Source organism: Pelagicoccus sp. SDUM812002, from assembly GCF_031127835.1.
Lineage (GTDB): Bacteria > Verrucomicrobiota > Verrucomicrobiia > Opitutales > Opitutaceae > Pelagicoccus.
This window is the reverse complement of sequence record NZ_JARXHX010000015.1, coordinates 57,672-110,779: the sequence shown is the minus strand read 5'-3', so window position 1 is coordinate 110,779 and position 53,108 is coordinate 57,672. Positions and strand designations below refer to the sequence as shown.

44 protein-coding genes, 2 tRNA genes and 1 other RNA gene are annotated in these 53,108 nt (G+C 53.3%); 28 read left to right on the top strand and 19 right to left on the bottom strand.

Annotation, left to right across the window (positions count from 1 at the left end; translation table 11 throughout):
- The first annotated feature begins 273 nt into the window (after positions 1 to 273).
- The 4 genes from QEH53_RS18570 to clpB all read left to right on the top strand — a co-directional run bounded on the left by QEH53_RS18570 (position 274) and on the right by clpB (position 7,321).
- The gene (locus tag QEH53_RS18570) at positions 274 to 2,106 is read left to right on the top strand and encodes a hypothetical protein (protein ID WP_309024715.1); all 1,833 of its coding nucleotides are present in this window, start codon (positions 274 to 276) and stop codon (positions 2,104 to 2,106) included.
- A 223-nt stretch (positions 2,107 to 2,329) separates the two neighbouring features.
- Positions 2,330 to 2,656 (top strand): DUF4212 domain-containing protein, encoded by a 327-nt coding sequence (locus tag QEH53_RS18565; RefSeq protein ID WP_309024714.1) that lies wholly within the window; start codon positions 2,330 to 2,332, stop codon positions 2,654 to 2,656.
- A 9-nt stretch (positions 2,657 to 2,665) separates the two neighbouring features.
- Positions 2,666 to 4,519: a sodium:solute symporter family protein gene (locus QEH53_RS18560; RefSeq protein WP_309024713.1), complete on the top strand. Its 1,854-nt coding sequence runs from the start codon at positions 2,666 to 2,668 to the stop codon at positions 4,517 to 4,519.
- A gap of 219 nt (positions 4,520 to 4,738) precedes the next feature.
- Positions 4,739 to 7,321 carry an ATP-dependent chaperone ClpB gene (clpB, locus tag QEH53_RS18555; RefSeq protein ID WP_345785741.1) on the top strand — a complete coding sequence of 861 codons (2,583 nt, stop codon included), beginning with the start codon at positions 4,739 to 4,741 and terminating at the stop codon, positions 7,319 to 7,321.
- A gap of 10 nt (positions 7,322 to 7,331) precedes the next feature.
- Here the strand turns inward: clpB and QEH53_RS18550 are convergent, their stop codons facing one another.
- From QEH53_RS18550 to QEH53_RS18525, 6 genes are all read right to left on the bottom strand, one after another.
- Positions 7,332 to 9,065 carry an ATP-binding protein gene (locus tag QEH53_RS18550; protein WP_309024711.1) on the bottom strand — a complete coding sequence of 578 codons (1,734 nt, stop codon included), beginning with the start codon at positions 9,063 to 9,065 and terminating at the stop codon, positions 7,332 to 7,334.
- Between the two features lie 2 nt (positions 9,066 to 9,067).
- A complete protein-coding gene (locus QEH53_RS18545; RefSeq protein WP_309024710.1) occupies positions 9,068 to 9,931 on the bottom strand; it encodes an HDOD domain-containing protein in 864 nt (287 codons plus the stop codon).
- On the bottom strand, positions 9,928 to 10,275 hold the full coding sequence (locus QEH53_RS18540) for a hypothetical protein (RefSeq protein WP_309024709.1): 348 nt from the start codon (positions 10,273 to 10,275) through the stop codon (positions 9,928 to 9,930). Before QEH53_RS18540 ends, QEH53_RS18545 begins: the two co-directional genes overlap by 4 nt.
- A 62-nt stretch (positions 10,276 to 10,337) precedes the next feature.
- Positions 10,338 to 12,224, bottom strand: coding sequence for a cytochrome c biogenesis protein CcsA (locus QEH53_RS18535; RefSeq protein ID WP_309024708.1), 1,887 nt, complete (start codon positions 12,222 to 12,224; stop codon positions 10,338 to 10,340).
- Complete coding sequence (locus QEH53_RS18530) at positions 12,221 to 13,387, bottom strand: cytochrome c biogenesis protein ResB (RefSeq protein ID WP_309024707.1); 1,167 nt, start codon at positions 13,385 to 13,387, stop codon at positions 12,221 to 12,223. Before QEH53_RS18530 ends, QEH53_RS18535 begins: the two co-directional genes overlap by 4 nt.
- A gap of 24 nt (positions 13,388 to 13,411) precedes the next feature.
- On the bottom strand, positions 13,412 to 14,500 hold the full coding sequence (locus QEH53_RS18525) for a hypothetical protein (RefSeq protein ID WP_309024706.1): 1,089 nt from the start codon (positions 14,498 to 14,500) through the stop codon (positions 13,412 to 13,414).
- 173 nt (positions 14,501 to 14,673) lie between these two features.
- Between QEH53_RS18525 and QEH53_RS18520 the strand changes: the two genes are divergently transcribed.
- The 18 genes from QEH53_RS18520 to QEH53_RS18435 all read left to right on the top strand — a co-directional run bounded on the left by QEH53_RS18520 (position 14,674) and on the right by QEH53_RS18435 (position 32,638).
- Entirely contained in the window at positions 14,674 to 15,843 is a 1,170-nt protein-coding gene (locus QEH53_RS18520) for an ATP-binding protein (protein ID WP_309024705.1), read from the top strand.
- Between the two features lie 91 nt (positions 15,844 to 15,934).
- Positions 15,935 to 17,299: a sigma-54 dependent transcriptional regulator gene (locus QEH53_RS18515; RefSeq protein ID WP_309024704.1), complete on the top strand. Its 1,365-nt coding sequence runs from the start codon at positions 15,935 to 15,937 to the stop codon at positions 17,297 to 17,299.
- 196 nt (positions 17,300 to 17,495) lie between these two features.
- Positions 17,496 to 17,571: transfer RNA gene (locus QEH53_RS18510), tRNA-Gly, on the top strand.
- A 39-nt stretch (positions 17,572 to 17,610) separates the two neighbouring features.
- Positions 17,611 to 17,686 (top strand) — tRNA-Gly (locus tag QEH53_RS18505).
- A gap of 251 nt (positions 17,687 to 17,937) precedes the next feature.
- Positions 17,938 to 18,624: a UDP-N-acetylglucosamine diphosphorylase gene (locus QEH53_RS18500; RefSeq protein ID WP_309024703.1), complete on the top strand. Its 687-nt coding sequence runs from the start codon at positions 17,938 to 17,940 to the stop codon at positions 18,622 to 18,624.
- Positions 18,625 to 18,753: 129 nt separating this feature from the next.
- Positions 18,754 to 19,719: a tryptophan--tRNA ligase gene (gene trpS / locus QEH53_RS18495; protein WP_309024702.1), complete on the top strand. Its 966-nt coding sequence runs from the start codon at positions 18,754 to 18,756 to the stop codon at positions 19,717 to 19,719.
- 130 nt (positions 19,720 to 19,849) lie between these two features.
- A complete protein-coding gene (locus QEH53_RS18490; RefSeq protein ID WP_309024701.1) occupies positions 19,850 to 20,974 on the top strand; it encodes a chemotaxis response regulator protein-glutamate methylesterase in 1,125 nt (374 codons plus the stop codon).
- A 151-nt stretch (positions 20,975 to 21,125) separates the two neighbouring features.
- Positions 21,126 to 21,671 (top strand): prepilin-type N-terminal cleavage/methylation domain-containing protein, encoded by a 546-nt coding sequence (locus QEH53_RS18485; protein ID WP_309024700.1) that lies wholly within the window; start codon positions 21,126 to 21,128, stop codon positions 21,669 to 21,671.
- On the top strand, positions 21,668 to 22,381 hold the full coding sequence (locus tag QEH53_RS18480) for a prepilin-type N-terminal cleavage/methylation domain-containing protein (protein WP_309024699.1): 714 nt from the start codon (positions 21,668 to 21,670) through the stop codon (positions 22,379 to 22,381). Before QEH53_RS18485 ends, QEH53_RS18480 begins: the two co-directional genes overlap by 4 nt.
- Positions 22,374 to 22,817 carry a type II secretion system protein gene (locus QEH53_RS18475; protein WP_309024698.1) on the top strand — a complete coding sequence of 148 codons (444 nt, stop codon included), beginning with the start codon at positions 22,374 to 22,376 and terminating at the stop codon, positions 22,815 to 22,817. The genes QEH53_RS18480 and QEH53_RS18475 overlap by 8 nt, the downstream gene beginning before the upstream one ends.
- A complete protein-coding gene (locus QEH53_RS18470) occupies positions 22,814 to 23,800 on the top strand; it encodes a prepilin-type N-terminal cleavage/methylation domain-containing protein (RefSeq protein WP_309024697.1) in 987 nt (328 codons plus the stop codon). The genes QEH53_RS18475 and QEH53_RS18470 overlap by 4 nt, the downstream gene beginning before the upstream one ends.
- Positions 23,797 to 26,652 (top strand): hypothetical protein, encoded by a 2,856-nt coding sequence (locus QEH53_RS18465; RefSeq protein ID WP_309024696.1) that lies wholly within the window; start codon positions 23,797 to 23,799, stop codon positions 26,650 to 26,652. The genes QEH53_RS18470 and QEH53_RS18465 overlap by 4 nt, the downstream gene beginning before the upstream one ends.
- On the top strand, positions 26,649 to 27,347 hold the full coding sequence (locus tag QEH53_RS18460; RefSeq protein WP_309024695.1) for a hypothetical protein: 699 nt from the start codon (positions 26,649 to 26,651) through the stop codon (positions 27,345 to 27,347). The genes QEH53_RS18465 and QEH53_RS18460 overlap by 4 nt, the downstream gene beginning before the upstream one ends.
- Before the next feature lie 114 nt (positions 27,348 to 27,461).
- On the top strand, positions 27,462 to 28,289 hold the full coding sequence (locus tag QEH53_RS18455) for an alpha/beta hydrolase (RefSeq protein WP_309024694.1): 828 nt from the start codon (positions 27,462 to 27,464) through the stop codon (positions 28,287 to 28,289).
- On the top strand, positions 28,286 to 30,871 hold the full coding sequence (mprF, locus tag QEH53_RS18450) for a bifunctional lysylphosphatidylglycerol flippase/synthetase MprF (protein ID WP_309024693.1): 2,586 nt from the start codon (positions 28,286 to 28,288) through the stop codon (positions 30,869 to 30,871). Before QEH53_RS18455 ends, mprF begins: the two co-directional genes overlap by 4 nt.
- A gap of 87 nt (positions 30,872 to 30,958) precedes the next feature.
- An RNA gene (gene ffs / locus QEH53_RS18445) (signal recognition particle sRNA small type) lies at positions 30,959 to 31,057 on the top strand.
- 97 nt (positions 31,058 to 31,154) lie between these two features.
- On the top strand, positions 31,155 to 32,300 hold the full coding sequence (dnaX, locus tag QEH53_RS18440) for a DNA polymerase III subunit gamma/tau (protein ID WP_309024692.1): 1,146 nt from the start codon (positions 31,155 to 31,157) through the stop codon (positions 32,298 to 32,300).
- The gene (locus tag QEH53_RS18435) at positions 32,207 to 32,638 is read left to right on the top strand and encodes a hypothetical protein (protein WP_309024691.1); all 432 of its coding nucleotides are present in this window, start codon (positions 32,207 to 32,209) and stop codon (positions 32,636 to 32,638) included. The genes dnaX and QEH53_RS18435 overlap by 94 nt, the downstream gene beginning before the upstream one ends.
- A 44-nt stretch (positions 32,639 to 32,682) precedes the next feature.
- Here the strand turns inward: QEH53_RS18435 and QEH53_RS18430 are convergent, their stop codons facing one another.
- Positions 32,683 to 33,201 (bottom strand): hypothetical protein, encoded by a 519-nt coding sequence (locus QEH53_RS18430; protein ID WP_309024690.1) that lies wholly within the window; start codon positions 33,199 to 33,201, stop codon positions 32,683 to 32,685.
- A gap of 204 nt (positions 33,202 to 33,405) precedes the next feature.
- The gene (locus QEH53_RS18425) at positions 33,406 to 33,837 is read right to left on the bottom strand and encodes a hypothetical protein (RefSeq protein ID WP_309024689.1); all 432 of its coding nucleotides are present in this window, start codon (positions 33,835 to 33,837) and stop codon (positions 33,406 to 33,408) included.
- 171 nt (positions 33,838 to 34,008) lie between these two features.
- Here QEH53_RS18425 and QEH53_RS18420 point away from each other — a divergent pair, with 171 nt between their 5' ends.
- The 3 genes from QEH53_RS18420 to QEH53_RS18410 are packed head-to-tail and all read left to right on the top strand — an operon-like array spanning position 34,009 to position 36,766.
- Positions 34,009 to 34,680 carry a response regulator transcription factor gene (locus QEH53_RS18420; protein WP_309024688.1) on the top strand — a complete coding sequence of 224 codons (672 nt, stop codon included), beginning with the start codon at positions 34,009 to 34,011 and terminating at the stop codon, positions 34,678 to 34,680.
- On the top strand, positions 34,677 to 36,203 hold the full coding sequence (locus QEH53_RS18415; protein ID WP_309024687.1) for an ATP-binding protein: 1,527 nt from the start codon (positions 34,677 to 34,679) through the stop codon (positions 36,201 to 36,203). Before QEH53_RS18420 ends, QEH53_RS18415 begins: the two co-directional genes overlap by 4 nt.
- 53 nt (positions 36,204 to 36,256) lie before the next feature.
- Positions 36,257 to 36,766 (top strand): hypothetical protein, encoded by a 510-nt coding sequence (locus QEH53_RS18410; RefSeq protein ID WP_309024686.1) that lies wholly within the window; start codon positions 36,257 to 36,259, stop codon positions 36,764 to 36,766.
- A 15-nt stretch (positions 36,767 to 36,781) separates the two neighbouring features.
- Here the strand turns inward: QEH53_RS18410 and QEH53_RS18405 are convergent, their stop codons facing one another.
- The 3 genes from QEH53_RS18405 to QEH53_RS18395 form a co-directional block, all read right to left on the bottom strand.
- Positions 36,782 to 37,849: a metallophosphoesterase gene (locus QEH53_RS18405; RefSeq protein WP_309024685.1), complete on the bottom strand. Its 1,068-nt coding sequence runs from the start codon at positions 37,847 to 37,849 to the stop codon at positions 36,782 to 36,784.
- Positions 37,850 to 37,867: 18 nt separating this feature from the next.
- The gene (locus tag QEH53_RS18400) at positions 37,868 to 38,653 is read right to left on the bottom strand and encodes a dienelactone hydrolase family protein (protein ID WP_309024684.1); all 786 of its coding nucleotides are present in this window, start codon (positions 38,651 to 38,653) and stop codon (positions 37,868 to 37,870) included.
- Between the two features lie 77 nt (positions 38,654 to 38,730).
- Positions 38,731 to 39,477: an HAD family phosphatase gene (locus QEH53_RS18395; RefSeq protein WP_309024683.1), complete on the bottom strand. Its 747-nt coding sequence runs from the start codon at positions 39,475 to 39,477 to the stop codon at positions 38,731 to 38,733.
- A gap of 22 nt (positions 39,478 to 39,499) precedes the next feature.
- Here QEH53_RS18395 and QEH53_RS18390 point away from each other — a divergent pair, with 22 nt between their 5' ends.
- Positions 39,500 to 42,625, top strand: a complete 3,126-nt coding sequence (locus QEH53_RS18390; RefSeq protein ID WP_309024682.1) for a DUF748 domain-containing protein — start codon at positions 39,500 to 39,502, stop codon at positions 42,623 to 42,625.
- Here QEH53_RS18390 and QEH53_RS18385 read toward each other — a convergent pair whose 3' ends face one another.
- The 7 genes from QEH53_RS18385 to QEH53_RS18355 all read right to left on the bottom strand — a co-directional run bounded on the left by QEH53_RS18385 (position 42,626) and on the right by QEH53_RS18355 (position 50,906).
- Positions 42,626 to 43,234, bottom strand: coding sequence for a TlpA disulfide reductase family protein (locus tag QEH53_RS18385; RefSeq protein WP_309024681.1), 609 nt, complete (start codon positions 43,232 to 43,234; stop codon positions 42,626 to 42,628).
- A gap of 119 nt (positions 43,235 to 43,353) precedes the next feature.
- A complete protein-coding gene (locus QEH53_RS18380) occupies positions 43,354 to 45,936 on the bottom strand; it encodes a BatD family protein (RefSeq protein ID WP_309024680.1) in 2,583 nt (860 codons plus the stop codon).
- A 2-nt stretch (positions 45,937 to 45,938) separates the two neighbouring features.
- Positions 45,939 to 46,898 carry a hypothetical protein gene (locus QEH53_RS18375; protein ID WP_309024679.1) on the bottom strand — a complete coding sequence of 320 codons (960 nt, stop codon included), beginning with the start codon at positions 46,896 to 46,898 and terminating at the stop codon, positions 45,939 to 45,941.
- Positions 46,895 to 47,932, bottom strand: coding sequence for a VWA domain-containing protein (locus tag QEH53_RS18370; RefSeq protein ID WP_309024678.1), 1,038 nt, complete (start codon positions 47,930 to 47,932; stop codon positions 46,895 to 46,897). The genes QEH53_RS18375 and QEH53_RS18370 overlap by 4 nt, the downstream gene beginning before the upstream one ends.
- Positions 47,929 to 48,960: a VWA domain-containing protein gene (locus QEH53_RS18365; protein ID WP_309024677.1), complete on the bottom strand. Its 1,032-nt coding sequence runs from the start codon at positions 48,958 to 48,960 to the stop codon at positions 47,929 to 47,931. Before QEH53_RS18365 ends, QEH53_RS18370 begins: the two co-directional genes overlap by 4 nt.
- Positions 48,957 to 49,877 carry a DUF58 domain-containing protein gene (locus QEH53_RS18360; RefSeq protein WP_309024676.1) on the bottom strand — a complete coding sequence of 307 codons (921 nt, stop codon included), beginning with the start codon at positions 49,875 to 49,877 and terminating at the stop codon, positions 48,957 to 48,959. Before QEH53_RS18360 ends, QEH53_RS18365 begins: the two co-directional genes overlap by 4 nt.
- A gap of 63 nt (positions 49,878 to 49,940) precedes the next feature.
- Positions 49,941 to 50,906: a MoxR family ATPase gene (locus QEH53_RS18355; protein ID WP_309024675.1), complete on the bottom strand. Its 966-nt coding sequence runs from the start codon at positions 50,904 to 50,906 to the stop codon at positions 49,941 to 49,943.
- A gap of 232 nt (positions 50,907 to 51,138) precedes the next feature.
- Between QEH53_RS18355 and QEH53_RS18350 the strand changes: the two genes are divergently transcribed.
- Complete coding sequence (locus QEH53_RS18350) at positions 51,139 to 51,645, top strand: EVE domain-containing protein (RefSeq protein ID WP_309024674.1); 507 nt, start codon at positions 51,139 to 51,141, stop codon at positions 51,643 to 51,645.
- A gap of 30 nt (positions 51,646 to 51,675) precedes the next feature.
- On the opposite strand, the gene QEH53_RS18345 is transcribed toward QEH53_RS18350, so the two are convergent.
- Complete coding sequence (locus tag QEH53_RS18345; protein ID WP_309024673.1) at positions 51,676 to 52,314, bottom strand: arylesterase; 639 nt, start codon at positions 52,312 to 52,314, stop codon at positions 51,676 to 51,678.
- A gap of 28 nt (positions 52,315 to 52,342) precedes the next feature.
- On the opposite strand from QEH53_RS18345, the gene QEH53_RS18340 reads away from it, so the two are divergent.
- Positions 52,343 to 53,071 carry an ABC transporter ATP-binding protein gene (locus QEH53_RS18340; RefSeq protein WP_309024672.1) on the top strand — a complete coding sequence of 243 codons (729 nt, stop codon included), beginning with the start codon at positions 52,343 to 52,345 and terminating at the stop codon, positions 53,069 to 53,071.
- Positions 53,072 to 53,108 lie beyond the last annotated feature (37 nt).

Sequence of the window (53,108 nt, the reverse complement as noted above, 5' to 3'; positions counted from 1 at the left end):
ACGCCTTGCGGCATACGCCCCTCAAGCGTACGTGTCTACCAATTCCACCACCTGAGCATAGATGATTGAGGTCGCAAAGAAATGGAGATCTTAGGGACCTTGTAAAGAGCGAAAATGAACATTTCTTAGTTTTCTTCGTATTGGGTTGATTCTCCCGGAACAACCTAGTTAAAACCTTGCCAATATCCCCTTTTCGTCCGTCGCATTCGACTTCTCTAGAACTACAAACATACAGGATGCCCACCTTCTTGCGGCGCCTTTTCAAAATATCAGATGCCTGATTCCACACCCAAGGATTCCAACGAGGAACCGAAACAAGACTCGGTAGACCTTTCAGACCTTCAAAGCTTCAGCTTCGGCACCCAATGGACCGCTGCTAGCAAATCCTCTCCTGACTCGGGAAAGCCTCGCTTTCACAAAGGTGGCCCTCGAGGGGGTGATCGATCTGATCGTAGGCCAGGCGCAAGCGGGCCCGCTCGCAAGGATCGCCGTCCTCCACGCTCGCCGCGTCCTGATGGCGGCGCCGGGGATCAAGGCCATGGCGATCGTCCGCAACAAAGGGGAGACCAGGGCGGCCGCCGTCCTCAGCGTAGAGGAGGCCGTAACGACGGGCCCCGTGCTCCGTTCCATCCCTACGAAAGCCCTGTCTTCGACGTTTGCTTTTACCCGGAAGACAATTGCTTTTCGGCCATCATCAAAGCGATGCGCGGCAACCATATGACCTACGAGTTGTTTCAGGTCGCCAAGTTGTTCATGGAAAAGCCGGATCGCTTCATCGCAAGCGTTACCCGGAAACCAGCCGAAGGCCAAAAGCCTGAAAAGGTTTCGATCTGCGCCATCGACAACATGCCTTTCGCCAATGACGAGGAGGCGATCGCCCATGCTATGGCACACCATGCTGGCGAGTTCTTCACGATCGAGGAAGTGGAAGTGGAAGCCCCGAGCGGCAACTTTCCATTCGTGAACCGCTGTCCTTTCACAAAGGAGCTGCTCGGTCCGCCAAATTACCACAAGTATGAGGTGGCTCTTCGGAACCACCACCGCACGCGTTTGCCCAACATGTCTTTCGAGAAGCTGCAAAGCGCTATCGAAACAGTTCGGGAAGAGGAAGTGGTCGCCGCTTGGTTGGAGAGCCAGAAGAAGGCGACTCGATACACAGCCAAGGAGACTCCCGAAGGCGAGGAGGCGAAGGTATTTGGTTCCGTAGAAGATGCCATGGCGCATCTACGCACGGCGCTGAAGTCCAAGGTCGTGAAGCAAGTTAACTACGCTCGCGTTGCTGGAAATATACTCGAGCAGTACCAGGACAGCGAAGCCTTCAAGGCGATGGATGGCGAACGCCAGCGCCAGCAACGATTCCCGCTGGATGCGGCCAACGCTATCCGCGGTCGCATGCGCCGCGAAAAGTTCAGCATCTACAAGAAGGGAGCTAAAGGGATCACTTACGTTTGTTCGACGAAGCGGAATTTCCGTTCGCCCGGGCAGGTAATGTCGCCCGACTTAGACCGCATCATTCGTTTCTTGGAAACGCACCAGCTGACAAAAGCGAAGGAATTGCCTGCTGCCTACCAAGAATGGCTCAAGTCCGAAGGAGTTGAGGAGGCTGCCGACGAAAAGAAAATCGTGCGTGATCTGCACTGGTTAATCGCCGATGGCTACATCAGTCATTTCGAAGACGACTCTCTTTTCGCCCAGCCCGTACTCGATACAGGAACCACGAAGCAGAAAACCGCACCCGGGACGAAGGGAAGCCAGAAAGCTCCGAAATCCGAAGAATCATCCAAAGCCGACGAGCCGAAAGTAGCAGAGGCTGCGGCTTCTTCCGAGGCGGCTCCCGTCGAGTCGAACGAAAAAACGGAGGAAGCTTCGGCGAATTCTGAGACTTCTGCCGGGACCGCCGATACGGCAACTGACTCCGCGGTGCCTGAAGAAGCGGCCTCGGTCGAGGTTAAGCCCGAAGGCGAGGAAGAGGCGAAGTCCGAGATGGCAGAAGAATCGAAGACCGATGCGGAAGCTGAGGCGACGCCAGCTGATCTTACACCGGAAGCCAAGGAACCGGTCGAAGCCGCCGAGTCCGACCAGGATAAGGCTGAAGAGAAGCATTAGGCTGATTTCGACTCCTAAATACAGTTTTCTCGAAGAGGGAGAGTCGCTTGGCTCTCCCTTTTTTGTATTCAAAAAAGTAGTTCGATCGCGCGGTTTCCTTGGTTATAAGTACGATTAAACAGTCGGATAAGGGAGAAAGGAGTTTTACCTTGCTGGTGGCGAGGGTATGCGTTCACTTAGCGCTTACCTATCCCCTTATAGAAGCCCCGAACATAATTGCTATATGAATGATTCGCATTCCGTCGCGTCCGGCTCAGGTGAACTGAACCCCGACCAAGTCAAACAGCTAGCTAGGCAGCGTTTGCACCGGAGGTCTAGCCTCAGAGTGATCCTTTGCCTGTTACCCATTTGGTTTATCGTTAGCTACGGCTGCGGGATTCTTTTCCGGGATTGGCTCGATGCAAACGCTCCGAGTGTTGGGAACGCTCCGTTTGGATTCTGGATGGCTCAGCAAGGTTCTATTATCTGCTTTGTTCTACTGCTTGTCGTGTACGCGATTTGGATGGGAAAACTGGACGATAAATTTCACCTCGAAGACGAGCAGGAGTAAGTAAATCTGATGTCGCAAGATATATATAATTTCATCTTTATCGGACTCAGCTTCGGTCTCTACATTTTCATCGCGTTTACTTCGCGAGCGTCCTCGACGAAGGAATACTACACTGCCGGCGGCGGGGTATCGCCTTTTGCGAATGGAATGGCGACGGCGGCGGACTGGATGTCGGCAGCTACCTTTATCTCTATGGCAGGAGCGGTCGCTATCAACGGGTACGACGCGTCCCGTTTCCTTATGGGGTGGACCGGCGGCTTCGTATTGTTGACGGTCCTGATGGTGCCTTACCTTCGAAAGTTCGGTAAGCCGACAGTGCCTGATTTTGTGGGGGATCGCTACTATTCGAAACTCGCTCGAGGAGTTGCAGTGGCATGCGCGATTTTCATTTGCATGACTTACATCATGGGTCAGATGCGTGGAGTGGGAGTCGTTTTTTCCCAGCTATTCGGGATTAAGATCCAATCTGGAGTCATCGTGGGGGCCGCTATCGTTTTTCTCTATGCAGGTCTAGGCGGTATGAAAGGCATCACCTACACTCAAGTTGCGCAGTATTGTGTGATGGCCTTTGCCTATACGATACCCGCTATCTTTATCGCCATCGCCTTGACGAACAATTTTGTCCCCCAGCTAGGATTGATTGGAGACTTCACAGTGGATGGAGCCAAAATTCCTTTTCTGGAAAAAATAAATAATATAAATACGGAGCTCGGATTCAGCGAGTATACTTCGGGGACCATGAGTACGGTGAACATGTTTTGTATCACCGCGGCTCTCATGTGCGGCACGGCAGGCTTGCCGCACGTCATCGTACGTTTCTTTACGGTTAAGAATGTTGCCTCGGTGCGAAAGTCCGCGTGTTGGACACTGCTGTTCATAGCGGTCATCTACTTGACGGCTCCAGCGATCGGTTCCTTTTCGCGAGTGAACCTCATCACGAAGTTGCACGAAACGAGTTACGAAAACGCACCGGCATGGTTTAAGGATTTCGAGAACACGGGCCAAATGGCGTGGGTGGATAAGAATGGAGACGGCAAGATCCAGTATTATGGTCCAGGCAAGTCGGACGCTAAAAGCAACGACGTTTTCGTTGGTGGAGCACAGCCGATGTACCCTGCAGACGATGCTCCAGCAAGCCAGTTGAGAGGCGCCTACGGAGAGCGCCTGCTGGCCAATAAAGCTGACGTCACGAATCCGAACGAGTTGTGGTTTGGGTACGACATCATCGTTATGGCAAACCCGCAGATGGCTGGATTGCCTAAATGGGTAATCGCTTTGTTGATGGCGGGCTGTATCGCAGCCGCGCTCTCGACTGCAGCGGGGCTCTTGCTCGTTCTTTCAACGTCGATCTCGCATGACTTCATGAAGAAGATCGTGAAGCCGGACTTGAGCGACAAGGAAGAGGTCAACTATGCTCGAGCGGCTTCTTTCGTCGCCCTTACCGTAGCGTCTTATTTTGGCATCAACCCTCCTTCCGCGTTTATCGCTCAAACCGTAGCCTTCGCCTTCGGTTTGGCAGCGTCTTCGTTTTTCCCGACCCTGCTGATGGGCATCTTTTCCAAGCGGGTTAACAAGCAAGGCGCTGTATCCGGGATGCTATGTGGAATCGTATTCACCATCGGCTATATTATTTATTTCCAGTTTCTGGGTGGAACTAAAAGCGAGTACCTGTTTGGGATCAGACCTGATGGTATCGGGTTTGTGGGGATGATAATCAACTTTGTGGTCGCCTACGCCGTTAGCTTGCTTACGGCGCCTCCCCCGCTGTCGATCCAGCAGATGGTCGCTGAAATTCACGTCCCCGGCGCGGCGACGCATGGCATGGGCGATTCGGACGAAGGTGTCGGAGGTGAAGGGATCTAGTGTGACACTGGGACACCCGCTTTAAGTTTCGAAACGGTCAGTGTGTCGCACTGGCCGTTTATTATATGCTTGCACAGCGAGTGAACTCGGTGCTCGCAATTTCATGCAAGCCGAACGATGTTAGTGACTTACGATTTGAGCTAGCGCTAAATTAATAGCGTGTTCCCCGAAGGTACGAAAAATGCGAATACGGGATTTGATGGAGGAAACCACGAAATGATTGACCCGAACAGATTAACAGAGATGGCGCGCAACGCATTGACTGCCGCCCAAGCAATCGCTCGTCGTAAACAGAACAACGAAGTGGACACGCTACACCTCCTTGCCGCCCTTGCGGAGCAGGATAAAGGTATCGTGCAAGGCGTTCTCAAGAAATTGGAGCTTTCAGATACGGCCCTTTCGCTCGCTCTCGATCGGGAGCTGGACCGTCTTCCAAAGGTTTCCGGAAGCGTCGACAGTTCGAAGATTTTTATCACTCAGGCCACCAACGAAGTCTACACGAAGGCCGAGCAAGAAGCAGCGTCGCTGAAAGATGAATACATCAGCGTTGAACATCTTTTTCTCGCTTTAGCGACCGTGCAGAAGCCCGCGGCTTTAGCGAATGTTCTGAAAAGTTTTAGCTTAGACCGGAGTAAGATCTTGGGAGCCCTGAAGTCAGTGCGTGGTAACCAGAGAGTGACCTCGCAAAATCCGGAAGCCACTTACCAGGCCTTGGAAAAGTATGGTTCCGACTTGGTACAACGCGCCCGTTCAGGGAAAATGGATCCCGTGATTGGGCGCGACGACGAGATTAGACGCGTCATCCGAATCCTATCTCGTAAGACTAAAAACAATCCCGTTTTGATTGGCGAACCCGGTGTTGGAAAGACTGCCATCGCTGAAGGACTTGCCCAACGTATCGTGCGTGGAGATGTACCCGAGGGACTCAAGGAAAAGACCGTATTCTCTCTGGATATGGGGTCTTTGATCGCGGGCGCTAAATATCGCGGCGAATTTGAGGAACGTCTCAAGGCGGTGCTTCAGGAGGTGAAGTCTAGCGACGGGCAAATCCTGCTATTTATCGATGAGTTGCACACTATTGTAGGAGCAGGAAAGACCGACGGAGCCATGGATGCGGGCAACCTTTTGAAGCCCATGCTAGCACGCGGGGAGCTGCATTGTATCGGGGCGACGACTTTGGACGAGTACCGCCGCTATATCGAAAAAGATGCCGCCTTGGAGCGCCGCTTCCAAAGCGTCTTGGTCGATCAGCCAAGCGTCGAGGATACGATTTCTATTCTACGCGGTTTGAAGGAACGTTTCGAGGTACACCATGGTGTGCGCATCCAAGACAATGCTTTGGTTACGGCGACAGTGCTTTCGAATCGATACATAACAGACAGATTCTTGCCGGACAAAGCCATTGACCTAGTGGACGAGGCTTGCGCGGCTATCCGCACGGAGTTGGATAGCTTGCCCGAAGAGCTCGATACGATGACGCGTCGATTGATGCAGCTCGAAATCGAAGCAGCCGCATTGCTCCAAGAAACGGATACAGCTTCCAAGGATCGCCTCGTGGGCGTACAGCGCGAGATCGCCGACTTGCGAGAAGAGGAGAAGGCTCAGCGGCAAATATGGGTGGCGGAGAAGGACGTTATTTCTCAGCTGCAAAAGCTGCGCGAAGAGATCGAAAGCACGAAAGCAGAGATCGAAAGGGCGGAGCGAGCTTACGACTTGAACAAGGCAGCAGAGCTCAAGCACGGGCGCTTGCCGGAACTCGAGGAGCGCTTGATTGCCGCTCAAGCTAAACACAGCGAACGCTCCTTGCTCAAGGAGGAGGTATCGCAGGAAGAAATCGCTGATATTGTCTCTAAGTGGACCGGTGTTCCAGTTACGAAGCTGATCGAAGGCGAACGCCAGAAGCTATTGCATTTAGACGGAGCTTTGGAGGAACGGGTGATCGGGCAACCGGAAGCAATTCGCTACGTTACGGAGGCGATTTTGAGGGCCCGCGCGGGCATCAAGGACCCAAAACGGCCGATTGGTAGCTTCATATTTTTAGGTCCCACAGGGGTAGGTAAAACCGAGCTCGTTAAGACGCTCGCGAGCACGCTTTTCGATAGCGAGGATGCGATTATCAGAATCGACATGAGCGAATATATGGAGCGCCATGCAGTGGCTCGATTGATCGGGGCTCCTCCTGGATACGTTGGCTATGAGGAAGGCGGCCAGCTCACGGAAGCGGTTCGCCGCAAGCCGTACTCGGTTATCCTTTTTGACGAGGTTGAAAAGGCCCATCCAGACGTATTCAATATCATGTTACAGATTCTGGACGATGGTCGAGTAACTGACTCGCAGGGCCGTTTGATCGACTTCAAGAATACGATTGTGATCATGACCTCGAACCTTGGTAGCCAATATTTGCTCGAGCAAGGAGGTGGAGATATATCCGAATCGACTAAAGAATCGGTCATGACCGAGTTGCGCCGGAATTTCCGTCCAGAATTTCTGAATCGTATCGACGAGACAGTAATTTTCAGACCTCTCGATTTGGAAGATATCGAAAAGATCGTCGTACTCCTGCTGGCTGATTTGAACCGAAACCTAGAAGAACGGCGCATAACCGTCGAGCTCGATGAAGAGGCGCTCAAGTGGGTTGCGTTGAAGGGCTTTGATCCCGTTTACGGCGCCCGTCCTTTAAGGCGTTTTATCCAACGCTCTATTCAAACCGATCTGGCGAAGGCAATTATCGGCGGAGAGGTCAGCGACGGGGATACCGCTCGATTCACAGTTTCCGATGACGCTCTCGTCTTAAGCAAATAGGGTACTTTGATCAGTTGGCGGGGCCGCCTTTTGGTTTCGTCCACTTGCTCAGGGTTGCCGCGAGAGGTTTTATTTCTAACGGCTTAGAGAGGTAATCGTCCATACCTGCTTCAATGCATCGCTCACGCGCCCCGTTCAGGGACATCGCGGTAAGAGCGATAATTGGAGTATGCGTTCCGGTTGCCTTCTCGTGGTCGCGGATTCCTCTGGTTGTTTCAAAACCGTCCATTTCTGGCATCTGGCAATCCATCAAGACGAGGTCATAATGCTTCTTGGAAAAGAGATCTAGGGCTTCGAGCCCATTGGAAGCCGTGTCGGCTGAAAGGCCGATGCGTTTCAACATTCCGAGAATGAGCTTCTGGTTGCCTAGGTTGTCCTCGGCAACGAGAACTTTGTGGTTCGCCAAACCTTCGGATGGCTCTAGGTTCAGTGCGTTGTCGAAATACTGTTCCTCCTGTTGGACGCTTGTCTCAAGATAAGCTGTAAACGTAAAGGAGGAACCCGACCCCGGTACGCTTTGGATGGTGATGTCGCCCCCCATCATCTCTGCTAGGCGTTTTGAGATGACGAGCCCCAGGCCAGTGCCACCGTGCTTTCGGCGGGTGGAAGAGTCGGCTTGGGTGAAGGGCTGGAAAAGGCGCTTCTGCACCTCTTCAGTGATTCCGATACCTGTATCGATGACGCTGATACGAACAATTGAGTGTTGACCAGAATTATCGTCAGAGCGGGCTCGTATGCAGACTTCCCCTTCGTTGGTGAATTTTATGGCATTGCTGACGAGGTTTAAGATGACCTGCCGCACTTTTCCGGGATCACCGATTACGAATTCCTGGAGTTGCTCTGAATAATCGAGCTTCAAGGAAAGGCCTTTTTGGGAAGCGATCGGTGACGTAATATTGAGGACTTCCTGAAGCAGTTGTTGGAGGCTGAAACTCACCAATTCGAGTTCTTCGCGGCCGGCTTCGATCTTAGAGAAGTCAAGAATGTCGTTGATGATCGTGAGGAGTGAGTCTCCAGATACGCGGATGGTTTCGACGAAATCCCTTTGCTCGTCGTCTAAGCTTGTCTCGAGCAGCAGTGACGCGAAACCGATTACACCGTTCATGGGAGTTCGCAGCTCATGGCTCATCATGGCTAGGAATTCGCTTTTAGCCTGGTTCGCTTTTTCGGCTTCCTCTTTCGCTTTTAGGAAGGCTGCCGTCCGTTTGTTTACGGTTTCTTCTAGGCTTCGATTTTGCGACTGTAATTCGCCGCGGAGCACGAGAGCATCCAGGGTGGTGGCGGTAAGGGTAAGGGTGAGTGAAATTTGGTTGAGAACGATATTGTGCTGTTCGCTCGGGTCTACTTCGCTGAAGAGACCAATAAACATGCCAAGGGTCCGCTCCCGGGTAGATAGGGCATGCAGCATCAACTTTCTGCCTGACTTCTCATCCGCCCAGAATAGGGGTTTCTGTTGCCGAATAGCCCAAGCGAAAGCACCTTGGTGTATCGATCGGCGGACTACGGATTGGAAGGATGCATATGCGGTGGTGGGGCGGGTCTTGTGTAGCTCGAAGTTGCCGTCTGCCTCGTTCACGAGATAGAATCCAAGCGTCGCGAAATCTTGGATACTATCGAGCTCGTTTTCCGTGATTTGGATGACTTCTCTCACGTTTGTCGCCTCCCGAAGCTTCCTTTGGAAGAAGTCTAAAGTTTCGAAGCGACTTTGGATTTGCTCGTGCTTTTCTGGGTGGCGGGAGTCCATCGCTAGCCTTGGTCGATGTTTTCAGATAGGAATACATGGCAAACGCTGTCGAGCTGCCTCTTTAGTTCTTCAACGATCATTGATAGCTTAGATTCGTCGAAATTCGAAAAACCCCAGGCTGCCTCGGAAAACTCCGGAACGAAGCGGTCTCCGGAGTCTCCAAAATTGAGGGCGGATACGATGAAGCTTGAGATGTGAACGAAGCTGGCCCCTCGCAAGTGTGTGCGTGCCAGCACGGGTTTGTTGTGGTGGCGAACCAGTGTGCTGATGTTTTCCGGAAAACGCCAATGCTGCAAGGCAGCCGCCCCAACTTCGGATTCGTCGAATCCTAGTATCGATTGGGCTGCCTTTTGGTAGAGGGTATCCCTTTTACGGGTACGCTTGTAAATCGCATTGGCCTCTTCAGGAAATAAGCTAGCTATCAGCGGGCGACCAATCTTGTGGAAAAACCCGGCAAGGAAATGACGTTCTGTGTTTGCGTCGCGACTGTCGAGGGCGATGAGCCGAGTGCAAAGTCCCACTGCGATACTGTGTCGCCAGAACCTGTCGCTCTCTACTGGAAACTCCGGAGAGTTGCCTAGGCTTCTAGGCAGTGAGAGGGCGATGCTCATGTTTCGCGTGTTCCTGAGTCCTATCACGCTGAGAGCATCTGGAATAGTGGTGATAGAAACCGGGTAGTTGTAGAAGCTCGAATTCGCCAAGGCTAGAAATCGAGCAGTCAGGTCGGTATCTGACTCTACGATGCGGGCGATGTCATCGAAAGATGATTCCGGACTGTCTACAGCGTCTTCAATGGCAAGAGCGAGGGGGAGGAGGGATGGAAACTTATCAGCGTCCTCGAGGACGGGATTGAGAAGTGAGTTCACTGCTGCTTGGGGGAATGATCGGAGGACTTTGCAGACTCGAGAATCGCCATCTCTCTGATGGCGACTACGACTGGATGGGAGGATTTTACCAGTTTGAAGCGTCTCTGAACTTCAAGCTTCGCGTCGTGCTTAGCGGTATCTGAAAAACTGTTTATCGATACGGATTTCTCGGAGCCTGCCTCGCCCTGTAGGTGAACGCTTTCGACTCCCCACATCATTAGGATCTCGATCTTTTTGTCTGTAAGCTCAGTGCCCGCAGGGAAGAGGAGCCGCGCGTCTAGGTTATAGACGTCGTCGGCCAATACGGAGCCTGAGGTTACTTCGTGTGGTGAGCGATTGGGCATTGGGGAAGGGTTGCTCCTTCTGATCTCAAAGGGGAGATGAGTAATTCAATGGCCCAATGGGCTCAACCATTAACTGGGCTTCTCCAACGGTTTTGCGGGATATACGCTAGTAAGATAAACACGAGTTGTAACGCCCAGAAGCCGGCGAGGTATTGGAACGCGGAATTCATAAATCCGTACGAGTGTAACCCGATACCGAGCATGTTGGTGCCCATCCATGACCAGCTCGTCACGACGTTTCCGAATATGGCCATAGCCATTATGCCTCGGGTCTTGGCAAAACCGCCCCAGCGAGCGTGAAGGATGACCACGTTCCAGAGGACTAAAAGTATGGCTCCGTTTTCCTTGGGATCCCATCCCCAGAACCGGCCCCAGGATTGGTCAGCCCAGATGCCTCCCGTGACCGTTCCAAAGAAGCTGAACAGTGTGGAGAAGCAGACGATGCCGAAGACCACGGACGCGAGCATTTTCCCTATCTTCTTGTCGATGAGCTTGGTGGCGGTGCCCGCTATAACGTAGAAGATAGCGACGAACCCAGCAAAGAAGGTGGAGGCGTAACCAAATGTGACGGTCAGCACATGCACGGTGAGCCAAAAGTTGGAGTCGAGAACCGCCTTCATCTGCTCGAGCGTATCCTTGCCGTCAATCAAGTGGTGAGCAACGATGAGGCTACCTATCCCGATCACTGAGGCTACGAAGCTCCCGATTCCGTTCTTGAAGAGTTTTTCGATGATGAGGGCCAACAGGGTAGCGCCCCAGCCCACGTAGATAGCGGAGGAGTAGAGGTTTATTACCGGGGCGTAGTCGATGATGTAGACGCGGAACCCCATTCCGATTGTATGGAAGGCGAATACAGCGACAGTCGTCCAGAACGCAGCCCGATTGAGTCCACGGGAAGCGAAGGGCCATGAGAAGACGGCCAAGAGGAATACTATCACGTATCCGACGATGGACACGTAGAAGGGACTTAGGTAGTTGAAGAGACGTTCCGCTTTCGCCTTGCTCGCGGCCTCGGGATCGATGTCCTCGATAGCGGATTGCAGCTTTGGAACCGTTTCGTTAAAGGTATCGATATCGTCTTGGCGAAAGGAATCAACGAGGGTCGCCCAGTATACAGTGACGTCACTTGGCTTCCCGTCTCGAGTGATTTCGTCGAGGGCCGAGCTCATCTTGTGCCAGGTTTGTTCGCCTTCGATCGGCGGCATTGGGTGGGTGAAGAAGAGAGCTTCCGACTCGAAGGTTCGGTAGACCTGCATGAAGCTCAGCATAGGGCTTAGCTTTGAAGGATCGAACTCTTCTCCCCGTTGCTGCTTTTGAGTCTCTTCAATTGCTGCCGGGATTAGGGTTTGCAGGGCGGTGAGTTCCTCGAGGAAGCTAGGCGACTCGCCGTGATGGGTGGTGCGGGTGAGATTGTAGAAACGGATTACATTGTTAGCCAGATTGACGACCGCGTTCTGGTAGCGGTTGCGTAGCTGGCTATCGATCTCGGAGGCTTCGATAGCGTCTTCTCGGATCTTGTTGTAGACGGTTCGGATCTCGTTGAGCGAGTAGTAGTGGTGACTACTGCCGGAGCCAAACAGCATGCGCTTGACCATGTTGTCGCTTTCTTTTGGCTCCTTGTGTGGCAGGATGGCTTTTAATCCATCGTCATGGATTCTGAATACAGGACGATCGATCGCTATTTGCGGTTGGAAGAGTACCTCAGCGAGCCATTCTATGGCCATGTGACGGCTGCCGTCCTGATAGGTCGCAGTGCTTTTGCCATTGATGGCGAGGAGCGTATTCCGAGCGACGGAGTCAAGAGGTTGGACGCGTCCGTTCAAGACGACGGGGATTCTCCCGAAGGAGTCGTAGTCCACCTCGGACTTGGGAGTTTGCCTCTTATAGTTCGAGTAGATGGTCCCGAAGAAGAGGCAAAGTGAGATGATGGTAAAAAGGCTGCGTTTCATGCGGCTGCTTTCTTTCTTTTCTTGGAGAAGCGTTGGAGGCTGAAGCCAAATTGCACAACGAGCCCGAGGGTCATGAGGGACGTTGAGATGTAGGGTAGGCTACGGCCAGGGTTACGGACAACTTGGAGAATGGTGGTCGTGTCGTCGTTCATGAAACCTTGTTGGTAGAAGGTCAGATCGTCGTAGCGGAGGGGGTTGTTCATGTATATGAGAAAGTCCTGCTCGAGTCCGGTTGTCTTGTCGCGGACGGTCACTTCGCTTGAGAAGTTCTTTGGAATGTTGGTGCCAAGATAGCGGTCATGGCTGAAGTCTTTCAGAGTGACCGCATAGTCGATCATCTCGCGCTCGCGCCGCATCAAGATCGTGTAGTTGCGACCTCGGTACGAGAACGTCTGGTTGGGCACGAATTCGCGAGCGAGCCAGGTCCCAATCACTTCGGATCCGTTTTCACCGGAGTCTTTCGAGAACAAGGTAACAATGGTGGCGGGCACGTTACGGTCGTTCATCTTGCCAGTTTCCGGTACCTGAATGGCATAGGCTTGCAGGCCGATTCCCTGATTGGCGAGTCTGGCGGAGTCTGGGGTAGATTCGTTGCGGCGCTGCATGACGGAGTTCGGCAGGAATTCGTCTATGCTTATGTTGAAGGGGAGTTCCTCGATCGAGACTTGTTGTTCTCTCTCCAGCATTGCCTGAGGGATTGCGTAGACTCGATCTTTGTCGTCGAAGGTCGTATCAATGATCGCAAGTTCGGACTCTCGAAAGCTTTCGGTGAAATCGACGGTCTCGCCCTCATTTATTGTGAGGCTCGCCTCATGCTGGAAAACGCTGGAGATAAATTCTCCTAGTAGCAGCAGGATAAAGCCAAAGTGGACCATCCAAATGCCAAGCTTTTCCGTCGACATGCGGAAGCGGTAAAAGATCGCCGCAATCATATTTACCAGCAATACGAACCCTATCAGGTAGCCACCAGGCATATAGGGTATGTTGATATCGATCGAGGGTATGTATTGAGTTACGAATACAGTATGGAAATACTTTTCGGTCGCTCCGTGAATGCCGAGGTTTACCTGGTCGATCGTGCCAAAGAGGATGAGAACCATCCCCAGTACAAAGGAACCAATGGTAATTTCAAGTGACGCGAGTAGTTTTAAAAGTGGCTTCATTATTTTGAAAAGCAGAGGCGTCCCTTAGTGGTTGTGGCCTTCGTGGCTGAAGTGAACGCTTTCTAATAGCGATATGAATTCGTCGCGCTGCAAGTCGACCAGCATCGCATCTCCCTTGAGCTTGAAGAACCACGACTTGCCAGCCTTTTCCATGATAGCAACGCGTATCCACTCGTCAGTTACCGATCTTTCACTGTCGTTGCTTGGTTTTAGTTCGAAGACTTTAAATTCCAATCCAGCTTCGTTTTCCAATGATTGGACGGCTGCGGTAACCTGCGCGGCGTCCCAAGGTGAGAGACCGATTTGCCGTCTCCAGCGGTTGACGTTCGCTACGAGCCCTCCGGTATCGCCGGGAAAGGACGTGATGGCGAAATCTGCCGGCGGGTAGCCCTCTTGGGGAATCGAATAGCTGGCAATGCGGATGGAGTTGCCTTCTGTTTCCACCCAGCCTGAGGGAGCGGTAAAGGCGAGATCTCCTAAGTGCTCTCCGTGGGCGCTTCCGGCGAGATCTGCCGAGGAGGTTGCATCGTCACCGAAACGCAATCCGCGCACGAAAGAGCTGAACGAAGGGATTTGGCTTTGCACGGTCGAAAAGGGGCCAGACATTTTCAGGAACCAACTTTGGCCGCGGTACGGGATGACTGCTGCATAGACGCGGCTGGAGCTTTCCGATTTGTCCGCGGCTTTAAGGTCTAGAACGACAGCGCTCATTTCTTCGTTGAGATCTACTTCTACGGCCAGAGCTTCGAGCTGCTCCTGGTCGATCTCGGGCAGTCCCGCTTGGCGGAGCCAGCGATTTGCATTGGCAAGGAGTCCGCCCGTCTCGCCAGGAAAGGACGTGACTGTGATTTCTGCCGAACCAGCGTCATCGGTGAATAGGTAGTTGCCCTTGCGGAATTGGGTAGGCGGTAGCTCCTTCCATTGGGGGGCAGGGGTCCAGGAGATCGGATCCGGCTGCTGGCTCGATGGGGCTGTTTGGGCGGTCGGAAGCGTGGCTGCGCTTGAGCCCTTCGCTACGTCGTAAACCTTCACTTCAGGTTTGCTGCAGCCGCTGGACAGAATGAGTGACGCCGATAAAACGCCGATCGAGATTAGGCACGAATAGGACTTCATATAAATCGTGGGCCAGATAAGTGACTCGAATACCATAAATCAAGCAGGACCGGACTAGAGGGGGAGTACTGTTGAATTCTAATACTGACTATTAGCTGTTAATCCCGCATGCGTGAAGGGTTGCCAAAGGCGTTCGGCTCGGTCTAAAGACCTTTGCAACAGCGTTTTCTACCATGGCGAAGAAAGAATCCTCACTTGACCGCGTACTCGGCCGTATCGAAAGTCTCGATGCCACGAATCTGACGAACCTAGCGCAAAAGCTCGCTCGGGAGCGAGCCTACTTGGAAACTGTTTTCAACACGGCGCTCGAGGGAATCCTGGTCGTCGACGAAGAAGGCGAGGTGCAGTACGCCAATGAGTCAGGCCAACGCATGATCGGCTTAAGCGACAGCGAGTTGGGAACGACGCTACTTTGGCGACTCATCCCCGGACTGCGCGACTCGTTGGGACTGGACGAAGGCGAGCCGCTGCGAGACTCGATCAGTTCCAGAGAGCTGGAGCTTACCTACCCGGAGCGTCGGTACGTGAGGATCTATTTCCTGCCTTTCAAGGAGCCAGTTGGAGACGACGAAAAGCAGTTCGTGGTGATGTTGTCCGACATTACCAATGAAAAGATATCCAAGGATGAGACGATCGAGTCTGAAAAGATAGCTTCCATCCTTCTGTTGGCAGCCGGGGTGGCCCACGAGTTGGGGAATCCACTCAATTCCCTGACCATCCACCTGCAGTTGATGGAACGTCAGTTAAAGAAGCTGGGGGAAAATTCGGGGTCTGGAAAGCTCGTCAGTTCCTTGAATGTCTGCCGAGGCGAGGTCGAGCGCCTAGATGGTATTGTAAAGAACTTCTTGGAAGCCATCCGGCCACAAGATCCAGATTTTCAAGTCCTCGATTTGAGCCTCGTCCTCGAAGAGGTCCTGGAGGTCGTCGGCTCCGAGCTCAATGACCGGGGAATTTCGGTCGAGGTCGAAGTTATTTCTGAGGCTCCCATCGTGCGAGCGGATCGAAACCAGATGAAACAGGTTTTCTTCAATCTCATAAAAAACGCCATGGAAGCGATGGGACCCGGCGGAGATTTGCGTATCGTATCCCGCTCGGATGAGGAAAAGATTTATCTACGCTTTGGCGATTCGGGAGAGGGAATCCGGCAGTCCGACCTGTCACGCGTCTTCCAGCCCTACCACACGACTAAGAAAACTGGCTCGGGACTCGGCTTGATGATCGTGCAGCGAATTGTGAGAGGGCACGGCGGCCAAGTGGGAATCGACAGCCAGGAAGGCGTCGGCACGGTGGTGACCATCGAGCTGCCCAAGCGGAATCGGAAGCTGGTTATGCTAGGAGGATAGGGCTTCCGCGAAGCATCCCCTCTTCTCGAGGACTTGATTGAGACAAAACCGCACACTTGACCAGGCGGTGTCTTCCTCTAGCGTAAGAAGAATGGTGCCAACTATTCTCATTGTTGATGACGAGCGGCATACCCGAGAGGGACTTATGCAGGTGCTCGAAGACTCTTACGACATCTACTTGGCGGAAAACGCTGAGGAGGCCTTCAACTTGATGGAGTCCGAACCCTTCGAGGTGATTCTGACCGACCTACGCATGCCTGGGAAGTCGGGCATGAAAGTGATAGACAAGGCTCTCGGGCTCGCGAGCCGCCCGCCCGTAATTATGATGACAGCATACGGCGACGTCGACTCGGCGGTGGAGGCCATGAAGCGAGGTGCCTACGACTTTCTGACCAAACCCGTTAACTTGGAAAAGCTGGAGATCCTGATCAAGCGAGCCCTCAAGTCCAAGAACCTGGAAACCGAGGTGGCCCAGCTGCACGAGCGGTTGGACGTAAAATTCAATTTCGAGGGGATTGTAGGCAACTCGGCCGAGCTGGTGAAAGTTATCGACCGCGTCAAGCTAGTCGCTCCCTCGAGAGCGAGCGTATTAATTGAAGGAGAAACTGGTACGGGCAAGGAGTTGATCGCGCAGGCGATTCACCAAAACTCGAACCGAGCAAAAGGTCCCTTTGTCGCGGTGCACTGTGCGGCCCTGCCTGCTGCGCTTCTGGAAAGCGAGCTATTCGGTCACGAGAAAGGAGCTTTCACGGGGGCCACCGAGCGACGCATCGGACGTTTCGAGATGGCAGAAGGAGGCACCTTGTTTCTCGACGAAATTGGCGAGATCGATCTTTCCACCCAAGTAAAGCTACTGCGCTTCTTGGAGCAACGAACCTTCGAGCGATTGGGCAGCAGTAAGTCGATTAAAGTCGATACGCGATTGGTGGCCGCGACTAACAAGAACCTGCTGGACATGGTTGCGAAAGGCGACTTTCGCGAAGACCTGTATTATCGTCTGAACGTGGTGCAGATAAGGATGCCTTCCCTCGCGGACCGGGCGGAGGATTTGCCTCTGCTTCTCAATCACTTCATAAAGGAGTTCGCCGCGGAAAATGAGATGGAACCGCCCACATTCGAGCCCGGTGCGATCCAAGCGCTCCGCCGTTATGGATGGCCGGGCAATATTCGGGAGCTTCGAAACTTCGCGGAAAACTCGGTCGTGATGCATCGCAGCGGCACCATTCACGACTACGATTTGGATTCCAAGTTTCGAGGGGAAGGGCCCTCGGTCGATGGCTCAGGAAAAATCGTATCGCCGCTCGACAAAGAGGAGAACGAGAAACGCTTGCTTCGCGAAGCCTTAGCTGATGCCCGCGGAAATCGCACGCGGGCGGCTGCTTTGTTGGGAATCTCTCGTCGCACGCTGCACCGGAAATTGCAGCAATGGCCTGAACTGGATGTGGTAGATCGTTGAGGTGAGAACCGTGGCAAAGAGGGATTGATCCTGCCTTGCGGTCGTGCGCTGAAGCGCTGTGCTAGGTTGTTCGTACGGGTGCGCTGATGGCGGCAGGGCGGCAGGGTTTTGATGCAGTTGAGAGGGTATTATTTTTGCGGAATTTTCTGTTGACTTGAGGTCTTTGAAATGGATTCTGACGCACCTCTTTAATGAGGCGGGCGTAGCTCAGTTGGTAGAGCACCACCTTGCCAAGGTGGCTGTCGAGAGTTCGAATCTCTTCGCCCGCTCCACTTTTCCTTAACGGGAAAGGTGCGAAACCCTCATTTAAAGCGGGCGTAGCTCAGTTGGTAGAGCACCACCTTGCCAAGGTGGCTGTCGAGAGTTCGAATCTCTTCGCCCGCTCCACTTTTTAAAAGCCTCTCCGGAAACCGGGGAGGCTTTTTTCCGCTTTCTCATTGGCTAGGGGGGTGGAACGACCTTAATCGTCGCGCTGGGTGGGCGGGATGGTTCAGCTGATTGGTTACTTCTGCAGCGCGGACGACGTGGAAGTCGTCCCTCCGACGAGGGAGGGACCGGTTCCACCCTGTCCGCGCTGCAGGAGCTGTCAGAATGTCGCTGCTGTTTCGAGCTTGAGGGTTCGCCTGGTAGCAGCTCCAATGCGCCGCGTGAAAGCCAGCGACCTTTTCAATTTCCCCGAGAGCATTCCCTTCGCCGATTTCTTCGATCCTGACGCTCTGCCGTGGCAATGGATACAGCAGATCAAGCCCGCCTTGGCCGCTGGATTCGAGGAACGTGTGCCAAGTCAGGTCCCAGGGGGCGTTTCAATAAAAGGGAAGGTCTTCATCCACGAGTCGGTTGAACTGCCGCCGTTTTGCTCGATCGAAGGCCCCGCCTGGATTGGTGCGGGTGTTCAGATCCGGCCAGGGGCTTACATTCGTGGCAATGTCATTATCGGGGCCGACTCGGTGGTGGGGAATTCTTGCGAGTACAAAAATTGCCTGCTTCTCGAAGGCGTGCAGACGCCGCATTTCTCCTACATCGGGGATTCGGTCCTTGGTAATCGTTCTCACCTGGGGGCGGGAGTCATCCTCTCTAACTTGCGGCTCGACCAACAGCCCGTGAAGGTGAAGACGGATACCGGAATTGTGGATACAGGCATGCGCAAGTTCGGAGCCCTGGTGGGCGACGAAGCGGAGGTGGGCTGCAACTCCGTGCTGAACCCAGGTTCGATCCTTGGAAAGAGAGCGCTTGTGGGGCCGCTAACTCCTTTTGTTGGAACCCTCGGCGAGGGACGAATGCTTCTGAGCAAACCCAAGAGCAATCAGATCGACCGCATGGACTGATTTTAATTCTGGTTTTGGGCAGCGGCCTTTTTCCGCGAAGAGACTTCCTTCGAGAAAGCAAGTGTAGTTTCGCTTGAATCCATCACCACCTGCCGCAAACTCCCGCAGCTTTCCACCGCACCTTTTGACATGAGAATTCTTTCAGGCATCCAGCCTTCGGGCATCCTTCACGCTGGCAACTACTTTGGCATGATGAAGCCGTCGATCGATCTGCAGGAGCAGGGCGAGGCGTTCTACTTCATCGCCGATTATCATTCCATGACCTCGCTTACCGACGCTAAGCTGCGTCGTGAGTACACCCAGCGCGTGGCGATCGACTTCCTCGCTTGTGGCTTGGACCCGAAGAAGGCGGTCCTCTTCAAGCAGTCGGATGTTCCTGAGCACGTTGAGCTCTCATGGATGCTGTCGTCCGTTTGCCCGATGGGCTTGCTGGAGCGTTGCCACAGCTACAAGGACAAGATCGCCAAGGGGGTTTCGCCGAACCACGGACTTTTCGCATATCCGGTGCTTATGGCCGCCGACATTCTCATCTACGATGCGGATGTCGTACCGGTGGGGCAGGACCAGAAGCAGCACGTGGAGGTGACACGTGACCTCGCCAACAAGTTCAACGACCTTTATGGGGAGACCTTTGTCGTGCCAGAGCCACGGATACGCCGCGATGTCGCCAAGGTGCCTGGGATCGACGGAGGAAAAATGTCGAAGAGCTACAACAATACGATCGATATATTCGGCGAGGAGAAGGCTATCAAAAAGCGGATCATGAGTATCGTCATGGACAGCCGCGGTATCGACGAGCCGAAGCCAGACGCAGAGGAAAATAACGCGATCCAGATCCTCGAGCATGTAGCAGATGAAGCAACCTACACCGAAACGGTCGAAGCCTTGAAGGCGGGCGGTTTCGGTTACGGTCATGTCAAAAAAAAGCTTTTCGAGTGCTATTGGGAGCACTTCGCGGACGCGCGGAAGCGTCGCGAGGAGCTGCTGGCCAATCTCGACTACGTAGAGGAAGTGCTGCGCGAAGGAGCGCAGAAGGCTCGCGGTATCGCATCTGTCGTCAACAGGCGGGCGCGAGTAGCCTGCGGACTGGAGTAGATGAGTGAATTAGTTCAAGTTGAAGGATAAGCTGAACTATATGGAAAACGGCTAAAGAGCTGTTTAATCGAGACTTAGGCTTGTATTTTGCTTAGGTTGATTTCTCTTAAACGTCCCTTCCAATTTCCTTATGCCGGACCCAACCAAGATCAGCGTCATGATCGTCGACGACTCGTCGACAGCTCGGCGAATTCTCTCAGACATCGTCAATCGCGGGCAAAACATGGAGGTCATCGCCGCTGTTGCGGACCCTTTCGAGGCGGTGGCACAGCTCAAGAGGCAGACGCCCGATGTGATGATTCTAGACGTCCAGATGCCGCGCATGGATGGGATCACCTTCCTGAAGAAGTTGATGGTTCAACACCCGTTGCCGGTAATTATGTGCTCGAGCCTCACAGAGGAGGGGTCCAAGACTTCCTTCGAATGCTTGGAAAACGGTGCGGTTGAAATTATCGGCAAGCCAAGGGCCGCAACCAAGGAAGTCATGCACGAACTGGAGCTGCGTATCCACGACGTCATACGCTCGGCGGCGGTCGCGCGTTTTCGGTCCCGATCCGGGAGCCTTGTGTCGAGCCGTTCGGAGAAGAAAACGCGACCGCCAGCATTCGTTCCCCGCGCGAAACTCTCGGCGGACGAGGTAATACCTCCACCGCGGGTCGACTCCTACGGAAAGATTCCCGTTACGGCGCAAAAAATCATAGCGGTGGGGGCCTCCACGGGAGGAACCGACGCGATTAAGGTATTTTTGGAGAAAATGCCGGAGAATTGTCCGGGCATCATTATCGTACAGCACATGCCGGAAGGCTTCACAGCATCGTTCGCTAATCGATTGGATGCCACGTGCGCAGTCCGCGTAAAGGAGGCGCGCAATGGTGATCTGGTAGAGCCGGGTCAGGTCTTGATCGCTCCTGGCTCGCATCACATGATGCTTCGTCGCGCGGGAAACCGTTACACTGTGGAGGTCAGGGACGGTCCTTTGGTCAGTCGCCATCGCCCATCGGTGGACGTGCTCTTCCGCTCCGTTGCCCTTAACGCCGGCCGAAATGCCGTCGGTGTGATCCTTACAGGCATGGGCGACGATGGAGCGGTTTGCATGAAGGAGCTAAGGGATTCCGGCGCTTACACTTTCGCTCAAAATCGCGAATCCTGCGTGGTCTTCGGCATGCCCAACGAGGCCATCAAGCACGGTGGCGTGGACGAAACGCTGCCGCTCGATCAGATCGGACCTCGAGCTCTAGCGAAAGCGCTGGGTTGAGGAGATTGACCCTATGGTCGCGCGGAGCTTCAGCCCGCGTTCGCTGCGCGATCTTTTATTCTTAGAGTCCGATAGCCAAAACGTCACCCAAGGTGGATCCTAAAAGGGTGACGATTGAACTGCTAAGGTGATAGTTAGTCCAGTAAGTCCTATGATCCTAACTCCCAGCAGTCCTCCCTTTTGTCGCAAGCAGGCCTTCACCCTGCTTGAGATGGTTACGGTGATGGCAATCTTGGCGCTCTTGATGGGAGTATCCGCTTTTATGTTCTTTGGTCAGAAAGACGCTGCCAGAGAGGATCGCGCTCGAGCTGACATTCAAATCATCCAACAAGGCTTAGAGGCCTATAAGGCTCGATTTGGGGATTACCCGAGGGTGCCGGATACATATCCCAACGGAATCACCTCAAATAGCGAATACCTGCTTAATGCTCTTTGTGGTCAAATCGGTCCGACAGGGGATATTATAAGCGGTACCGGTATTCCCGTCATGCTCAATACGTCTCCGCTCACATACTCAAACCCTGGCCTGCCGCTCTCAGCCGTGCAGGCGAACTCTATCATAGACCCTTGGGGATCTGAATATGAGTACGACTATAAACCTGACGACAATACGTGGGAGTTTTTTGGATACGAGTTAAGATCCTATGGACCCAATGGGAAGCGAGACACTGGGGTGGACGATCTCCTAGCGGAATGAAATCAAGAGGATTATCTGCATTCACACTTTTCGAGCTTTTGATCACAATGGCCGTCATTAGCTTGCTAGTCAGTATTGGCTTTTACACGATCGCTCGAGGTAACGAGGATCGTGCTTTAGATAAAGGGGCTGATATTCTTCATTCGATGGTCCGAGTTGCTAGAACTCAGGCTATCACTAATGGTGTTCATGCACGTTTAATCATAAATGCTGACACTGACAGTCCTGAATCCTATCTGCGAAGAATCGGAGTCGTAATCGAAAATACGAATAAGAACGAGTGGATTGCGATCGACCGCGGGGCCTATCTGCCAGAGGGTATCTTCGTAGTGCCTCAGGGGAATGAGGTAACACTACCAGAGGGGTGGCCGGAGTCGGGGAGGCGAAGCGTGTATAAGAAGACTAACTATGACTCAGATGGGCTAGCAGTCTATAGTTTTGACTATCCGCTTGCGGACCCTGTTAACGAATCTCAGGAAAGTGAACCGAATTGGATATGTATCCAATTCGCACCGAATGGGCGGTTGTCAGAAGGAAATTGGGGTGGTGGTAGCAACAGCCCCCCTCTAAACAATCAATTGGTTTTGGCGAAGGGAGGACGCAATGGTGATGGGGTTGTCATTGCAGACGCGAATGATTACATCGGTATCGCTTTCAAGCTGAATGGTTCAAGCTACCAAACGAGGGAGAGGAGTTTGATCGATGAATAGGAAAATATCAAAAAAGGCTTTCACTATATTGGAAGTTGTAGTGGCTCTAGCGATGCTTGCCTTGATTGCCGTGCCGGCGATCGGTCTCGCAACGATGGTTGTAAAAAGCAGCAAGGCACAAATGGCATCATCTACAGCTTCGGAATTAAAAGCTCGTGTAGATATTGCTCTGAGGGCTTTAGCTGAAGACGATACTCTCGATGATGATTTAACACTCGTTGCGACTCGCGATTTGCGGTTTATTGAGATCGAGTCGAACACTTCGATCTCTACGCAGGACCAATATTATCAAATAACAGTGCGGGAACCTGCGGGCTATAGTTACAGCACGGATGATTCGTTTCGCTTAATCGTATATGAAGCGACCTGGCCTTACAAATCGGACGATGTAGGCGGTCGAAATCAATTGTTCTTCACAACAGTATTCAGAAAATGAAGACATATCGAGTGAAGGCCGCGTTTACTTTGATTGAATTGATTGTCTCATTGGCGATCACTGCGGTCATAGCTTTCTTTGTATTCAGCTTTGCTACGAATCTAGCAGAACTCTGGCGCAAGACGGAGGGTGGAGTGGATACGGAACTCGACGCTCAGATAGCGCTAGATCGAATTGCGATGGATCTGGAATCAGCTATTTTTCAGGAGCGAAAAGACGAAGAGTCGAATGAACTAACCATGTTCGCTGTGTCGGCGATTTCGAAAGACGACCTACAACCTCAAGAGACTAGTCGTTGGAACCGTTGGCTCGGAGTGGCTAAGTCTGAAAGACCTGATGAGTTTCACTTTGATCCTGCAAACCACCGTTACGGCTGGGGTGGTGCTTGGGTGCGTTTTTTTTCGGCAGCTCCATCTTTTAACGCCATTAGCTACCACATCGCTCGTCGTCGTGTGTTCGACGATTCCTTGGCACCTGCTAGGTACCTACTGCACCGTGCCGTTGTTGCGCAAAACGAGACCTTGCTGGGTGGACTCGATATTGTAGAGGGAAAGTACGCACAGGGCGAGGCCCCAAATCGGACTTTCGATGTGCTAGCTCAGCCGTGGTTAGAGAGCGTAATACTGGAAGATGTCGTTGATTTCGGAATACGTCTTTATGTGTTCGAAAAAGACTTTAACGGCACGGACGATTCGCCTCGCGGCCTCAGGCTAATCTTTCCTGCGGACGGTTTTGGAAAAATTGATGATGACGATGACGAGCACCTAGCGAGTTCGTTCGCGACAGGAGACTATTCGGAGAGATACCCTGATGTGATTGAGATCTTTCTGAGGGTGCTCGATGACCCGGGGGCAGATTTGCTGGTACTGCTTGAGGAGGGCGAGGGTCTGCTCGATTATGAGGAGATCATTGATAAGCACAGCCGACTCTACCGCCGCATGATCAGAATGCCCGGCCGCGAATCGAAAGGATATACTCCATGAAGCTGAACAGAAAAGGATTTGCGATCGTTTTGGTGGCGGCTTTAGCGAGCCTAGTTTTCCTGCTCGGCGCTTCTTTAGTAGTGGTTACACGACTACAAACTGCAGCAGCAAGCTATGACCAGAATGTCCGCCTGGCTCGAGATCACGCACGAGCTGCATTCGACATGGCAATGTCAGAGCTTCAGGAAAAGCTGGGACCGGATAAAGCGGTTTCCTACGCCGCAGATGTGCGACGGCCAATTAAGGGTGATGACTTTGACGAAGCGGTTACCGGAGATTTGCGTGAACCATTTTGGACTGCCGCGAAGAATGGCTCGACGGTTTCGTGGCTCACTACCCGCGGAATGGACGGCGGCATGGAATCACCGATCAACGACTACTCTGACCCTGAAGTGACGTTGGTGAGTAACGGAAATACTGTTTCGAGCAGAGCTCTCGAGGTGAACGTACCCAAAGAAGCAATACGAGTAGCCGGAGTCGATGGCTTCACTGCTACTGATTCCAAAACAATTGGACACTATGGCTATTGGGTGGGCGACCTGGGAATCAAGGCAAGTTACGCGATTCGCGATACGTCTGCCGAAACAGTGCATGACATTTACGACGAAAAAACAGTAGACGACGGCATACGCTCACATCAAGAACGCTTGAGCCAATTGAGAATAGCCAAATTGGGACTGGATACCGTAGATACTGAAGATTCGGTGGGTGCGAATCCGAGTAATCCTGCCCGGATCGATGCGTTCGTGAATGATTTCCAATTTCGTGATCGATTTGGGGACACAGAGGAACCTGAGTTTTATTTGTACGGTTTGACGGAGAACAGAGTGCAAGAGTATTTTCACGACTTTACTCCATTGTCGAAAGGTCTGCTGGTCGATCCTGTGAATGGAGGGATGAGATTGGATTTGAGCCAAGGCGGAACCACGGGAGTCGATTACTTGGACGCCTATTTCAATTTGGGGAAAAATAGCATTTCGACGGCAACGGACTATACGAACGACGTATTTCCTATGAAGGCGAACGATGCGACAGGTCCTGCAATTCATCCGGTGCTGACTCAGTTCAATTTGACTTATGCTCTGTATCTTTTGGACCTAGGTGACAGTAGATCCGAATTACACATAGGTTTCTTCGCAGGACTAGAGTTTTGGAACCCATTCACAAGCGCTATTGAAGCTGAAAGCCTTCGAGTTGAGGTCAGTGGATTGCCCAGTCTACAGGTAGGATTCAGTCTGAAAGAATGGACTGGTGACCTAGAGGCGTTGGGTGATACAAGATTTATCACCCCGCCAACGGTTGATGAAGAGGTTTTCTGGCGACCAGGACAAATTGTATCTTACTCTGGCCCCGCCGCGAAAGACGCATCAGGAGAGGGGCCTTATCTCTTGTCACTCGGTTCCGGCTACCTTAATGATTCTGCGAGCTTGGTCGAGATTCAAGATTTGGACCACATCGTAGAGGGCTCCGTCGATTTAGTGCCCTACACATTTTCTGAACCGGCGAATATTGTTGTCGAATTATACTTAAACGACGACCCCGGCACGCTCCTTGCCACCTATGAGCTGCCTTCCTCCTTCACATCCGGTAGCCCGTTGTTAGGGAGTATCTTACTTGGTGAAGAAAGAGCTACTTTCGGTTTCTCGTGGGAAATTGACGACGATCAAATAGGTGTATACGAAAATTATAATCCTTTTGATGGTACGTTGGATTTAGATGCACTCTTCTCATTTGATTCGGTAGTCGACAGTCTTGTTAACTACAATCCTTCATTTGAAGACGCCTCTACAACCCTTTTACTCGGTGCTAACCCTACACCTCTTGAGCCAGATGATGCGATAGATACAAGCTATGACTTGCCCTTGCTGCAACTTCCCAAGCAGGAGCTGCTGGCTATCTCTCATTTAAATGGAGCTTATGGGAACGAATGGGGATCGTTTAGGTTGGGAGAACCGGAAGCAGAAAAAAACTCCCTTTTTGATACGCATTTCTTTTCAGGAATTGGAACCGACGATGGAACGTGGTCTTTGGGTGATCCGATTCCAAACTCTGGATACGTCCCTCGATCGGACGCCAGTGAGGCGACCTTACAGTCCGTCGATTCAGCAGATGAATTTTTCGTTCACGGCATGTTCAATGTAAATTCAACATCGATCGAAGCTTGGGCGGCACTTCTGAAAGGCTCGCCAGCTTCAGCAAACGCGTTTTGGTTCGATTATTTCGAAAATCTCGAAGGCGATGAGGACACGGAACTCAACCCAGAGTTGTATTTGATGTTTAACTACCCGCAAGGAGCTGAAAATACCTTTGTTGCAGATTTGGCTCCAGTCGAGACGATTGATCAGGCTCGGGCGAGCGTGAGCCAAAGTATGTTTGTATTTGAAGCGGCCGACTTGGACGTGCTGGCAAGGCACATCGTTTCTAATATCCGTAAACGCCACCAGGGAGTATCGCCTTACAATTCTGAGGCAAACGGTGCTTTCGAAAGCCTTCAGGGTTTCGTAGATTCCGCAGTTTTGAAAAACGCTATCTCCGATGCTCACAGCGAAATAAACGTAGGTGGAAATAGTGTGTTTAAACCAAGCTGGGTAAAAGCAAACTCAAACCGGGAGTTTCGGCAGTCGACCATTCTCAACTTGATTGCTCCTTACCTTTCGGTTCGCAGCGATACCTTTTTAATTCGGGCTTACGGCGATGCGGTGGACCCGAGCAATCCGGACAAAATCTGGGCTCGAGCCTATTGCGAAGCAATCGTCCAGCGGACGCATGAACCGTATGACGAAGACAATCCGGGCCTTGGAAGACGGTTTGTGATCGAAGCCTTCCGGTGGCTTTCCCCTTCAGAAATATGAGGACGTTTGCGCAGCGGTCTCTTTGCTTACTTGCTCTGCTTTGTGCGCCCGTCTTCGGGCAGGACGAGGAAGAGCCGGAACCTTCACGGGCATTTCAAGTGATCGGCTACGGCGACAGCTTTTTCGATGACATTCTATTCGAGCGCGAAAAGGAGGGAGAGACTGTGAGGGTGTCGCTTGTATTTCATCCAGATCGCCGGTCCGCTCCGTACCAGATAGCCGCTGACACCTCGGAAGTTCGCTTTTTTTCCGTGGAAAAGAATCAGCAAGGTAGGGAGCGACGCGTCGAGCGCGGAAGGGCTCGATTCCCTTCAGGCGGAGGCGACGCCTTGCTGTTATTCGAGACTGGGCCAGCCTTCGCTCAGAAGGGGACTTACCGCATTACAGTGATGGATGAGTCTGAGGAGGAATGGGGCCCTGGCTGTTTCCGGTTCTTAAATTTCTCGGGAGTGCCTCTCCATTGCCAGTTGGGCGAATTTTCGGGAGCTTTAGAGGAGGGACTTTCCGGAGTCGTCGGATTTCCGCTGGAAGGCCGCGAGCCACTTCCACTGCGACTTGGCGTCGATGCCGACGGGAAACGGAAAATCGTCTACGCGACGGAGACTTTGCCAGATCTTAACAGCGGAAAGCTGCTGGTCATCAAGCCACCCCACGCTCCGAACTCACTCAGGCTTCGGGTGCTGACTCTTTGGTAAAAAGTTGGAGAATCATCCAGACTTCGGCACTTCCGACTCCAAAGGTAAGCGCCTCGGTCCGATAAGGTAATGGCTCTATTTAGTAGTTAGAAATAGAGTAGTATTACTCACTCGATGAACCAACCGATCGAATCTGCCCCGAATCACAGTAAATCGAAGGCGGCGCTACTTCCAACGCCGGTCCTTTCGGCGGAGCGTGCGGGTCGAGCGCGAATCCACTCCTTGACATTGGGAAATCCCGCCGCCAACCGGATCGCTTTTTTAATTCACGGAACTCCGGGTGAAGCTTCCGATTGGCAGCCTGTTTGGGAAGCTGTCTCGGAAAGCGAAAACGAGTGCCGGATCATCTCCCTTGATCGCCCCGGCTTCGGCTTGAATGGCTCCTGGTCTGCTGGAGAATCCTGGGACGAGCAAATGAGCTGTTTCGAAGATATCCTGCTGCCCGATTTAAAGAAGGGTAGGGAGTTGCTCGTTGTTGGACATTCTTACGGAGCGGCTTTGGCTCTGGGATTGGCGGAACGACTCGCTCCTGGCGGTGGGGTATCGGGGCTGGTTCTCGTATCTGGGGTCTTGAACCCGGCTGAAAGGCAATCTCGCTGGTACCATCGGCTCGCGCTCTTGCCTTTGGTATCGCAACTCGTTCCGAAACGGTACCTGCAATCTGCCAAAGAAATGACCACGGTCAGGCGAAACCTTTCGCGGCTTGATGGCGTTTGGGACCGTGTCGAATTTCCGGTTACATTAATCCATGGGGAGAAGGATACTCTAATACCGTCATCAAATTCCAAATACATTAACGATAGGCTCGCGGACCATCAAGTGAAGCTAGTCAAAGTGCCAGCCGGTGGACATGACCTTCCGCAAGCGTATCCAGCTTTGGTCAGCGACCAAATCGAGAGTACCTTTAAACGTATTTCCGAATGGAAAGGGAATTTTCAATGAGCGAGACGGTTGCGAAAGCATGGAAGAAGCGTGTGGTCACGCTCGGGGTGTTCCTGTTGGCCGCAGGGCTGATGTATCTTCTTTTTCAGAATCTTTCGAAGTTCGATTACCGCAGCATTTTGGAGACGGTGAAATCGTACTCCGCAGGAGCCATCGGCCTGGCGATTTTCTTCACGGCCGTAAGTTATGTGCTGATGGGTGGCTACGATTGGCTAGGACAGGCTTATATCGGCAAACGCCAGAATTGGAAGCGTACATTGCTCGTTGCTTTCTACAGTTACGTACTGAGTTTAAATGTTGGGCTATCTATCGTGAGCTCGTCCGCGGTGCGTTATAAGATGTATCAAGGTTGGGGATACAAAGCTAAGGATATTGCAAAGCTGATCGTATTCGCCTCTGTCAGCTTTTGGCTAGGACTTATCGTGCTAGCAGGGGCAGCTCTTTGCGCGTCGAACGTTTCCTTCGACGGAACTTACCCCATTTCCGATGCTCTGGTGAAACCGATGGGTGCCCTCATGGTCCTCTCGGGCGTAGCGTATGTGATTGCCTGCCGTTTCTCGACGAACGGGATCAAATTCAAGGGCCGGACTCTTTCGTTGCCGAGTTGGAAGAGTGGGGTGGGTCAAATCAGTATCACTGTAGCGGATACGGTCGCGGCGGCGACGGCTCTATACTTTCTGATTCCGGACGACAATCTGAGCTTCTTCGCCTTTACCAGCATTTTCTGTATCGCCTTTTTCGGTGGCTTGGTGAGCAGCACGCCGGGGGGAATAGGCGTCTTCGAAACGGTGTTTCTGCTGTTTCTGCCGACGACAGCTGACAGCAACGAGCTGATGGCGGCGTTGCTTGTCTACCGAGCGATATACTTCCTGCTGCCACTGTTGGTAGCGTGCTCACTTTTCGCCGCGCTCGAAGGGAAAGCGGTAGCAGGCCGAGCTGGACCTGGAGTCAAGAAGGCTCAAGGTTGGTTGAGCGTCATCGCACCGCGCGTCTTGTCAGCGTTTATCTTCGTGGGCGGGCTCATGCTTCTTTTCGCCGGTTCATTGCCACCTAATTCGATGCACATGAGCTGGTTGGAGGAGATCCTGCCGCTGGCCTTGATCGAGTTGTCTCACTTCGCGGTGAGTTTGATTGGTCTGGCCCTGCTTTTCCTCGCTTACGGGATCAAGAGAAAGATCGATAGCTCTTACTACCTGACTTTACTGGTTCTCTGTATTGGCGCGCCCCTCTCGCTACTGCGTGGTGATGGATTCGGAGCGTTCGCAGTTCTGGCAGTGATGGCGACAGTGCTGGCTCCTTGCCGGCGGTATTTTTATCGGAAGTCTTCCTTGCTGGAACTCAATATGGAATCGGGATCGATATTGGCGGTGCTCCTTGCCGTTGCCAGTTCGATATATCTCGGGTTTTTCGTTTATCACCACGGGGCCTACGAGACTCAGTCTTGGTGGCAATTCGAGTTCGATGCGGAGAAGCCACGCTTTCTGCGCACGTCGTTCGCAATCGCTTTGCTGAGTCTCCTGTTCGCGCTTTACAAGCTCGTTCACACGGCCCGCCCAGACGCGGGAGAGTCTTTTTGGAAGAAGCGGGAAGCCGTCGAGCGGGTGCTGGCGAACAGTCCAGTCGCATCGGCAAACCTCGCCCTCATGGGTGATAAGCGTTTCTTTTTCAACGATGATGAGACCGCTTTTATCATGTTCAGTATCAGCGGGAAGACTTGGGTTTCCATGGGAGATCCAGTTGGCGAAGCGAGAGCGTTCAAGGACCTGATAAACGCTTTTCAAGAGACGGCGGCACGGTTCGGCGGACAGCCGGTATTTTATCAAGCCAGCAAGGACCACCTTTTCAATTATGTAGATGTCGGGCTGCGGCCGGTGAAAGTAGGGGAAATCGCTCGGGTGAGGATCGCGGATTTCAGCCTCGAGGGATCGAAGCGCCAGAGTATGCGCTCGCGTCTGAAGCGAGCGTCCAAAAAAGGCTGCACCTTCGAAATTCTTAGCCAAAAGGATGCGTTGCTCGAAATGGAGACCCTGCGGCAGATTTCCGACGAATGGTTGGTTTCCAAGAAGGCGAAGGAGAAAGGGTTCTCGCTGGGTTACTTTGATGAATCCTACCTTGCGAACTTCCGCATCGCGGTCGTGCGGGTCGAAGGGGCGATCGTGGCTTTCACCAACATTTGGGAGGCTCGGAAACCTCAGGAGCTCTCGATCGATCTTATGCGATACGCGAACGCCGCTCCGCCGAGTATAATGGAATTTCTTTTTGTGGAGCTGCTTCTTTGGGCTAAGCAGGAGGCGTTCACCTTCTTCGACCTTCGGGTTGCTCCTCTCTCGGGTATTACTGTCGGAAACACTGCTCCGCTCGCCCACAAAGTGCTGGATTTGGTCTTCAACCACGGGGAGAACTTTTATGGCTTCCGCGGACTCCGAGCCTACAAAGATCGCTTCAATCCGGAGTGGGAACCCATCTACGTGGCCACTCCCTCAAGCTGGAGAATGCCGTTCGTGACCGCTGATTTGACGCGTGTGGTGTCTTCGCCTCCCAGCAAGCGACCCGCTGCACTCGCTCAGTATTCAGAGAATTAGGTGAGCTATGAGACGCACCAGAGGAAGACGCGAAATTTGTTAAAATAGGGGTTGAAACCGACGCCCAGACCGTCGAGCTTCTCCAACGGCCAGGTCCTATGCGATGCTGGACGGGCGAATCCCGCCAGGACCGGAAGGTAGCAACGGTAGTCGCGTTTCACATGCGCCGTAGGGTGCCTGGCCACCTTTTTCCCTTTTTTGTCTGCGTCTTGGGACAAGCCGCCCCACCTTTCCTTTTCTCCTGGGCGTCTTGGGACAAGCCGCTTTATCCATTTCCCATTTAATGAGCCAAGGCTATCAGGTTATCGCCCGCAAGTGGCGTCCGCAAAAGTTCGACGAGGTCGTAGGACAGGATCATGTGGTCCGTACCCTGAAGAATGCGATCGAGCAAAACCGCATCGCCCACGCCTACCTTTTTGTGGGGCCCCGCGGTACTGGAAAAACAACTACCGCACGTATTTTCGCCAAATGCCTCAATTGCGAGGGCGGACCGCTCGCCGAGCCGCCTGAAGACTCGGAAATCTGCAAGGCGATTATGAACGGCACCTGCATGGATGTGCTGGAGATCGACGGTGCCTCCAATAACGGTGTCGAGCAGGTGCGTGCTTTGCGGGAGGACGCCCAGTACGCTCCTAGCCAAGGCAAGTACAAGGTATACATCATCGACGAGGTGCATATGCTTTCGACCGGCGCCTTCAACGCCTTGCTCAAGATTCTCGAAGAACCGCCCGAGCACGTTAAGTTCGTTTTCGCGACTACGGAGGCGCACAAGGTATTGCCGACCATCGTTTCGCGCTGCCAACGCTTCGATCTTAAGCCGATCCCGGAAGATCTCATTCGTGAGCGCTTGGCCCTGATCTGCCGGACCGAAGGCATCGAAGCGGACGAAGAAGCCCTGAAGGCGGTTGCTCGACTTGCCGATGGCGGGATGCGAGATTCGCAGTCAATCCTTGACCAGATGATCGCCTTTTGTGGCACCAAGATCACTGAGCCCGATGTCTTGCAAGTCTACGGACTCGTTAGCGGCGAGCACATCAACGAACTCGCACGGTCAATCGCGGTGGGAGACCACCCGCGCCTGCTCGAGCTGAGCGACCAATTCGACGCATCCGGACAAGACTTTTATCGTGCCCTCGTCGACCTGCAGGCCCGCGTTCGCCAAGCGCTTTTGGAAGCCGTAAGGGGCGGCGGCAAGACCGCCAGTCTCGGCGAGGAACTGAGCACGGAGTCGCTGACCCGCTTGCTCGACAGCCTTCGCCAGAGCGAATCCGGACTAAAATTCGGGCTGAGCGAAAAGGTCAATTTCGAGGTCGCCCTCTTGAAGGCTTCTGAGGAATGCCGGGCAAGGGCGATCGATGGCTTGATTCGCGAACTTTCGAGTATCGCGGAAGGCTTGCCAGAGACTTCCGACGAAAAAAAAAACGACTGACGGTTCCCGAGCGTAAGCCCTACGTCACCTCCGAAATCGCGCCCGCTCCAGAGCGTAAGACTCCGGTCGCAGCTCCTGAAGCTAGCCCATTCGAGTACAAGGATACGGAGGCCGACGACAACTTTATCGACGCGCCCAGCGAGTTCGACTTGGCGGAGGAACTGGGAAGTTCCATGCCGGTACTGGATGAGGACATCATTCCCGATGACGGGAAGGAGTTGCCGCCGCTAGAATTGGTAGAGCAACGTATTCCCGAGAAAACACGCGTACTCATGGAAGAGCTTTTCCGAGCCAAGCTGAACAAGGTGCAGCGCATCAATCCGAAAAAGATCAAATAGGTGGAGCCGGTTGGTTGGTAGTCGAACGCCTAGCGCGGAGCTTCTTATTTCGACTCTTTCGAGCGAGGTATTTTTACAAGCCAGTCCCTCAACGTTTTGAGGTCCTCGTCGGTAGAGCTCATCTCGAGGTACTTCTCGTCCAAACTGAATGCTGTGAGCAAATGGGCTTTTGCGGTATCCAAATCTTTGCTACAACAGGCGTAGCAGCCTAGATTGTAGTGTACGATGGCCTCCTTCGGGAATTTTTTGGAGGCTTTTTCGAGAATGGCCCATGCCTCGCCAATCCCACGGGCTCTACGAGTAACGTAGGCGAGATTGACGAAAGCGCCAGCATCGGAAGCGTTATTGGTGGCGAGTGTGCCCGCGACCGGTAGGGACTCTTCCCATCGTTTTGCTTCCATGAAAATGGCTAGCTGCATTTGCTGGTATTCCGTCATCGCAGAGTATTCTACGCCGAGAGAGGCAAGCTCGTGCAAAGCATCGTCGAACATACCGAGTTCGCGGTAGCCATTGGCATAAGTGAGGGCTTTTCGGAAAAGGATCTGTTCGCGTTCGCTGAGCATGCAGTTCGGAGAGCCTAGGATTTGCGCGATTGGCTTGGCAATTGCGAATAACGCACAAACGGGCCCAGCCTGAAGCTGGTCCCGTCGTGTGCGCTGCGCGTGGTAATATCTTCTCTACGCCAAACTACGGCCCCGAACCGTACGAAGATTGCTGAAAAGCGAAATCGGAGGCCGTGGAGAGCCACTTAAGCTGCGTCTTCCGGCTCAGGGGCGACCCCGTTCGCGCATGAACTTGATCGCTTCGAGCAATTCTTCGGTGTCGAGTTCGCTGTCCCCACTGGCGTCGAAATCCGAAATCAAACCGGGAGCAATTTCTTCAGCGGGAGGCGGACCTCTTCGCTTGCCATTTCCCGGCTTGGAGGGGCGATTAGCTGGTGGTTCGCTTTCAGGGCCATTGCGGCTCATTCGGGGCCTGTCTGCTTGTCGGGCAGCTCTATGTTTTTCGCGAATGCCGGTGAGTGCCGCTACCAACTCCTCTTGATTCAAAGTGTTGCTTTCGTCGGCGTCATAGTCGGTGAACATCTCAACCACTACCGTTTCGGGATCAGGTGGAGGCGGGCCGTATGGACGGGCTGAAAGATTCGAAACCAGCGTCGCTGTTCCGGCTAAAGCAAGTGCAAGTAGTTGTGTATTCATTACGTTCATGTTTTTCTCCTTTTGGTTGTGAATTCCGACGACATGGATTGCCGATCGATTTGATAGAGCCATTTAACCTGTTGGGGATTACCTTTTAATGACTGTCCCAATTACAAAAATGTAATGCACAGCGACCTTGATAGCGGTTAGGTTTTCTTGCATCGTGCGAAAATGAAGGTGCTGCTGGTTGAGGATGAAAAGAAGATCTCGGACTTCGTTGCCAAGGGTTTGAAAGAGCAGGGTTATGTCGTCGAGTTGGCTGAGGACGGAAATGACGGCTTCGTTCATGCCAGCACGCAAAGCTACGATGTCGTTGTACTCGATATCATGCTGCCGGGCCGGGATGGCCTGAGTATTCTCAAGTCGCTCAGAAAATCTGGTAACACCGTTCCGGTCATTTTGGTGACAGCTAGAGGAGAGCTCGACGAGCGACTGGAAGGACTGAACTTGGGTGCTGACGATTACCTTACGAAGCCGTTCTATCTGGATGAACTAGTCGCTCGCATTCAAGCGCTACACCGTCGTTCAAGTGGTCAGTCACTTAGCTTAATGCAAGTGGGAGATTTGACGGCGAACATGACCACGCGCGAGGTTCTGCGCGGTGGAGAGTCTATCGATTTGACGTCTAGAGAGTTCAATTTGCTCGAGTATTTGATGAGGTCTCCCGGACGTGTCCTAACGCGTACCCAAATCCTGGAACACGTTTGGGGCTACGATTTTGATCCTAATACAAATGTAGTGGACGTGTGCATACAGCGGTTGCGAAAAAAGGTAGACGCAGGACATGAAGTCTCGCTAATCGAAACTGTTAGAGGAGCGGGATACCGCATGCGAAAGGCATGAAATCATTTCGCGTCAGGATAATCCTATGGACCACCGTGATTGCTGGAGTCGTGATGCTTGGCTTCGGGATAGCGGGAAACGTGGCCTTCAAGCATGCGAAAGAGAAGCAAGTCGAAGATGCGTTACAGCGTTATGTAGAACGAGTTAGTCTACCACCTAGCCATCGACGCTTTTGGGATCGGATCGGGCCGATTGCTAGAGCTGATCTACAGGAAAGTTTTGGCACGGACGTGATTGTCGCAGTGTATGGGAGAGAGGAGCTATCAGACAGATTAACGGTCTCTGCTGCAAATGAACTTACAATCGAATCTTGGGGTAATCTCCGTGCTTTGTTTCCGGATACGAATGAGCTACCCGAAGTGATGGGCCGGTACGACACCCTCGATGACCGACCACGCGGTTCTTCGAATAATTCAAGAGGTTTTGCCGGACGAGAACCTGATCGTGGTCCTCCGGTTGATGTGAGTCAACCGAAGGTTCGCCTCTTTCGTAAAGTCAACCCACAGGACAACAGCCACTGGAGATTAGCCGTAGCAGAGTATTCCGGCTATAATGTTTTGGTTGGGGTCAACTTCGAAAAAACCAGGGAAGACACAGCTCTTATGCAGAAGGCTTTCGCCATCGCCTTTCCTGTGGCTTTGATCGCGATGGCTAGCTGTATTTGGATATTCGTTACAAAGGCCATCTCTCCTGTTCGAAAATTGAGCGAGACGATTGCCTCAGTCTCGGCGAAGCGTCTCGGAGAGCGATTAGACAGTGAGGGCGAGTACAGCGAATTCGCTTCTCTGATCGAACACTTCAACAGCATGTTAGAGCGCCTCGAAGGGAGTTTTACTCAAGCGACCCGATTTAGCGCAGACGCGGCTCACGAGCTCAAAACGCCGCTAGCGATTTTGCAAGGTCAGCTGGAAGTGGCGCTTCAGCAAGCGGAGGATGGCAGCGATGCGCAGCGCTTACTGGGCGGGCTGCTGGAGGAGACGCATCGCTTAAAGTCAATCACTCGAAAGCTCTTAATCCTCGCCAAGGCGGACGCCGGTACCCTGGAAATCCAGTCGGAGCGCGTTGACTTGAAGAAGCTCGTGCAGGAAATCTTGGAACTAGCCCGCGAGGATAACCCCGGCGCTGATTTGGTACTAAAGACGCACGGGGAAATGTTCGAGACGGTTTGCGACGAGACCCTTACCCGTCAGATCTTGAACAACCTTATCGGAAACGCTCTAAAATACCGTATGCCAGACAACTCAGAGGTGAATGTCCGTCTGGAATGGACCGCGACGTTCGTCGCGGTTGAGATTGTAAACTCCTGCGCACCAGTAAGTGCTGAGTTAAAGGAAAGGCTTTTCGACCGTTTCATACGCGGCGATTCCGCTCGGAATCGTTCTGTCGATGGCACAGGTCTAGGCTTAAGCTTGTCGCTGGAATTCGCCAAGGCCCAGAACGGTCACTTGTCGCTGTGCGATAGTGGATCCGACAACATCATGTGCCTGCGCTTGGAGCTACCAGTTTGGGAAGCTGTGGATTGACCTGCGAGTCATAATTTCGTAAGCCTTGTTTGTTTATGAAATCCAAGCTCTCAATGTCTCGCACTACGTTTATTGCCCGACTTTTAACCGCTGCATTGTTTGCAATTGCGACCTTTGCTGGAGTTGATTCCCTCGATGCGAAGCCGAAGAAGAAGTGGAAATCCGAATACGCTTCGAAATTTGGAGTGATGGCTCCTGGTCCGGGCGGAAAGTACCGTGTTTATGCGGAAACGACTTACATCTACCGAAATACAGACCAAGAATACGTACATGGATTCGAGGTCTCGCGAAAAGATCAGCAGCGCTTCATGGGCTATTTCGAGATCCGATTCCCCGAACCCATCAAAATTACTCCAGACCTAGAAAAAGCTTACACTGTAATGGAAGGTGGACGTTTTATCCGGTCGAATTCGGAAATCCATTGGGAAGTCTATTCTAGCCCTTTTTGGTTCTCGCCGGACGATCCACTGGGACAATACGAACTGACGATCTATATCGACGGAGAAGTGTATCGGACGGTGAACTACGATGTGGTTCCGTTTGAGAGTGGCCTGACCTTTTAGCGTTCGTAGGGAGCTTTATTCCGGCCGTAGTTCGATAATGGTGATTTCCGGTGGAGCGAGAAGTCGCAGCTGCGGGCCCCAAGACCCTGTGCCGCGGCTAAGGTAGAGAAATTGTTTGGGAGCGAGTTCGCTGAGACCGGGCTTCGCCCTGTAAACGAGCTTCGTCAGCAGGTGGAACGGCGCAACTTGCCCTCCATGGGTGTGCCCCGAGAGTTGCAGGTCAAATTTGCCTTCAGAATTCGGATCGAAGGCGGGTCGGTGTTTAAGAAGAAGGTGGAAAGGAACTTGGGAAATCGTGTCTAGCGCGGCCGCCTCGTCCGGAGCGATCGGCGAAGCTGGATCCTCGACGCCGACAACCGTGAGGAGTTCATTCACCGGATGGGACCTATTGCTCAAAACTGTGAATCCAGCGAGCTCGGTCAATGACATCGCTTTCTCCAGCCCTGCATAGACTTCGTGGTTTCCGGAAATTGCGAATTTGCCAAGTGGAGCTTTCAACTCTCGGAGACTATCCACGAAGGGTGCCATGAGTTCGAGGTAGCCGTCGAAGAGATCTCCAGTTGAGACGATTACGTCCGGCTCGTGGAGGTTGACTGTGTGAACTATTTTTTGAGTGTGACCAACGGTGCTGCTGTCGCCCAGGTGCATGTCTGAGATTTGGGCGATCCTGATCGGCTTCCTCCGCCCCCCCATTTTATGGCTCCGGATCGTAACTTGCTTCACTCTTACGCGTCGCGCTTCAAATGCGGCCCAGCCGCTGAGCAATATGCTGAGCAGGCTAACACCCAGAAATTGAGACCGGTCCGTGAAGCCAAGACCCAGGAGCTGGAGCAGATCTGTCACTGCGACCAGGGTGACGGAGATACCAGCCACGCCCAGCCACGTGTATCCCAGCCAAGAAAAGGGAAGTGACAGGGCAAGCTTCCCTCGCTTTTCCAGAAATATTGCCGCGAAAAGCGAAAGGAAAAGCAGGGAGATGGTAGTTAGGAAGAATACGGAGAGGTTTGGGTATGCGGTCGCCGCTGTCCTGAAAAGATAGTATTGAAGGAGCCCGAGTATCAACGGGACCAATACGAAAAACATACAAGAATGGAGTGGCGACTATCGCCAGATTTCGGAAAGCAGAGTTTCCATGGCAGCAAATGATCTGCGTGCGCTTGTTTCGTTGTATCGAGAGCCGTCGGAGTCAGCTTCGGGATTGGTGAAGCTGTGCACAGTGTCGCTGTACTGCACCAGTTGCCAGTCGACGTCGGTAGAGCTCATCACTTGCACGAACTCGGAGACATCTGATTGTGGTACGTACGGGTCATCTGCACCGTGCAGGACAAGAACCTTTGCTTGGGTAGCCGAGGCGTCCGCCTCTAGCGTCGGAGACAGTAGATCTCCATGGAAACTTACAACTGCATCTACATCTGCGCCCGAACGGCCAAGTTCAAGGACCGTACCGCCGCCAAAGCAAAAACCGATGGCCGCAATCTTTGACGTGTCGAGCCCGAGATCAGCCGCTTCCGCTTTGAACACTTCTAGCGCTTTGGCGGCTCGTTCCCGCATCAGCGTTCGATTGCCACGAAGTGAGCCTGCTGCTGCGCCCGCTTCTTGAGCGTTCTCAGGTCGGACGTCCGTGCCGTACATATCCACCATCATGACGACATACTTGTCACCCGCAACTTTCATTGCCTTTTCGAGAGATCCTTGAGTAGGACCCATCCAGTTGGGCACCATCAGTATGCCCGGTTTATCTGCGTCTCCATCTGCTGAATACACTAATGTGCTTTCGAAGGACTTTTCGCCGATGTCATAGCTGACTTTTTTGGTGCTGATATGATCGTTGGCCACCAGGCTGGACGTGAGAGTTAGAATAAGAGTGAGGATCGATAGATTTTTCATAGGCAGTTGTTAGTCGCTAACGATTTCCGTGGACGGGGGATTGCGCCCTCGCGGACTGGCCGAGTCAGCGAGAGAACCTATGCGATGCCGCATCGCTGCTTAAGAAAGGGAAGAGCGTGCTCTAGTGACGTGAATTGATGGTCGACTCGAGACAAGGATTCGTCGTCATGCGGGCACATATCCGGGATAAGCACGGTTTGCATGCCAGCTGATTTTGCGGAACGGATTCCGTTGACCGAATCCTCCAAGGCAACGCAGCGCGTTGGCGATACGCCAAGTTTCTCTGCTGCAAGAAGGTAAGGCTCGGGGTGGGGTTTTCCATGAGTCACCTGGTCCCCAGTCACGGTAGCGTCGAAGAGCTTAAGCAGATTGTGATGTTCGAGCTTTTTCGAGGCGTAGCGGTATGAGGAGGAGGTCGCCAAAGCCTGAGGGATCCGCGACGCTGCAATCGTTTCGAGGCAAGATTTGGCTCCGTGTTTCAATGGCGGTCCCGCTGCGATCAATCCGTCGTAACTGACACCAGCGGCTTTGCTGAGCGCAACTACATCTGTGGTATCACCAAGGACCGCGAGGAGTCTTGCTTGGATTGCTTGAGAATTCATGCCGATAAGGGATTGAAAGAGGGTCAAGTCGATTTCCAGTCCGATTGCTTTAGCCCCTTCCTGCCAGGCAAAGAAAGATAGCCTCTCGGTGTCGAAAATGAGACCGTCCATATCCCAAATTACTGCGTCGAAGTCGTGACTGCTTATCATGGCCCCGAGGAAGCCACATTTCAGACGACCTACAACTCCAAACCTTGCCACTACGGTTGTGCTGGCGTACATAAGTCTAAATCCAATCTCTGATATGACATCCAAAGCTTCATCGAAACTCTCTTGGCGCAAACGTCTCTCAATCACGGCACTCGTCCTTTTCACTCTTTACCTCTGTTTCGGGATATGGGCGATACCGGCGATAATGATCTCCCAAATAGAAAGCATGGGGAGCGAGGCGCTCGGTCGGGAAGTCACAGTAGAGCGTGCGACATTCAACCCTTTTTCCCTGGAGGCAAAGCTATACGACGTCGCGGTCGGAGCGAAGGATGGTGAGCCGGGCAAGCTTTTGGAAATAGGGAAGATTTCGGCTAACCCTCAACTCTCTAGCGTTTTCGGCACCATAGCGATTAAGTCAATCGAGGTTAGTGATGGCTCGGTGTGGGTGGCGGTGGACAATTCCGGAGTTTTTAGCTTTCAAGATATTCTCGACGCCCAAGCTTCCGCTCCCGCCGATGATTCGGAAGAACCCGGGGAAATTCCAGCGGTTATCGTTAAAGATCTCTTGCTCTCGAATTTGCAGCTCCACTACCGTGACGATAGTTTAAGCACGCCCTACGAAGAGACGGTTACGATCGAGAGTTTCGCGGGTCGGGATATAGGCACGGTTGAGAAAAATAGTACCGCCTCGACGGATACAGGCGACCGACCGCTTCACTGGGATTTCGATGGATTGATAGCTACCGCTAGTGGGGCCAGAATCGGTTTAAACGGTGGTGCAGAAAGTCTGAGCCCTTGGCGCTTTCGCGTTGATACTGAAATGTCAGGTTTTCCGCTGCAGAGCGTCCAGCCGTATGTGGACGAGTCGGTAGTCGCTCAGCTCGCGGGTGTGCTTAGCTTCAAACTTCGGGAGACCATCGCCCTGACTGATTCGGGCCCGTCGGTTACGGTTTCCGGTAGTCTAGGGATCGATGAATTCTCGTTTTCGGATTCAGAGCAGAGCTTTGCTCGTTGGGACGCCTTGACGGTGTCAGGCGTTGAAATCGACACCGAAACGATGAAGCTATCGGTGGCTGAAATTGCATACGAATCACCCGCGTTCGAAGCCATCTTACTAGAGGACAAGAGCCCACGGCTTCCCGAGATGAAGGTAGCGAGTACCGAGAGCGAACCAGCCGCCGAGAGCGAACCGATGAATTTCGAGGCGAGCCTGAACTCCGTAGTGATCTCTCAAGGACGAGTGGCTATCGAAGACCGCAGTGTCAGTACCCCGTTCAAAACAGAGCTCGATGCGATTGAAATGAGTTTGATGGAGCTCAAGGCGAAACAAGTTGGCGACGGCTACGACGCATCAGGCACCCTGTCTCTCACCCTCAATGTGCTCGGAGGCATGCTCAATCTAGACGCGTCCCTTGAATCTCTGGAAGGATTAGCCGATGCATCGCTCAAACTCGTTGGAGTGCAGATAAACAACCTTCAGCCCTATGTGGCGCAGTATGCGAACGCCGAGCTCGAGGAGGGTGAGTTCAGCTTAGAATTTCAGGCAAGCGCACAAGCTTTAAGCGATCCGAAGTTGAATGGCTCATTCGGGTTGAAAGGGCTGAAAGTTAGGGAGATTGGAACGGAAAAACAACTCGCGGCTATCACGAGTCTCGACGTTGAAGGCATCCAATTCTCCGAGGGAAGCGTGCGCATCGATTTGGTTAGCCTCGACGAGCCTACCGTTGCTGCTTGGCAGGACGACTACGGCATTAATCTGGCCCGTATTGCAAAATTTGAGGCAGAGATCGAGCAACAGACCGAGAATATAGAGAAAGAAACGGGGATGCTATTTAATTTGGGACGTCTGGAGCTCAAATCTGCAGGTGTTGGTTTCGTGGATACGACATTGGTTTCCACTCATAATAGTAAAGTTAGCGACTTTGATCTCGTGGTTGAGGACATATCAACTGATTCCGAGGGTTTATCCAATTTTGAATTTTCGGGAGTGATCGATGGAAGCGCTCGCATTGCGGGTAACGGAGCTTTCAGCGTGGCGGATCCATCGAAGCACCTAGACTTGGACATGAGTTTCCGCGGGTATGACTTAACGGCTACAAGTCCCTATTGGGCAACCTACCTTGGACGTAAGCTTTCTAAGGGGCAGTTCGAAATCATTTCGAAGTACGAGGTGCGGGACAATCAGCTGAAGGGGACGAACGATTTTAAAATAGATCAGCTTACTCTGGGGGAAAAGGTGGAAAGCGAACGGGCGATCAATCTGCCCCTAGGCTTCGCGATCAAGCTCATGCAGGATCCAAGCGGGTTGATTTCCTACAACGGACTGCCGGTCGAAGGCGATTTGTCGGATCCGCAGGTCAAGCCTTGGGGCTTAATCGGCAAAGCTTTCCGTAACCTAATTCTCAAGGCGGTTGCCTCACCGTTGAAATTCTTGGCTGGTCTCGCGGGTGGTAGAGAAGATCTAGATACGATATCCTTTGCCGTAGCGGAGGTCGAACTAAGTTCGGAAAGTTTGGAGAAAGTAGATGCTCTACGCAAATTCATGATCGAGCGCCCCGGTTTGAGGATGGAAGTGGGTTTCTTGCCGAACCCGGCTGAAGAGACGTATTTGGTTGAACAATACACTAAACATCGCCTCGCGAATCCTGACCTGCAAATCATCAGCGGTCTCGACTTGTTGAAGCCTGTAGATGAGGAAGCGCTCAAAACTGTCGTCCGCAGCCGCTACGCCGAACTGATGGCAGCATCTGTTGCAACTGATGCAGAGGGTAGCACCACAGAAGTAACGGATGAGGTTGCAGGTACCGCCGTCACAGTGGAGAAGAGAACCGATGACCGCGAGGAGCGTGTGGGCTTGGTAAAGCGGTTGGCTAGTTTAGTAGGGCTCGGTTCTAAGGATGAAAGTACCACCTCGGAGGATGGAAAAGCCACTAAAGCGCCATCATCAGAAGAAGGAGAAGAGTCGTCTGGAGATCCCTCCTTGCCCGATTCCGATCTACCGAGTTACGAAACGATGTTGTCGGCCGTGCTCGAATCCACGCCAAAAACCTCTTTCGACAACAATTGGGTAGAGGATCTAGAAGGCGAGCGCATCCGGAATTTCAAGTCAGCGCTGTTGGACAGCGGAGAAATCGAGGGAAACCGCGTTTTCTCGGCCGAAATCAACGAAGCTGAAGCGAAGGGATCGCTGGGGTCGATTCAAGTGAGTCTCGCCGAGTGATTAGATTCCGTATGCCCGATTTATCGTATGGGTAGCGAGCAAGCTTCTTACCCTCTCGGATAGAGCATCCTTGGATACCACGCCGGTGTGGCGGAAATGGATACGACCCTCCTGGTCTACGATCAGCAGGGTGGGAATGGCTTCTGCCTCGCCGAACGCTTCGACTATCGATGGAGTCACGCGAGCGACGCGGTAATTGATGCCAACAGCTTCGGCATAGGCTGAGAGATCCTTGTGGGCCTCGTCTACGGAGAGGCCTACAATTTCGACGTCGCTTGTGGCGAACTCTTTTCGCAAGGCGATCAAGTCCGGAATTTCCGATTTGCAGCCGCCGCACCAAGTCGCCCAATAAACTAACACACCTACTTTCCCTTCGAGATCGTTACTCGTGAATAACTTGCCGTTTGTGTCTACCGTTGACCAATTTGCCTTCTTTGCCGGTGCGGGCACTTGGCTCGAAGCAACTGCTTTTTCAGCAGGGAACGCCTTCCCGGCAAGATTTGACACAACGCAGCTCGGACAGTCATCGGTACCGAGCTGAATGCCGATCCAGAATGCTGCTATCGTTATCAAAACGATGGTTGAACAATGACGTTTAAGGAAATCCATGCGGAGATAAGTGAACTATGCCAAGGAAACGACTCTGTTACGGGAGTGATTTCGGCTATTTTCTTAGCATCGACCGAACTTTGCCCAGCTTAATGTCAGAAGATAAGGTCTTGACCCACTTAACCTTGCGAAGGTCTGCCGTAGAGCGGCATGAGATTTTCGTTCCGCAACCATCCCGATTCGCCGTTCGGCAGTTGGATTTTTACCCAACCAAGAAAGGTCCGCTCTTCCTTGACGATGGTTCCTTCTCCAACCGTTGTGCTCACCTGCTCGGATTGCAGATCGGTGGGAATGGAGAGTAATGGAGATTCGGCTATGACCAAAATTGAGTCGGGTTCTCCGAGACTTTCGTACTTGAGATGAGACCACTGCGCGAAATACGCGAATAGACCAGACAGTAGGGATAGCACTAGGAAGTACGGCGGAAAGCAACGTAAAGGTTTCACATACAGGGAAAGGATTGCGAGGAAGAGGAGTATCCCGAGTACCCATAACGCTTGCACCGAGAGTGTTTGCCAGCCCGCGGGAGAGCGCAGGCGGACGATCCCATAAAGCCCCTCGCCGGCGATCAGGGATTGGAGAATAGGATCGTAGGCACTCGTGTTCTGATGGGCGATGCGGAGATTCCAAGCGACTTCGTCCCGGCTTGGATCGAGGCAAAAGGCGCTTGTCCAAAATCCCCAAGCCCGAGACCAATCGCCGGTCTGGGCGTAGGCCAAGCCCGCATTGTAGCGGTGTTCGTAAATCTCTGGATGACTCGCTACCGCTGCAGACCATTTCTCAGCTGCCGCGGCAAAGTTGCCCTGCTGGTAGAGTTCAGCAGCGGAAGCGTCCGTGTCGTCTTGCGCTGCGCAATCTGGAGAGAAGGAAGTAGCGATCGCTGCGAGAGCAATGACAGGGAGCCAAGCCGCCTTACGAAAGACGGACGCTGGGCTGTAGTTCTTTCCTGGGCACATCCCGACAGCCTGCATCTGCAATTCCTGCCATTGAGAGCTGTCCACGGCGTTTTTTCCAAAGAGCAATTGGTCCGAAAGCTCCCAAGACTCTTTCCATTTTTTGGCGAATTCCTCGTTACGTAAATGTTTTGCTCGATTGAAAATTTCGAGCGGAGTGGGCTCGAGAGTATCGAGTGCGAAATAGCGACTAGCAGCGTTTCTCCACTTTAAGTGATGCTGCTTGAGCAGTTGTAGATCCGCTGGCGGCGAAGCTCGGCTAGTCTTTCGAAGGTCGCTAAGCGCTTTGCGTTCGGCCTTCCGCGGATCGATGACCAAGCTGCGAATTAGGGCGAGGGCAAACCAAGCAGCCAAAGGTGACGCAAGGGCGACAGTAGTTGGTACTAGCAGCGACTTTGACTTTTGGGGAGCGGCTGCAGCCGTAGCTGTGCCTTTTGGATCCTTCAACAATTGAGGCGGTTTTTGGAAGGTATTTTGACCACTCGGATCCAAGTCGTAGGTTTCGCCTCCTGCGCTGTAGTTTTCGACGGATCCCGGATCGGATTCGTTCGGATTGGAGGTCAGAACCGGATTTTGAGGAGTGGCGGGAGTAACGGTGACTGTCTTCGAGGGTATGCTTATCGTTTTGTAGCTCTCGTCCTTAGGATCGAAGTAGGTGTATTCAAGTGGTCCGAATTCGAATGAACCCGCCTCGGTTGGAATGAGGACGATGTCCTCGCTTTGGCTTCCAGTGAAAAGGTCATCTTCCCCGAATTCCTTGTTGGTCTCTGGTTGAATCGCTTTGAAGCGGCTGGAGACGGACCGCGCGGGTACCCCGATGCCAGCAGGCCAGTTGCCAGTGCCTTTGAGCTCGAGCGTCCAGGTTACGGGTTCGCCGACTTGTACTTCTTCTGGCACTACTCGTGATTCCAGTTCGAAATTTCCCACAGCACCCTTGAAGGTTGCTGGTGCGCCTTCTGGCAGGGGAAGAATCTCCAAGGCGAAGGGTTCGGACTGAATGGTAAATGAATCATAGACAGCCTCCTGGAAAATGTTCCGACGCCGGCCAATGACGACCGTCGCCTCCTGAGTAGCGGGCGGAAGTTGCTTGATGCCCGGGGAGGTTGCGATGGCCTTGGCCGTGTAGAGTTTGATAATGTACGGAGCACCTTTGTAGGTGACGCGGCTTGCTTGGCTGTCCACTAGACCGCCGCTGACGATTTCAGTCGGATTCCATTCGGGAACGGATAGGTCTGCTAACTGATACTCCTCTTTTGCTCCACCAATGTACTCAAGCTCGAAGACTTCGCCACTATAGATCTTGTCGTCTCTGTTTTGAAAAATGGATACAAAGACATCTTCAGGGCTGACTCCACTGTTTCCCACTGTAGCTTCCACCACTTCGAAACGCGCCGCGGGCACTTGCATTTCTCCATCCGAGGTTTGCACGCGGATGCTGGGTAGGGTGACGGTGCCGAGGCGTAGAGGAATCGCTTGATAATTGAGAATTACCTTCGAGCTGCGTCGTCCGTTAATGATGTTAGTGGAACTCGACTGTCCTCGAAACCGAAGCTCCAGCCCGTCGATCTTCGAAAGCTCCGGCTCGCCCTCTGGTTGGCAGGAATCGAAAAACAGGTCGATCGCGTTGGACTTGCCTTGCTGTAGGGTGCCACTGCTGGGAGACCAGTAGACGGATTGCGCCCAAGCAATGGATACGCAGCTTGTGGCTACGAGCAGGAGTGTGATTCGTTTTATTAGAGGGAAACGCATGATTACCAATCTTTGGCATTGGGTTGCTGTTTCTTTTTTCCACCCGTTTGGGCTTCCTGTAAGATCTGATAAAGTTTACCTGGCTGGTCCTGCTGACGCAACTGTTCGAGGAGTTGCTTCAGGGCGGCAGTCTCAGCGTCCACAGGTTCGCCTGACGCTTGCTGGCCGCCTAGTGTCTGCATCTGCTCTGGTGAACGTTCAGGCGGCTGCTCGGCAGTCTCTCCGTCGAGTTCCACTTGTTGCTCATCTTGGTTCTGATCGAGTTGCCCCATTTGCGCTCCATCCTGAGTATTTGACTGCTGGGTGGATTCGCCCTCATCGCTTTGCTCCCCGTTTTGCTGGTCTTGGCCATCTTGTGACTCTTGCTCGCCCTCCTGGCCCTCCTGCTGCTGATCGCCTTGCTCTCCCTGTTGCGCGTCTTGCTGCTCGTCGGAGTTTTCACCCTGCGACTCGGAGTCGCTTTCCTCTGAGTTTTCCGAACTCTCTTCGGACGAACCTGCGCTTCCATCCTGCTGTTGGTCATCGCCGTCCTGCTGCTCCTCCTGGTCTTCGGATGATTCTCCCTCTTGCGGCTGTTGCTCTTGGTGGGGCGGATTAAGCAGGTCTAAAAGACGCTGCTCGAGCTGGTCCCAATCGGAATGCTCAGGGTCGATGTCTCTGCCGGCAGCGACGGCGTCGAGGGCGTCCTCGATAGGCGGATCGGGCATTTTCTCGCCTTGCTGCATGACCTGCATGGCGACCTGCATGGTTCCGGAAGCCATCTTGGCATAGTCCTCAGCAGTGATTTCATCTTTCTCCGCGATCTCAGAAATGTAGTCCGGGAGGGTTGTCCCTTGCTGCGTAGGGGTTGGCCGAGGAGCGACCGGATCGTTTTCGATTTCCGAACTAGGACCGGAGCCTGGGGCACCCCAAACCGGAGTGACGTATATAAGTGTAATCAAGATGAGGATACGACGTTTCATGCGGCCATCTCCTTTCGCTTTAAGGTGCGAGGTTTGGGTAAAGTTGGAAACTCTAGGTATATAGAAAGGAGCAGCAAAAGGAATCCTGGCGCCAAGAAGTAATGGAAACGCTCGATCATCGCTTCCTCGCGTTCACGTTCCTTCAGCGCCGCCCGTCCTTTTTCGACGGTTTCTTCGACCACCGTCGCCAGGTCCACCCAAACGCTGGCCTCACGATAAATGCCTTCGGTTATCTGGGCGATCTGGCTTAGTGTCCGCGACTCGAGCTTACTTAGGACCACGGCGCCTTGAGGGTCTTTCAAGTACCCGCCGCTCCCATCAGGAATAAGACTCCCATCCTTTGTTCCAAATCCGAGGCAAATGGTGCGAACGTTTTGCTCCTTGAGCTCCCTCGCTTTCTCTTGCCAGCCAGAGTCGAGGCTTTCTCCGTCACTGATGATGATCAAGAAGCGGTCTGCCATGCCGTCCGACTGTTCGAACGAATCTAGAGCCGTATCCATCATGGCTGTATAGTTGGTGCCGCCTTGGGGTACGAAACTCGGATTTATGTCGTCCAAGAATCCCCGAAGAATTTGGTAGTCCGGACTCATGGGACTTTGCAGAAAAGCGGTCCCGGCGAAAACGATGAGGCCAACGCTTTCACCTTCCAAGGTGTCGAGCATTCCTTCCACCACAAGCTTCGCCCGTTCGAGGCGATTGGGTTTAATATCGTCGGCTAACATGCTCTTGGACAAATCCATGGCTATGATAACCTCACGGCTGCGTTCGAAGGTCGTTTGTTCTTCGGTCCCCCATCGTGGTTGGGCGATGGATACGACGAGCAATGCAAGTGAGCAGCAAAGCAATACCTTAGGAGGGCGTGTGCTGCTACGTGTCGCTTGTTTTATACCGCCGAATCCAGCAGTCGCCCAGTGCGCCTGAGCACCCTTGCGTCGAGCCGAGGCACGTCTGCGATGGAAGATGCTCCAAGCTAGTAGCAAGGCAGGCAAAGCCAGCCCCCATAGAAACTCTTCGTGTGCCCAGCTTATATTCATGCCAGGACCTCCTTGAATTTGCTTACCCCTGTGAAGACGCTCAGGACCGCGAACAGACCGGCTGCATAAAGAGGGTAGTGGAAAAGCTCAGTGACAGTGGAGTATTGCTTCACCTCGAACTCGATGGTGCTGGACTCGTCAATCTTTTCGAAGGCTTGATCGATCGTATCCGAATCTTCCGCACGGAAGAACTCTCCATCCGTGAACTCAGCAATCTTCATCAGCGTTTCCGTGTCGACGCGAAGCAGTTGTTGAGTTGTGCCGATGCGTTCGCCGCGTTCATTTCGTTTAGGGAATGGAACGTATCCGTTCTTCCCCGCTGCAATGGTGTAGACGCGAATTCCGGCCTCTTTGGCGAGAGTTGCCCCTTCCATGGGTTCCATCATTCCGGCCGTATTTTCGCCGTCTGTGAGTAGAACAATAAAGGCTCCTTCGCGCTCGCCGGCCCGCTCCTTGGCCCCTTCGAGTAGGCGGGAGGTGGCGACTGCTAGCGAATCGCCAATAGCGGTGCCGTCTTCGATGAGCCCGATTTGCAGGCGTTCCGTTTGCCGGGCTAGCCACTTGTGGTCGAAGGTTAAGGGCGCCGCGGTGTAGGCTCTTCCAGCAAAGGCGATGAGTCCGATGCGATCGTTTTCGCGACGGTTGATGAAGGCACTGAGGACGGGCTTCACCGCTTGCAAGCGGTTCGAGCGCTTGCGATTTACGAAATAGTCTTCCGCCTCCATGGAGCCGGAAAGGTCCACGGCGAGTATGATGTCGTAGCCGCGACTCTTGGAATGGCGTTCCGTAGCGATGGATTGCGGGCGGGCCAAGGCAAGAATCATTCCGACTGCCGAAAGGAATATTAACGTTGTGGCCAGTTTAGTACCGCCGATGAAACTCGGCCTCCGCCATGCTCCGGAGAAGGGCAGTATCATGGCCGAAACGGCGCGGCGTCCACGCAGCCAGGCGACCAATGGGAGGACTAGGAGAGCCAAGAGCCAGTAAGGACTGGCTAGTTGGAATTTCGTATCCAAAAGTTCGATCATACGCGTCCGAATCGTTTCATGCGTTGATGGAAAAAGTTGGTCACTGCATCAAGAGTGTCGTCGCCAGCGGTTAGGCTCAGGCGATCGCTCTCATTGGGAAAAATCGACTTGAATGAGGCTTCCCGTTGCTCGGTCCAAGTCTTGTGGGCGGAGCGTTGAGCGGAGGATCCGCCGTTCAAGGTGTAAAGCTCGCCGCTGGTCGGGTCGTATACCGGTTGGCTACCTGACTTGGGGAGTTCGATTTCCCACGGATCCGAAATTCGGAAACCAACAGGTTGGTAGCGGCGACGCAGGACCGGCCATACGTCGGGCAGCGGGCCGCCGGGGAAGTCGCCGAGCCAAATAAAAATACTGTGCCGCGGTGCTGCTTTTAGGACGTATTTCCACGGTATTTTAGCTTCCTGTTGCTCCAAAATCGGCGGAGCTGGATGCCCGAGGAGATTGGCTGCGGTATGCATTACGCGCCCTCGTCCGGTGGCGGACTTAGTGAGAGTGTAGCCTTGGGGCGTAGCGTGCAGGAGGGAAATGCGGTCGCCATTTACGGCGCTAAGCAGCATCAGCAAGCTGGCAAGCTCGAGGAGGGATTGACGTTTCGTCGTGTTGCCGGAACCGAACTGGAGAGACGGAGTGTCCTCGAAGAGAAGGAGAAGCGTGATCTCGCGTTCCTCGACGAATTTCTTGCGATAGGCCTCCCCGAGACGGGCGGTTACGTTCCAGTCGATGTCGCGAACGTCGTCGCCGAACTCGTATTTCACCACTTGGTCGAATTCCATACCCTTGCCGCGAAAAGACGACTTGTACTCGCCGCCTAGAGCGCTCTGCACAACTAGGCGAGCCCGCCATTCCAAACGGCGCAGCATGGCGACGGTTGCGGAAAGGTTGGTGGCGGAGCCTGACTTGTCTGGCTGAGATGACATAGATCGGATGACGTGTTACGTCCGGGCTAAGCTCGAACGGGTGAAGTTGCTGTATCCAAAGGTCTAGACCGAGGCGACACGACTGGGCAGGGCCGTTTTATCCAGGATCTTCTGCAAGACCTGGTCCGCTGTGATTTCTTCAGCTTCTGCCTCGTAGCTTAAGCCGACGCGGTGGCGCATGGCGTCGAAGAAAATATCCTTAACAACCGCTGGGGAAACGTGGTCCATGCCGCGAAGCCAAGCCAAGGCTCGGCTTGCTTGGTAGAGGCTGATGGATGCTCGGGGCGAGGCTCCGTAGGTGAGAAGGCGGTCCGCAGGATCTGCGGCGGTTGGCATTTCCCGCGTGGCCCGGACGAGCTCTAAGATGTAGGCTTGGATGTCTTCGGATACGTGGACGCTGTCCACCTCGCTTCGGAGTTCCAAGAGCTCCTCGCCGGTCGCCACTGGATGAAGCTCTGGCTTTTCGGTGACCTGACCCCAGCGGCGCATCATCTCGAACTCGTCTTCTTGGCTCGGGTAGTCCACTAGCAACTTGAAAAGGAATCGGTCGCGTTGCGCTTCGGGAAGCGGATAGGTGCCTTCCTGTTCGACAGGGTTTTGGGTGGCCATGACGAAGAAGGGGCGAGGTAGTTTGTGGGAGGTCGGGCCGAGGGTGACCTGCTTCTCCTGCATGGCTTCGAGGAGAGCGCTTTGCACTTTGGCCGGAGCGCGGTTGATTTCGTCGGCGAGCACGAGATTCGCGAAGATAGGTCCCTTGTGCGGTTCGAATTGACCGGATTGAGATTGGAAGATCATGGTGCCAATTACGTCGCTCGGCAAGAGGTCCGGCGTAAACTGGACGCGTTCGAACTGGAGCCCGAGGGCGGTGCCGAGACTCTTGATCAGGAGAGTCTTAGCGAGTCCGGGCATTCCTTCTAATAGCACGTGCCCGTCGGCGAGGAGGGCGACAAGCATTCGTTCAACAACGACTTCTTGGCCAAGGATGGCTTTTCCTACTTCGTTTCTGACTCGTTCAGACCAGCTGCTCATATCGATTTCGGTGATTCTTTATGGGATTTAGGCGTCCGCAGGGGTTCCCTTAACGGAAGCGAGAAGGACACCGTCGAATGACCTCCTAATCAAGACTATGTTTCAGCGGACCTTAGCAAGATCTCTGCCGAAGTCATCAGAGAGCTGGAAGCTGCAGGTTTAGCTTAGTTCCCACACAGCATTGATCGAAAATTGCTTGAGGCCGGTTGCTCTCACGATCAGGCATGTGGGCATGGGTAAGAAATATTGGTTGATTAAGAGCGAGCCCGACGTATTTGGCTTCGATGACCTAGAAAACTGCGAGAACCAGACCGAGCACTGGGACGGGATCCGCAACTGCCAGGCCCGCAACTTCATGCGGGACGAAATGCAGCAGGGCGACGTGGCGATCTTTTATCACTCCAATGCTGGACCGGAAGTCGGCGCCGTTGGACTTGCTACGGTCGCCAGCGAGAAAGCGTACCCTGACCCTACCCAGTTTGATCCAAAATCCAACTACCACGACGCCAAGTCGACTAAGGAGAATCCTCGGTGGTTGATGGTCGACTTCAAGTGGGCGAAAGCGTTCAAGCGTCTCGTGACCTTAAAGGAAATGAAAGGGTCGCCTGAGCTGACTGAGATGCTCGTGGTACAGCGCGGACAGCGGCTTTCGATTCAACCCGTCGAGAAGGCACATTTCAAAGCCGTCTGCAAGATGGGCGGACTCGCCGTGAAGGACCTCAAGGAATTTGGGATCTAGGGTGCTCCGCGCCACGCAGTGAACTGGCCTTCATTTCTCGAGCAGGGGCTCCAAGGCGTTCCAGACCGTTTCAGCTAGGATCTTGTGGCCCTCGGGATTGGGGTGGATGCCATCAGCGATATTGAGCTCGGGCTCTCCGGCGACTCCTTCGAGCAGAAAAGGAATGAGGGTGGCGTCGTTTGTCTCAGCCAAGCTAGGAAACATAGCACGAAATTCGGCGGTGTAAGCTTCTCCGAGGTTGGGTGGCATTAGCATTCCGGCAATGACGATCTTGATGTTCGGATATTCCCCCTTTGCGAAATCGATGATGCCTTGAAGGTTTCGTTTCGTATCCGACAGTTTGATACCTCGTAGCCCGTCGTTTGCACCGAGAGCAAGCACTAGAATGTCGACCGGCTTCTGCATGACCCACTTCGCCCGCCTCAATCCGCCGGCGCTGGTTTCGCCGCTGAGTCCAGCGGGGCTGACGGCGTATTCGAGGCCGCGTTCCTCGAGCTTTTCTGCAAGCAAAGCGGGATAGGCTTGGTTCGGATCGATGCCGTAACCCGCCGTGAGGCTGTCACCCAAAAAGAGGATACGTTTCTCGTCCGTGGCGGAAAAGGCAAGATTTGTGAGGGATAGCAACGTATAGATGGCAATCAAATGACCTGTGAGACGCGTTGGCTTCATGTTTGAAGAGAGGAACTTAACCAGTTGCATGTTACAAGATACGAATATTGGGTCAGACCGCATGATGGAATCTAGCGAATCGCTGTCGGTGCTGCGTTTGAACGAAGTTAAAAAGGCCTATCACAGCGGGCATGAAGACCTGGAGGTTTTGAAGGATATCTCCTTCGAAGTGAAGTCAGGGGAGACGGTTTCGATCATCGGTCCCTCCGGAAGCGGCAAGACGACGCTCCTCGGCATTTGCGCCGGCCTTGACCAGCCAACCAGCGGTTCGGTCTCCCTATGCGGACAGGACATTTCGAAAATGGGCGAGGACGAGCGGGCAGAGGTGCGAAACGCCAGCGTTGGCTTCGTTTTCCAGAACTTCCAGCTGATGCCGACTCTGACGGCTCTAGAGAACGTGATGGTCCCGCTCGAGCTTCGCGGCGAGAAAGGCGCACGAAAGCACGCCGAGGAATTGCTGGCCAAAGTGGGTCTGAAGGATCGGGTGTCGCATTACCCCATCCAGTTGTCCGGCGGCGAGCAGCAGCGAGTGGCGTTGGCTCGCGCTTTTGTGAATCGCCCCAGTATTCTCTTTGCGGACGAGCCGACCGGAAATCTGGATTCGGAAACAAGCGTGCCGATTGTGGATCTACTCTTCGACCTCAACAAGAATTCCGGCACCACGCTGGTCCTCGTGACTCACGATCTAGAACTGGCGAAAACGACCGACCGATTGCTACGCATCGATCGCGGAAGGTTGACGGAGGTGGAGACGTGATTCGCGGCTTTTGCCACCTCCTGGAAACGGGAATCAC

Excerpts from the sequence above, each read along its gene's own strand:
- QEH53_RS18485 (WP_309024700.1), top strand. The coding sequence starts at position 21,126 with ATGATCCTAACTCCCAGCAGTCCTCCCTTTTGTCGCAAGCAGGCCTTC.
- QEH53_RS18460 (WP_309024695.1), top strand. The coding sequence starts at position 26,649 with ATGAGGACGTTTGCGCAGCGGTCTCTTTGCTTACTTGCTCTGCTTTGT.
- QEH53_RS18430 (WP_309024690.1), bottom strand. The coding sequence starts at position 33,201 with ATGCTCAGCGAACGCGAACAGATCCTTTTCCGAAAAGCCCTCACTTAT.
- QEH53_RS18465 (WP_309024696.1), top strand. The coding sequence starts at position 23,797 with ATGAAGCTGAACAGAAAAGGATTTGCGATCGTTTTGGTGGCGGCTTTA.
- QEH53_RS18570 (WP_309024715.1), top strand. The coding sequence starts at position 274 with ATGCCTGATTCCACACCCAAGGATTCCAACGAGGAACCGAAACAAGAC.
- QEH53_RS18375 (WP_309024679.1), bottom strand. The coding sequence starts at position 46,898 with ATGAAACGTCGTATCCTCATCTTGATTACACTTATATACGTCACTCCG.
- QEH53_RS18385 (WP_309024681.1), bottom strand. The coding sequence starts at position 43,234 with ATGGATTTCCTTAAACGTCATTGTTCAACCATCGTTTTGATAACGATA.
- QEH53_RS18380 (WP_309024680.1), bottom strand. The coding sequence starts at position 45,936 with ATGCGTTTCCCTCTAATAAAACGAATCACACTCCTGCTCGTAGCCACA.
- QEH53_RS18490 (WP_309024701.1), top strand. The coding sequence starts at position 19,850 with ATGCCGGACCCAACCAAGATCAGCGTCATGATCGTCGACGACTCGTCG.
- QEH53_RS18390 (WP_309024682.1), top strand. The coding sequence starts at position 39,500 with ATGACATCCAAAGCTTCATCGAAACTCTCTTGGCGCAAACGTCTCTCA.
- trpS (WP_309024702.1), top strand. The coding sequence starts at position 18,754 with ATGAGAATTCTTTCAGGCATCCAGCCTTCGGGCATCCTTCACGCTGGC.
- QEH53_RS18355 (WP_309024675.1), bottom strand. The coding sequence starts at position 50,906 with ATGAGCAGCTGGTCTGAACGAGTCAGAAACGAAGTAGGAAAAGCCATC.
- QEH53_RS18420 (WP_309024688.1), top strand. The coding sequence starts at position 34,009 with ATGAAGGTGCTGCTGGTTGAGGATGAAAAGAAGATCTCGGACTTCGTT.
- QEH53_RS18425 (WP_309024689.1), bottom strand. The coding sequence starts at position 33,837 with ATGAATACACAACTACTTGCACTTGCTTTAGCCGGAACAGCGACGCTG.
- QEH53_RS18340 (WP_309024672.1), top strand. The coding sequence starts at position 52,343 with ATGTTACAAGATACGAATATTGGGTCAGACCGCATGATGGAATCTAGC.
- QEH53_RS18365 (WP_309024677.1), bottom strand. The coding sequence starts at position 48,960 with ATGATCGAACTTTTGGATACGAAATTCCAACTAGCCAGTCCTTACTGG.
- QEH53_RS18350 (WP_309024674.1), top strand. The coding sequence starts at position 51,139 with ATGGGTAAGAAATATTGGTTGATTAAGAGCGAGCCCGACGTATTTGGC.
- QEH53_RS18345 (WP_309024673.1), bottom strand. The coding sequence starts at position 52,314 with ATGAAGCCAACGCGTCTCACAGGTCATTTGATTGCCATCTATACGTTG.
- QEH53_RS18475 (WP_309024698.1), top strand. The coding sequence starts at position 22,374 with ATGAATAGGAAAATATCAAAAAAGGCTTTCACTATATTGGAAGTTGTA.
- QEH53_RS18500 (WP_309024703.1), top strand. The coding sequence starts at position 17,938 with ATGCGCCGCGTGAAAGCCAGCGACCTTTTCAATTTCCCCGAGAGCATT.
- QEH53_RS18535 (WP_309024708.1), bottom strand. The coding sequence starts at position 12,224 with ATGAAACGCAGCCTTTTTACCATCATCTCACTTTGCCTCTTCTTCGGG.
- QEH53_RS18540 (WP_309024709.1), bottom strand. The coding sequence starts at position 10,275 with ATGCCCAATCGCTCACCACACGAAGTAACCTCAGGCTCCGTATTGGCC.
- QEH53_RS18400 (WP_309024684.1), bottom strand. The coding sequence starts at position 38,653 with ATGAAAAATCTATCGATCCTCACTCTTATTCTAACTCTCACGTCCAGC.
- QEH53_RS18405 (WP_309024685.1), bottom strand. The coding sequence starts at position 37,849 with ATGTTTTTCGTATTGGTCCCGTTGATACTCGGGCTCCTTCAATACTAT.
- QEH53_RS18410 (WP_309024686.1), top strand. The coding sequence starts at position 36,257 with ATGTCTCGCACTACGTTTATTGCCCGACTTTTAACCGCTGCATTGTTT.
- QEH53_RS18455 (WP_309024694.1), top strand. The coding sequence starts at position 27,462 with ATGAACCAACCGATCGAATCTGCCCCGAATCACAGTAAATCGAAGGCG.
- mprF (WP_309024693.1), top strand. The coding sequence starts at position 28,286 with ATGAGCGAGACGGTTGCGAAAGCATGGAAGAAGCGTGTGGTCACGCTC.
- QEH53_RS18550 (WP_309024711.1), bottom strand. The coding sequence starts at position 9,065 with ATGGACTCCCGCCACCCAGAAAAGCACGAGCAAATCCAAAGTCGCTTC.
- QEH53_RS18470 (WP_309024697.1), top strand. The coding sequence starts at position 22,814 with ATGAAGACATATCGAGTGAAGGCCGCGTTTACTTTGATTGAATTGATT.
- QEH53_RS18360 (WP_309024676.1), bottom strand. The coding sequence starts at position 49,877 with ATGTCATCTCAGCCAGACAAGTCAGGCTCCGCCACCAACCTTTCCGCA.
- dnaX (WP_309024692.1), top strand. The coding sequence starts at position 31,155 with ATGAGCCAAGGCTATCAGGTTATCGCCCGCAAGTGGCGTCCGCAAAAG.
- QEH53_RS18515 (WP_309024704.1), top strand. The coding sequence starts at position 15,935 with ATGGTGCCAACTATTCTCATTGTTGATGACGAGCGGCATACCCGAGAG.
- QEH53_RS18520 (WP_309024705.1), top strand. The coding sequence starts at position 14,674 with ATGGCGAAGAAAGAATCCTCACTTGACCGCGTACTCGGCCGTATCGAA.
- QEH53_RS18435 (WP_309024691.1), top strand. The coding sequence starts at position 32,207 with ATGCCGGGCAAGGGCGATCGATGGCTTGATTCGCGAACTTTCGAGTAT.
- QEH53_RS18525 (WP_309024706.1), bottom strand. The coding sequence starts at position 14,500 with ATGAAGTCCTATTCGTGCCTAATCTCGATCGGCGTTTTATCGGCGTCA.
- QEH53_RS18480 (WP_309024699.1), top strand. The coding sequence starts at position 21,668 with ATGAAATCAAGAGGATTATCTGCATTCACACTTTTCGAGCTTTTGATC.
- QEH53_RS18565 (WP_309024714.1), top strand. The coding sequence starts at position 2,330 with ATGAATGATTCGCATTCCGTCGCGTCCGGCTCAGGTGAACTGAACCCC.
- QEH53_RS18415 (WP_309024687.1), top strand. The coding sequence starts at position 34,677 with ATGAAATCATTTCGCGTCAGGATAATCCTATGGACCACCGTGATTGCT.
- QEH53_RS18560 (WP_309024713.1), top strand. The coding sequence starts at position 2,666 with ATGTCGCAAGATATATATAATTTCATCTTTATCGGACTCAGCTTCGGT.
- QEH53_RS18395 (WP_309024683.1), bottom strand. The coding sequence starts at position 39,477 with ATGTACGCCAGCACAACCGTAGTGGCAAGGTTTGGAGTTGTAGGTCGT.
- QEH53_RS18370 (WP_309024678.1), bottom strand. The coding sequence starts at position 47,932 with ATGAATATAAGCTGGGCACACGAAGAGTTTCTATGGGGGCTGGCTTTG.
- QEH53_RS18530 (WP_309024707.1), bottom strand. The coding sequence starts at position 13,387 with ATGAAGCCACTTTTAAAACTACTCGCGTCACTTGAAATTACCATTGGT.